Consider the following 57,671-nt stretch of genomic DNA (forward strand, 5'->3'; position numbering starts at 1 on the left):
TGTGGTATGAAAATCAATGAAAAAAAAGATATTGAATGCACTTTCCCCAAAGATTATCAAGATGAAAAAGCCCGTGGAAGAAAAGCATTATTTAATATTCAATTAAAAGATATAAAAGAACGCGAACTACCTAAACTTGATGATGCTTTTGCCAAACAAGCAGGGAATAAAGAAACTATGACTGAGCTTCGGAATGATCTGACTAATAGGTTAAAAGAAGATGCGGAAAAGCGTAATAAAAAAAATCGTCAAGATTCCCTACTAGAAGCTCTAGTTAAAGAATTAGAAGTTGAGTTGCCAAAAACACTCATTGATCAGGAAATCCGCAATTTAATTGAGCAAACTGCAAGAAATTTTGCACAGCAAGGAATGGATGTGAAATCAACTTTCACTCCAGAACTAGTTAATTCCCTTATGGAATCATCTAGGCCTGAAGCAGAAGCAAACCTCAGAAATAACTTTGCTCTAAATGCTCTAGCAAAAGAACTGAAAATAGAAATAGATGAAAAAGTACTGGAAAACAAACTAAAAGAAGTCAGAAAAGAACTTGCTGGAGAGAAAAATATTGATCAGAGTAAATTGAAAGAAGTAGTGAAAGATGATCTTCTTGAAGAAAAACTTTTTGAATGGCTTGAAGAAAACAATACCGTTGTAGAGAAAACCTCAGAAAGCCAATCAAAAGCAAAAAATAAGTTTTCAACTAAGCAAAAAGCGTCCACATCAAAACCTAAGAAAAAAACTAAAGATTGACCAATCAGATAAATTACACTTATAAATTATTAAACGACTGGCTTTCTAATTAAAGGTGATTCACGCCAATTACTTGCATCCAATTAAAAACCAATGGATCAGTGAACTTCCAACTTCTGGTACTGGGATACTGCCAACGGTAGTGGAACAATCTGGACGTGGAGAAAGAGCCTTTGATATCTACTCTCGGCTTCTTAGAGAAAGAATCATTTTTCTTGGAACAGATGTCAATGATGAAGTCGCAGATGCATTAGTTGCACAAATGCTTTTTTTAGAAGCTGAAGATCCTGAAAAAGATATTCAACTGTATATCAATTCTCCAGGAGGATCAGTAACTGCAGGTCTGGCTATCTATGACACTATGCAGCAAGTTGCCCCTGACCTTGTAACTATCTGTTATGGCCTTGCAGCGAGTATGGGATCTTTTTTGCTTACAGCTGGTGCTAAAGGGAAAAGACTAGCCTTACCAAATTCACGAATCATGATCCACCAACCCTTAGGAGGAGCACAAGGTCAAGCGGTTGAAATTGAAATCCAAGCAAAAGAAATTCTTTTTCTAAAAAACACCTTAAATAGCTTGCTTTCAGAACATACAGGTCAATCAGTTGAAAAAATTTCTGAAGATACAGACAGAGACCACTTCCTTTCTCCTCAAGAAGCGGTTGAATACGGCCTGATAGACAAAGTAATGAACAGCATTAACTAAAAGAAATCATTACGGAAAGCTGACTAACCACCTATTCGTGACGATCCTATTAGTAAGAGCTGATCATTATTTTATAGATCATCTTTTCATCCTGGTATCTTCCAAACGCGATGGCAAAATTTGAAGCCCATCTGAAATGCTCATTCTGTGGTAAATCACAAGAGCAAGTTAGAAAATTAATTGCAGGGCCAGGCGTTTATATCTGTGACGAGTGTATAGATTTATGCAACGAAATTTTGGATGAAGAGCTAATAGAAACATCAGAAAAAACAAAGCATGGGAACAATCAAAAAATAGAATCCTCTGTAGTTAATAGCAGTAAACCTGCACCAACCCTAAGCTCCATACCTAAGCCAATAGCAATAAAAGAATTCTTAGATCAGCAAGTAGTAGGTCAAGAAGAAGCGAAAAAAATTCTTTCTGTTGCAGTCTATAACCATTACAAACGCCTTACATGGCAAGGCAATGAGGCTATCCAAGAAAATCTTCAAGAAACGAAACTGCACAAATCTAATATTTTACTTGTAGGTCCTACAGGAAGTGGAAAAACACTTCTTGCTCAAACCCTTGCGGAATTTCTTGATGTTCCATTTGCTGTTGCAGATGCAACTACTCTTACAGAAGCTGGGTATGTAGGAGAAGATGTTGAAAATATCCTCCTCAGACTCCTTCAGAAATCAGATATGGAAGTGGAAGTTGCTCAACGAGGAATTATTTATATTGATGAAATTGATAAGATTGCACGCAAAAGTGAAAACCCCTCTATTACTAGAGATGTTTCGGGAGAAGGAGTTCAGCAAGCTTTATTAAAAATGCTTGAAGGAACAGTAGCTAATGTGCCACCACAAGGAGGTAGGAAACATCCTTATCATGACTGCATACAAATTGATACGAGCCAAATCTTGTTTATCTGTGGGGGTGCATTTGTTGGATTAGAAGATATTGTTCAAAAGAGACTGGGGAAAAATTCCATTGGTTTTATGACTTCAGATGGTCGAAATAAGAATCGTAAAAATAATGAAATACACAAGCTCCAAGTCTTAAATAATTTAGAGCCTGATGATTTAGTGCGTTATGGACTCATACCAGAATTCATTGGTCGAATGCCAGTAACTGCAACCCTTGAGCCTCTCAATGTTGAAGCATTGGAAGCAATACTCCAAGAGCCAAGAGATGCTGTAATCAAGCAATTTATAACATTAATGAGTATGGATAATGTACATCTAACTTTTGAAAATGGCGCTATAAAATCAATCGCTCAAGAAGCATTTAAAAGAAAAACTGGTGCTAGAGCTTTAAGAGGAATCGTAGAAGAATTAATGCTTGATTTAATGTATAAGCTGCCATCACAAGAGGAAATAAAAAACTGTAAAGTTACTAAAGAGATGGTAGAAACAATGACTGGTGGGGAAAAAATTGTGCCATTACCTTCATCTGATAAAAGAGACAAACAAGAATCTGCTTAGATCAACAACACATTAATTCCTGCTTCATAGCAGCATGAGCAATAACTACCTACCGCTGCATCACAAATATCGTCCTAAATGTTTCGATGATTTAGTTGGTCAAGAGTCAATTGTATCTACACTAAAACAAGCGCTTTTAACAAATCGAATAGCTCCTGCATATCTTTTTTGTGGGCCTAGAGGAACTGGGAAAACATCAAGTGCAAGAATTTTGGCACGTTCCTTAAATTGTCTAGAAACAGAGAAACCTACAATTAAGCCATGCGGGGAATGCAATTTATGTCAAGAAATAGGAAAAGGAATAGCTCTTGATGTTATTGAAATCGATGCAGCATCTAATACAGGTGTTGATAATATCCGTGAATTAATAGAAAAAGCTCAATTTGCACCAGTTCAAGCTCGATGGAAAATCTATGTAATAGATGAATGCCATATGCTTTCAACCGCTGCATTCAATGCACTCCTCAAAACACTTGAAGAGCCACCTTCTAAAACAGTTTTTATTTTAGCCACAACTGATCCTCAAAGAGTATTGCAAACAATTCTGAGTAGATGTCAAAGATTTGATTTCAGAAGAATACCAATGCGATCGTTAATAACTCATTTGCAAGGGATTGCATCAAAAGAAAATATTGACATCGACATTGATTCCATAGAGCTAATTGCCCAGAGAGCTGAAGGTGGACTAAGAGATGCAGAAAGCCTCTTGGATCAATTAAGCCTACTAAAACCTCCAGTTAAATTAGAATCAGTATGGCAACTTCTTGGAGAAGTTCCAGAAAAAGAACTTATAAATATGGCTGCAGCAGTATCAAAAAAAGATCCTATAAGCTTATTAAATATTGTTAGGATGTTATTCGATAATGGGAAAGAACCTATCGATATATTGCAAGGATTTACTTCAATACTTAGAGATTTATTAATAATCAAAGCATTAGGTAGTGATTCTAATTTATGTAACATATCAAATAACTCTTATCCAGAATTAGCGGAAATAGGTAAAACATTAGAATTAGAAAATATTTTATATTGGCAAACATATTTAAAAGGTTCAGAATCACAAATTCGTGCAAGTCTTCAACCTAGACTTTGGCTTGAAGTTCTATTACTTGGGATGTTAAATTCAAATGATATAAATAGAGGATATAAAGATCATAAAGTTGAATTCACTAATCAAAAAGATATCACTAATACAGTTACGCCTAATCAAAAAGATATCACTAATACAATTACGTCTAATCAAGTTAAATTAAATGAGGAGGTAAAGATTATCGAAGCTCCTAATAATAGCAAAGATTTACTCTTAGAAACTTGGAAGAGGATACTTTCTCAAGTTGAATTACCATCAACTAGAATGCTCTTATCACAACAAGCCCAATTAACAGATATAACAAAAAATAAAGCTGAGATTTCAATATCAGAAAATTGGATGGGAATGATACAAAGCAGGAAAGGGATTATTGAAAACGCAATTCAAAAATCAATTGGTGGTACCAGAGAATTAATATTTCAAAAGCAAATAAATAGAAAAGCTCAAGAAGATAAAGATTTAGATAGAGATAAGGACTTATTTAAAAATGATCAGGGCAAAGAACAAAAAGGTAATTTTATTCAAGATGGAAAAACAAATGATAAAAAAGATAATTTAATAACAAAAGAAACTGAGAGCTTTGCCAAATTTTTCAATGGAGAGGTTATTGATGAAATAAAAGATAATGAATAAAAACTTATAAAAAATTTAACCTTTGTGAATTGTTTTGACCCAAACTAAATTCTTAGAGAAGACTGACATTTTAATAGTTATAAAGGGTATAACGAAAAACCAATGTGATAAATAAATGATCGAGATGAATAAGTTAAAGATGGTTGGTGAAGGTATGCTAGGTCCACAGAAACTTCTTTGTCTACAACCTCTATAAAATGCAATACCAGAAATACTAAAGGCTATAAAAGTTAATGGCCAATAAGCTGGTGTAGTTTTAGTAAGAATCGCACTAAATATATCGATAAAAGAAATGACCGGCAAAGCATATTGCAAAAGAAAAAAAGATATTAGGTCTAAATACTGGGAACTATTTAAGTTCTTAGATATAAGCAAAGGCCAGTAATCAAAAAATCGTTGAAGACCACCTTCTGCCCAACGTTTTCTTTGTTTAATCAAAGCATTAAGTGATTCAACACCCTCTTCATGAATAGGTGGATCCCACAAAATTCCAATAGATGCTCCTGTAATCAATAAGCGAAAACTTAAATCCAAGTCATCCGTAACTGTTCCCTCATTAAACCCACCACATTCATCTAAGGCACTTCTTCTTAGGAGTGCGCCATTACCTCTTAATTCAACCACTCCTCCTGCTAATTGACGTCCTTCTTGAATAAGAGTATCCATAGCCATTTCCATGGCTTGACAAGAAGTAAGAAGATTTTGATTAGAATTAACAACTGCTTTTCGTAATTGAACTGCAGACCACTTACCATTCTTTGCAAAAGGAATTAATCGCAATAATATATCGTCAGTAAAATCAGCATCAGCATCCAATATAAAAACCCATTCTCCACCAAGATTTTTTAACGCATAATTCAAAGCAGCTGACTTCCCACCACTCGAACTTCTAGATCTACTTATAACTTGCAAGTTATCGATCTCTTTCTTGCATTTATCTAAAATTGTGGGGGTTGAATCTTTACTTCCATCATCAATAATGCATATCTTTAATTTTTCCAGTGGGTATTTCAATGCTGAAAGTCTTTGAACCAATCTTCCAACTACCGCTTCTTCATCTCTAGCTGAAACTAAAACATCTATAAAAGGCAAATTAATATCTTGAATTTGATTATCATGGAAATCCAAAACCTCATATTCAGACTTTGCTCTTCCAAGCAAAACCACCCTCAATCCATAGATACCCAAGAAAACAGTAAGAATACTCGCAGGAAAAAGGTTTTTAGGCGAATCAACCAAATGAGGCAAAAAGCCTGCTAAAACACAGCAAAACAAAAACAAAAATGATTTGCCTCGTCGGTTTTCTGGATTAACGCAAGCTACTTCCATGGAAATAGAGAGGTTCAACGAGAGACTCTAAGGTGTCTTTCCAAAACTATTTAAAAGATTCATATGATGTTCCTGGGTAGTAATACTTGAGAATCTTTCGGGTAGTCCATCCACGCAAGGCCAAATCAATTGCCCCAGCTTGGGATAAACCAGCACCATGTCCAAATCCTCCTCCCGTAAATTCCCAAACTCCATCTTTTACTTCTTCAACAAAAAAAAGCGTACTAGGTAAATTTTTAAATTTCCTACGAATACCATCTAAACGAAGAACAAGCTTAGACTTATTCATCTTTCCAGCAATTTCTAAGGCTAAAACTCTTCCACTAGGACCACGCTCAAGAACACGAACTATTTTGGGATACTCGTTTTCAGAAAGATTCAAAAGTTTTTTCATATTTTTTGCAGTTACAGTTCTCTTCCACCTAAACAAACGATGACCATTGCCAAAAGCTCCATCTCTTTTCGCTAAAAGCCTTTTGATTTGATCATTATCATCCAAAGGAAGATCAAACTGATTTTTCCATCTTATAGGGCCATCTACAAATGTTCGCAAATAAGGGACAGGAGCAATAGACCAGGCCTCATGACCTGCAGCGCTAACACCACCATTGGTAGCATGATAAACCGCATTAATAGGTTTTCCTTCCCAATTCAAAACCTTCCCATTTGTTTGTTTAATCGCGCGAGCGACTGCTTCAGAGGCACGTGAAGGATCTTTGTAAACCTGACATTGAGTATCAGTGCACAAGTGATATCCATCTATTTCAAAACGATGACTATTAGAGATAGCCCATGTTCTCGCTAAAACTGCCTGAGCAGCTAAAGCATTTGGAGGGGATGAGCTACCAATTTCATGAGGTAGAACACCAAGTAAATACTTTTCAATAGAAACCTTTTCAAGAAATGTCCATGTGCCATATGCATCTGGCTTCAAAAAAAATGGCCCTTGATACAACCCATTCTTCCAAAGCAATCCATCGGGAGCTTCAATAAAAATTTTGCCTGACAAAAAATATTCTCCAAAACCTAATTTCAAAACTGGCTTTACTTCATGAAAAACTTTCTCGCGAAAAACCTTTGATTTTAAGGTTTTAGGCAAAGGTATTTGCTTTGCAACCCATATCTCCCAATCCAAAGGGTGAGCAATCACATTAACAATGCCATCTTCCTCTAACAATGAAGAAATTCTCTGAGCAGACTCAAAACTTGGAAATGGTCCAATGACTTGACGCTCAAAGACTTTCGAAGATTTCAATGGAACTTTGCGCCATCCAATAGAAATTTTGGAAGATTTGTGAACTAATCCATTTGCATCTTTTAAAAGCAATGGAGTCCCAGCACTAACCAGTTCTAAATGAGACACTTGGGAAGTATCCATATCCTGTTTGCCAAGATATGCTTGTAAGCTAACAAGAAGTGCATTCGTATCATTAACTGACAATGGCTTAGGAATTTTTGGATGAGTAGGGAAATAAACATCAGAAATCACTTCATCATTTACTAATTCCTCTGCCTTAAAACCATTATCCAAAGTGCTTATCAGCAAAAAGAAACTGGATAAAAGCAATGGTTTAAAAAATAGTTTCTTCATTGGAGAATGAAATACTAAATCAGCAAAAAATAATTAATCAATAAACCAATTTGGCTTATGGGAGTCTTAGGAAGTAGGGTAACGGATTGTATTTGTGTGTTGGCCAAAAATGCCTAAACTCAAAACTCGCAAAGCAGCGGCAAAGCGATTTAAAGCAACAGGCACTGGCAAGTTTATGCGGCGAAGAGCTTTCCGTAATCACTTGCTAGATCATAAGAGCTCTAAGTTAAAGAGGCATCTAGGCACTAAAGCTGTGGTAGATGAACGTGATGCAGAGAACGTTAGCCTAATGCTCCCCTATAGCTAACACGAAACAACTCCAACTCCAACTCCAACTCCAACTAATTCAAACCTTTTACTCATGTCACGCGTAAAAAGAGGAAATGTAGCTAGAAAAAGAAGAAATAAAATACTTCGATTAGCCAAAGGCTTTAGAGGAAGTAACGGTTCTCTTTTCCGAACAGCAAATCAACGTGTCATGAAGGCACTATGCAATGCCTATAGAGATCGAAGACGTCGTAAACGTGACTTTAGAAGGCTATGGATAGCTCGAATTAATGCTGCCGCTCGAATTAATGGTATTAGCTATAGCAAATTAATAGGAGGTTTAAAAAAGGCCGATATTCAAATCAATAGAAAAATGCTTGCTCAGCTTGCGATTTCTGATCCTGGTAACTTTCAAAAGATCGTAACAGGGATTCAAGGCTAAAGTTATTAATTCAAGTTTTTAAAATAAAGATATCTTTATTTTTTACCCTTAGAATAAAATAAATACTTAGTTCTCAGCTTTTAACTGAATCTCTTAGCAACTAGATTAGTTTTTCAATGCCAACATCCTTACCTCAAACTTACCTCATTATATTAAGTAGTTTATTATTCATTCTTGCAATTTTAGTAGGAAGACAGGTTTTCAAAGTAAGAGGTAATGAAATAAAACTTCTTAAATTAGAAAAAAGTGGTGCCATTGATTCAAGCAATTCAGAAAAACTTTATGAACTAGGATCTGCTCAATTAAACAAAAGATTATATCCTCAGGCTTCTCTTACTTTAAAAAAAGCATTAAAGAAAATTAATGATGAGCCAGATGATGCAAGAGCAATTATAGAGAATGCATTAGGGTTTTCATTAGCAGCACAAGATAATTTTACAGAGGCAATTAAACATTACCAGAATGCTATTAATGTTAAAAATGATTATCCAGTAGCAATGAATAATCTAGCTTATGCCAAACAAAAGTTACTTAAAGAAACAGATGCATATGAAATATATCAAAAAGTATTAATGCTAGACCCTAAAAATAAAACAGCCAAAAAGCAAATTGAAAAAATAAACAAAATGCGTAAAAATAATTCTGAAAATATTATTTATAAAAAAGGATTTTAAGTATTAAAAAATCAATCAAATTATTTTTCAATGAATAATAATTCTTCTCTTCTTAATATTGGCAATAAAAGCTTTCAGAGCAGGCTTTTAATTGGCACTGGCAAATATAATAATCTCAAACAAATGAATGAGAGCATTGTCAAATCAGAATGTGAGGTCTTAACAGTAGCTGTAAGAAGAATTAAATCAGATGACTCTAAACATCAAGGCATTATGGGAGCAATTAATTGGAAAAATATTTGGATGTTACCTAATACGGCAGGATGCACTAATGCAGAGGAAGCAATACGAATAGCCAAGCTTGGAAGAGAATTAGCAAAACTTGCTGGGCAAGAAGATAACAATTTTGTAAAGCTAGAAGTTATTCCAGATCAAAAGTATCTCTTACCTGATCCATTAGGCACCTTGAAAGCTGCAGAACAACTTATTAAAGAGAATTTTATTGTTTTACCGTATATTAATGCAGATCCAATTTTAGCAAAAAGGCTGGAAGAACTTGGTTGTGCATCAGTCATGCCTCTAGGATCAGCCATTGGTTCAGCACAAGGCATTCTGAATGAAAGTAATATCAAAATTATTATCGAAAATGCAAAAGTACCAGTAATAGTTGATGCTGGGATAGGTTTGCCAAGCCATGCAGCTAAAGCAATGGAACTAGGAGCAGATGCAGTACTAATAAACAGTGCAATTGCTATGGCCAGAAATTCAAGCACAATGGCTGAAGCTATGCGACAAGCGGTTCAAGCTGGAAGAAAAGCGTTTATTGCTGGGCCTTTACAAGAAAGTTCTGAAGGGAATCCAAGCTCTCCTGCATATGGAATATCTAATTTTTCACAACCTATGGAGAGTAACGGTAAGTAACAGAACCATAAAGAACATACAAGAAATTCATAGCCTCCACCGAGAAGTATTGATGAAATGCCGGTTACCAAAGAGTCTGGAGGAAGATTAAATGCATTTGCAAACGAACCTGAAATTAGCGTCATCAACTCAGAATCGAGTATTTACGGTAAATCTCAGATTTACGCAATTATTGTTGTACTAGGATTAATTAGTATTATCGGTATTTATTTTTTTATCAAGTGAAACCTTATAGTAGTTTTTCTAGTATTGGGTCTTTTGATCTTCACTCCAGGAGTTTTGGGTGAAAGTTTTTGTTCTTGGTGGTGACGGCTTCTGCGGATGGCCTTGTTCTGTAAACTTGGCAGAACATGGCCATGAAGTGTTAATCGTTGACAATCTCAGTCGACGAAAAATCGATATCGATCTTGAAGTCGAATCTCTAACTCCGATTTCTAATATTGGAGATCGATTAAAAGCTTGGGAAGAAATAGGTGGTAACCCTATTCGTTTTTCTCAGCTTGATATTGCAAGCGAATATCAACGATTACTTGATCTCATTATCGAAGAAAGTCCTGATGCAATAGTGCACTTTGCAGAACAACGCGCAGCACCCTACTCAATGAAAAGTAGTGCTACTAAAAGATATACCGTTGATAACAACGTAAATGGTACACATAACCTTTTAGCAGCAATAGTGGAATCTGGTTTGGACATCCATGTAGTCCACTTAGGAACCATGGGTGTTTATGGATATGGATCTCATAGGGGGGCAACTATTCCAGAAGGTTATCTAAAGGTAGAAGTGCCTCAACCAGATGGCAGTCGTTTTGAAGAAGAAATTCTGCATCCAGCCAGTCCTGGCAGTGTTTATCATATGACTAAGACACTAGATCAATTACTTTTTCTTTATTACAACAAAAACGATAAAGTTAAAATTACTGATTTACACCAAGGGATTGTCTGGGGTACTAATACTGATGCAACTTCAAGAGACCCTCGTTTAACTAATCGATTTGACTATGACGGAGACTATGGGACTGTGTTAAATAGATTCCTTATGCAAGCTGCCATAAACTACCCTCTAACTGTCCATGGAACAGGCGGCCAAACAAGAGCATTTATTCATATTCGAGATTCAGTCAAATGTGTACAACTAGCCCTAGAAAATCCTCCTGAACATGGCGAAAGAGTGAAAATATTCAATCAAATGACAGAAAGCCATCAAGTAGGTGAATTAGCTAAAAAGGTTGCAGCCCTTACTGGAGCTAAGGTTAATTATTTACCCAACCCTCGAAACGAAGCTGTAGAAAACGATTTAATTGTTGACAATCGCTGTTTTATTGAACTAGGGCTCAAACCAACAACATTAGATGATGGCCTTCTCACAGAAGTTGTAGAAGTCGCTAAGCGTTGGTCCACTCGTTGTGATAAAAAACGGATACCATGTATATCTGCATGGACATCAACCCAAGCACAAGCAATAAATAAGTCAAAATAAGTCCAGTGAAGATCGCTTTTTTTACCGAAACTTTTCTCCCAAAAGTAGATGGAATAGTTACTCGGCTAACCAAAACCATTGAAAGTCTTACCAAAGCTGGAGATAAGGTTGTTATTTTTTGTCCAGAAGGCTGTCCAACTGAATTTATGGGAGCCAAAGTCATTGGAGTGCCAGCCATGCCTCTACCTCTTTATCCAGAGTTAAAACTCGGCTTGCCAGGAGCAGCAGTATCAGATGCTTTAGAAGATTTCAAACCAGACCTAATTCATGTTGTTAATCCTGCAGTATTGGGTTTGGGAGGGATCTGGCTAGCCAAAACCAATGGAATACCACTAGTAGCTAGCTACCATACGCATCTTCCCAAATATCTGGAACATTATGGAATGGGAATGCTTGAACCATTATTGTGGGAGCTACTCAAAGCAGCACATAATCAAGCATTGCTAAACCTTTGCACTTCCACTGCAATGGTAAAAGAGCTCAGTGAAAAAGGAATACAAAACACTGCGCTATGGCAAAGAGGTGTAGATACAGATACTTTCCGACCTGAACTGCGTAGCACAAAAATGAGACAAAGACTTTTAGGGAAATTCAGTGATGAAGGTGCACTTCTTATATATGTTGGAAGATTGTCCGCCGAAAAGCAGATTGAAAGAATAAAGCCTGTACTTAAAGCCTTGCCTAATGCTCGACTCGCACTAGTAGGTGATGGACCATACAGAAATCAACTTGAAAAAATATTTGAAAACACCCCAACTACTTTTGTTGGTTACCTCTCGGGTGAAGCACTAGCCAGTGCATATGCATCAGGAGATGCGTTCCTTTTCCCATCAAGCACAGAAACTTTAGGATTAGTGCTCCTAGAAGCAATGGCAGCAGGATGTCCTGTCGTAGGAGCAAATAAAGGTGGTATTCCCGATATCATCACAGATGGTACGAATGGATGCCTTTATAACCCTGATGGGGAAAATAATGGGAACGAAAGTCTTATTCTCGCGACAAAGAAACTCTTAGGAAATGCAAATGAACGTCAGGAAATGAGAGATGCGGCTCGTAAGGAAGCTGAACGCTGGGGATGGCCCGGAGCTACAGAGCAATTAAGAAAATTTTATAAACAAATACTTGAGAAACAAGTCAATGAAATGGCTGCCTAAATCAATTTATGCTGCATGAGGTGGAGGAGTAGGAGATCCATCCACTCTTTGCAATGGTAAAACTAACGTTGCCAACCTCTTAGGGCCTTGAGGCCTTTTCCGCCTAGGCTCCCTTACACCGAAAGGAACTCTAACCACATTGGTACCATCAACAGCCAATAATTGACCCTGACCCAAAGTAGATTCTAGAATTCCTGATAAGAATGGCAATTCAATGCCCTTCTTATCTGATGCTTTTTCTAAATGATGAAAAGAGTGTTTGTTATCCAAGTTGCCCCCATGCAACGAGAAAACTGCTAAAAAGCAAAAATGCCTTACTTGATGCAGTATTAAAACCTAATAAATAGGTTTTCGCTCAAACCTTAACTATTAAATTAGAAATACGCTAGTCAAAGTAAGAAATTACTTTTCAGAAAACTCTTCTACAGTGCTGCAGGTACAAACTAAATTCCTATCTCCAAAAGCATTATCTATTCTAGAAACAACTGGCCAGAATTTATTATTAAACTGATCTTTTAATGGAAATGCAGCTTGCTGTCTAGAATAGGATCTATCCCAATCCTCTGAAGTGACAGTTTCCATAGTATGAGGTGCCAATCGCATTGGATTATTATTTCGTTCAGTCCTACCATATTCAACATCTTCTATTTCTGACCTAATAGAAATCATAGCCTGGCAAAAACGATTGATCTCTGAGAAACTTTCACTCTCAGTAGGTTCAATCATCAAAGTACCTGCAACTGGCCAACTAACAGTTGGGGCATGAAAGCCATAATCCATTAATCTCTTAGCAATATCATCAACTTCAATTCCTGCTACTCGCTTAAATTCTCTTAGATCCAAAATACATTCATGAGCCACTTTTCCATTGGGACCTTTAAATAAAATCTTGTAATGAGGAGAAAGTCGGAAAGCAATATAATTTGCAGCAAGGATTGCCAAAGCGCTTGCTTTTCTTAACCCATCTGCTCCCATCATTCGGATATACATCCAACTAACAGGTAAAATACTTGCACTACCAAGAGGGGAAGCAGCAATAGCGCCAACACTCTTACTCGTATCTCCAGAGTTAAATCCTGAAGAAGGTAAAAAAGGAATAAGATGTTTAGATACAGCAATTGGTCCTATTCCTGGCCCTCCTCCACCATGAGGAATACAAAAAGTCTTGTGCAAATTTAAATGACAAACATCTGCACCAAAAAAACCTGGGCGACACAAACCAACTTGTGCATTTAAATTCGCCCCATCTAAATAAACCTGAGCTCCATTTGAATGAATTAACTGGCAAATCTGTTTTATATTTGGTTCAAAGACGCCATGTGTTGATGGATAAGTAATCATCAAGACAGATAACTCTGAAGAATACTTTTCCACCTTGAAAGTTAGGTCTTGAAAGTCAATGTTTCCATACTGATCACAATCAACTGAAATAACTTTAAATCCTGCCATCACAGCACTGGCAGGATTAGTTCCATGTGCACTTTTAGGAATTAAGCAAATATTTCTATGGGATTGGTTGTTGTATTTATGCCAAGCACGAATTACAAGAAGACCAGCAAACTCACCTTGGGAACCTGCATTTGGCTGTAAAGATACTCCATCAAATCCTGTTAAAGCACAAAGCCAATTCTCCAATTGCTTACTTAAATATTCATAGCCTTTTGATTGATCAATAGGAACAAAAGGATGGATTGATGCAAACTCTTTCCAACTAACAGGCAAAAGTTCGCTAGTTGCATTTAACTTCATAGTACAACTTCCTAAAGGAATCATTCCATTAAGTAATGAAAAATCGCGACTAGATAATCTATGGATATAACGGATTAGTTCTGTCTCACTCTTATATATATTAAATACTGGCTGTTGTAGCCACGGTGAGTTTCTTAAAGGAATAGAATTCAATATTTCTTGATAATCCAAATCAAGATCTGTCTGGGGTTCAAATACTAAGTTTTTGACATTTGCAAAAATCTGACATAACTGATGTATTTCATCTTTATTGCTTAGTTCATCAATAGAAACAGCAAATCCTTTGGCATTTAAAATTGAATTTCCAAAAGGAATTATTCTCAAGTTAAAACCTTTTAGGGCTGCTAACCGATGTATCTCAGGAGCCTCTGAACAATAAACCTCAATTGTGTCAAAAGCAGGTGAAGAGTTAACTTCATAACCTAATTCAATTAAATATTTTCCTAACTCTGCTCTTAAAAAGAGAATCCTTTTAGCTAAAGCTTCTAATCCATCAGGTCCATGATAAATAGCATAAAAAGAAGAAATAATTGCCAAAAGAGCCTGTGCCGTACAAATATTACTTGTTGCCTTTTCTCTACGAATATGCTGTTCTCTAGTTTGTAATGCCAATCTCAATGCACGATTTCCTGAGGCATCAATAGATTCCCCAACTAGTCTTCCAGGTATGTGTCTTTTATAAATCTCTTTTGTTGCAAAGAAAGCAGCATGAGGCCCACCAAAACCCATAGGCACGCCAAAACGCTGAGAACTTCCTATTGCAATATCAACTCCTAATTCACCTACAGGAGCAATCAAAACCTGAGCCATCGGGTCTACTGCAACAGTTACTAAAGCATTCGCTTTGTGGGCTTTTTCTATTACAGGAGAAGGGTCCCACAGATTTCCGTTTTTGCCAGGTAATTGGATAAGAAGACCAAAAACATTCTTATCAATATTTACCTTCTTCGGATCAACCAACTCAATCTCCAAACCCAAAGGTTCAGCTCTTGTTTGAAGTACTGCAAAAATTTGTGGAAAAACCTCTTGATCAACGTAAAATTTTTTTGCCGAAGACACTGACCTCACTGCAAAACTAAGGCTCATCGCCTCAGCAGCTGCAGTCGCTTCATCTAATAAAGAAGCATTAGTAATCGGTAAAGCTGTTAATTCACTTATTAAAGTTTGGAAATTAAATAATGCTTCTAATCTGCCCTGCGATATCTCTGCTTGGTAAGGAGTATAGGAGGTATACCAAGCAGGATTCTCAAAAACATGTCGTTGAATCAAAGCAGGAGTAGCGGTTCCGTAATACCCCAAACCGATTAATGATCGTTTGATTAGATTTTTATCAGCAATTAACGCAATTTCTTTTAAAGCTTCTTTTTCAGTAGAAGCTTTGGGAAGTAAGTCACTTGGTGGATCATCATCAAGAATTTCTGAAGGAACTACCGACGCTATAAACTCCTCAAGATCATGGTGTCCAAGCAAATTGAGAATATCTTCTTGATCCCTAGCTGAGAAACCAAGATGACGCTCAACAAATTTTCCAATACAATTGTTCCTCACCATAAAAAGCAGAGTCTTAGTTTTGGAAGCAAATAAAACGATTTAAATGATCGTAGAAAATTTCGCTCTTACATGAAGATAATTTGAATAAAGAGAATTATGTAGAAGCAACCTTTTTTGAATATAAATCTGAAGAAAGCAATTGATCAAGCTGCTTTATATCTGTTGGTCTAACAAGGAGAAGCCAGCCTTCACCATGAGGATCATTTTGCAATGCTTCAGGACTCTCAAGAACTGAGGAATTAATTTCAAGGACTTCCCCACTAATAGGGGCATTCATATCCTCTACAGCCTTTACCGACTCAACTGTTCCAAAACTCGAGCCTTGCTCTAGGGTTGAGCCCTGATCTGGAAGATCAACAAAAACTATGTCACCTAATTGGTCAACTGCAAAAGCACTAATACCAATACGGACTAAATCATTCTCAATATGTGCGTACTCATGGGTATCTGCAAAAAGAAAATCATCGGGAAAATTAAAAATCATGCAATTAAATAAATAGGAAGCTTTAAAACTATTTTTTATTCTTTGATAAATCTACAATCCCTTCATTAACTAATGCAATAACAGCCTGAATAATTGCAATTTTCACATGAGCACGATGCGTTCCTCCTTGCACATAAAGATTGTATGGCGAACGTAATGGTGCATCTGCAGAGAATTCACTTGTACTTCCATCAATAAATGTTCCTCCAGACATGATCAACTCGGATTCATAGCCTGGCATAGAAGATGGTACAGGATTCAAATAAGAGCTAACAGGAGAAGAAAGTTGGAAAGAGCGACAAACTACTTGAAGAGCATTTGCACTTCCTAAAGAAACAGTTTGTATTACATCACTTCTAAATTCACCAGGTAATGGTTTTACATCAAATCCAAGCTCCTTGAAAACACCAGCAATAATTTCTGCCCCAATTAATGATTCTGCAACCATCTGAGGAGCAAGAAATAATCCCTGTAAAATCAGTCTATTTAAATTAAAATTAGTACCTCCATCCATTCCAATACCAGGCGCTGTTAATCGACAACATGACATCTCTACCAAGTCAGATTTTCCTGCTATATAACCGCCGGTAGGAACAATAGTTCCTCCAGGATTTTTAATTAATGATCCTGCAATTAAATCTGCTCCTACCTCATTAGGTTCAATCTCTTCAACAAATTCTCCATAACAATTATCCACAAAACAAACACAGTCAGGCTGCTTACTATGTACAAAATTACAGATATCTTTAATAATTCGAATAGATAAAGAAGGTCTAGAAGAGTAACCACAACTTCTTTGAATAAATACCATTTTTTGAGGTAGTTTTAAGGCATCTTCCAAATATTGAAAATCTATATTTCCATTTTTGATAACCGATATTTGGCTATATGTAACGCCGAAATCGAATAAAGATCCTTTACCTTTCCCTCTCAATCCAATAACTTCCTCAAGAGTGTCATATGGCTTGCCTGTTAGCGATAACAAATGATCCCCTGGCCTCAATACTCCAAATAATGCAGCAGATATTGCATGTGTACCACTAACAAACTGCATACGAACAGCAGATTTTTCTGCACCTAAAACAATTGCAAATACTTTGTCAATTAAGTCTCTCCCAATATCTCCATGAGCATAACCAGTTAGAGAATTAAAGTGATGAGGACCTAAACCTTCAATGGCAAAAGCATTTAAAACCTTTTGAAGTCTAGATGAAACACCATTAGTTCTTTTCTCAATTGTTTCTCTTAAACTTTCTTCTACATTAGAAACAAGCTCAATAACCTTATAACTAATTAAATCATCAGCAAAGAAATTATTACTTTGATTTTTCACAATTAATTCTTTAGGAATTGGTCAGATTCTTGTAGTAATACAAATCTAGATCTCAAACTTTGTAAAAATAAGTCGGCAGTTTGAAAAGTGGACTGGGCAATCTTTTGGTGCGTAGCAAACAAATCCAACAATTCTCCATCTAGTTCTTCAGCGGTATAGTCCTTCAAACCTGCCATTACAGCTGCAAATCTTTTTCTTCTCTCAACTGTTTTTACAGGATATGCAGCCATAACTTCTTCACGACATTGCCTCCATGATCTTCTATTGCAAAAAGAATCTGCCAAGGCCGCGCTTATATTACCTGCCTCTTCTTCTTCAATAAACCAATCAAATAAAGATGGTAAAGGAGCTAATCCTACAAAAATCTCAAACAAATGCCCAGCAGATAACGGGGTCTCATCGTCGCCAAGTAATGGAAGAGCAGACTCCAAGAGAACCTTAAGCAATTCAGGGTTATCATCTTCAAGACGATCTCTTATCACATCAATACCTTGATAAAGAATATGATTGACTTGAGATAAAGCTAGAAAAACCTCAGGACCAGGCGAAGCAAGCTTTCCATTGCGAAGATTAGAAATCTGAGAATTATGGACTCTACCCAAGTCAAGGCAATCAGATAGAGCTGGCAAAACTTTATGAGACCATCCATTACGCTCATGCCAAATATGAATCAAATGGGCCATAGATCTTCGCCCCTTGACTAATCGATCTCGAAAACCTTGGCTCACAACAAAATCATACAAAGGATCAAAGTTGTTCTCTGATACAAATTCATATCACGTACTATAATAAGCTAATGTTAACAAGGTCAATGTGGTGTCAAGGGTGATAGAAGCAACAGCTCCGTTAAGAAGACCAGTATCTGCAGATAAAGCACTTGCTGCTTCACAAAAACTGCAAGTGAAAAATAAAAAGCAATTAAGGTACCCCCAAAAATTCAAACGTCGTTGGGGCACTGTTGGATTCATGGGAGCAATCCATGCATTAACAATATTTGCTCTACTGCCTAAATTCTGGAGCATTCAGAATGTTGCAGTTTTATTAATTCTTTATTGGATGACAGCTTGTCTTGGCGTGACTCTCGGATATCACAGATTACTTTCACATCGAGCATTTAGTGTCCCTCATTGGCTAGAACGTTTCTTTGCAACCTGCGGGGCTTTAAGTTGTCAACATGGTCCTATTGACTGGGTAGGTCTTCATAGGCACCACCATACTTTTTCAGACACAGACGCTGATCACCACAATAGTAAAAAAGGTTTTTGGTGGAGTCATATGGGATGGATGTTTGAACCCATACCAGCATTAGAAACAGTTCCTAATTTCAGTGGAGATCTGATTAAAGATCCTTATTACAGGTTCCTAAACAAAAACTTCTTGTTATTACAAATTCCTTTAGGAGCTTTGCTCTTCTTGATTGGCAGTTCAACTGATGCAGGTGGATGGTCAATGGTTCTTTGGGGAATACCCTTGCGATTAGTTTTGGTTTATCACGTTACATGGCTTGTCAATTCCGCAACTCATTGCTGGGGTACCATCGCATTCGATAGTGGAGATGGATCTAGGAATAATGGTTGGGTTGCAGCTCTTACTTTTGGTGAAGGCTGGCACAATAACCATCATGCATATCCAAATTCAGCTCGACAAGGACTCTTTAAAGGTCAAATAGATTTAACTTGGCAACATATAAGATTTCTTCATGCTTTAGGGCTAGCGAAAAAAATAAGATTACCTATGAAGCCTTAAGATTAAGAATAAGAATTTTCACATGAAGTCAAATTCTTTCATTAGATCCCTTGCATTTCCAACAAGATGGCGAAACGAGTAAAAGTTGTACTTAAAGAAGACGTACTAAGTCTTGGAAAGGACGGCGATGTTGTTGAAGTCACTCCTGGCTATGCTCGTAATTTTCTTCTTTCTCAGGGAAAAGCTTTATCTGTAACCCCTGCTGTTTTAAAACAAGTTGAACATCGTTTAGCCAAAAAAGCTGAACTTGAAGCTGCTCAGAAAAAAGATGCTCTTGATTTTGAAACAGCTCTTAAAACCATTGGAAGATTTAGTATTAAAAAGCAAACAGGAGAAGATGGAGTGCTTTTTGGCACAGTCACTAATGGTGATGTAGCTGAAGCAATCAAGACAGCCACTGAAAAGGAAATAGATCGAAGAAATATTATTGTTCCTGAAATTCATGGAACTGGAAAATATAAAGTACAAATCAAGCTGCATAGTGAAGTAACAGCTGAAATTAATCTTGAAGTAATTGGCAGCTAAAACTTAGTTAAAAAGTGAGCTTTTCAGCCAAGTACTTATTTATCCGATCGCATCAGTCAAATGGTTAATATTCCTTTTCCTAAAAACGAAGAACAAGGCACAAAGAAAGAAATAGCAAATAGACGCTATGAAAACAATCAAGTAAGAGATTTTGAAAATCAACCTGATTTAATTCCTCCTCAAAATCTTGAAGCAGAGGAAGCAGTAATTGGCGGTATTTTGTTAGACCCAGATGCAATTAGTCGAATAGCAGACTTGGTTCAACCTGAGGCTTTTTACTTAAATGCCCACCGTCAAATTTTCCGAACTGCTTTGATGCTCCATAGTCAAGGTAAGCCAACCGATTTAACCTCTATGAGTGCATGGCTAGCAGATACAGGCGAACTAGAAGGAATTGGAGGCAACAATCGACTAGTTGAACTGGTAGAGAAAATCTCTTCTACTGCATCAATTGAGCAAGTTGCAAAATTAATTAGCGACAAGTTTCTACGTCGACAACTAATCCGGTCAGGCAATGAAGTAATCAAGCTTGGGTTTGACCAAAATATGCCAATGGAAGAAGTATTAGATAAAGCCGAGCAAAAAATATTTGCAATTAGTCAGGAGAAACCATCCAAAGGACTGATTCCTACTTCGGAGATTCTCACAAGTACTTTCAATGAAATTGAAAGTCGATCACTTGGAACCTCAGTGGCAGGAATTCCAGTAAATTTCTATGACTTAGATGCAATAACTCAAGGCTTACAAAGAAGTGACTTAATAATTGTTGCTGGTAGACCAGCAATGGGAAAAACATCAATCGTACTAAATCTGGCAAAAAATGTTGCGCAACTCCATGATCTACCTGTGTGTGTATTCAGTTTAGAGATGAGCAAAGAACAACTAACTTATCGACTCCTCTCAATGGAAGTTGGCATTGAAAGCGGACGGCTACGTACAGGGAGATTAAACCAAGATGAGTGGCCTTTACTTGGACAAGGAATTAATACACTTGGTCAACTACCTATTTTTATTGATGACAAACCCAACTTAGGGGTACTTGAAATGCGATCTCTCTGCAGACGACTCATTGCTGAACAACAAGGAAAAGAACTTGGTTTAATTGTAATTGACTACCTTCAACTTATGGAAGGCTCAACACCTGACAATAGAGTTCAAGAGCTCTCAAGAATTACAAGAGGGTTGAAAGCAATGGCTCGTGAACTGAAAGTACCTGTGATAGCACTTTCTCAGTTAAGTAGAGGGGTAGAATCTCGCACTAATAAAAGACCCATGCTTAGCGATTTAAGAGAATCAGGATCAATAGAACAAGATTCAGATCTCGTGTTAATGATCTATAGAGACGAGTATTACAATCCAGAAACTCCCGACAAAGGAATCACAGAGGTGATCGTTACAAAGCATAGAAATGGACCGATAGGAACAGTTAAGTTGCTTTTTGAACCGGAATTCACAAGATTCAGGAACCTTGCAAATTAACACTAACCAAGTAAAAAATCTTTAAATTAGAGCCATCTCCTGTGATATGAATACTCCTTGCGATAACAAAGAAAGTTTTGATGTAATTGTTGTTGGAGGTGGTCATGCAGGCTGTGAAGCTGCACTTGCAACTGCAAAGTTAGGGCTTTCAACGGCTTTATTCACACTAAATATTGATCGGATTGCATGGCAACCATGCAATCCTGCAGTTGGAGGTCCAGCCAAAAGCCAATTGGTTCATGAAATAGATGCACTAGGCGGAGTTATAGGTGCCTTAGCTGATTCAACAGCGATACAAAAAAGAATCTTAAATGCTAGTAGAGGACCAGCAGTTTGGGCGCTGAGAGCACAAACCGATAAACGGAGATATGCACATGAGATGCTTCAAATCCTTCAAAACACTCCAAATTTGACTCTTCGTGAAGCAATGGTAACGGGTCTTGAAGTATCCGAAATTAATGAAAAAAAAGATACAGACGAAGAGTTTGTAGATTCAATTGGCAAGATAGAAGGAATCAAAACGTATTTTGGAAGCATCTATCTCGCTAAAACAGTAATTCTCACAACTGGAACTTTTCTAAGAGGAAAAATCTGGATCGGAAGTCAGTCAATGGATGCTGGGCGTGCAGGAGAGCAACCTGCAACAGGACTAACAGAAGCATTACAAAATCTTGGGTTTGAAACCAATCGACTCAAGACTGGAACCCCTGCAAGAGTAGATCGCAATAGCATTGATTTTAATTCATTAGAAGAACAACCTAGTGATGCAGCTGATAGATTTTTTTCTTTCGATCCTGAGAACTGGAAAAGTAGTGAGCAAATGAGTTGTCACATAACTCGCACAACCCAAACAACACATCAACTAATTAAAGATAATTTGCATTTAACTCCTATCTATGGCGGATTTATCAATAGCAAAGGTCCACGTTACTGTCCTTCGATAGAAGATAAGATTGTTCGTTTTGCCGAAAAAGAGTCACATCAGATTTTCTTAGAGCCAGAAGGTAAAGATACTCCTGAAATGTATATCCAAGGATTTTCAACAGGGTTACCAGAAAATATTCAATTGCAATTACTTAGGACTCTTCCTGGTCTACACAATTGCATAATGCTCCGTCCAGCTTATGCAGTGGAATATGATTACTTACCGGCCACACAGCTTTTACCTTCACTGGAAACAAAGAAAATCAAAGGGCTCTTTTGTGCCGGACAACTTAATGGGACAACAGGCTATGAAGAAGCTGCTGCTCAAGGTCTAGTTGCTGGTATCAATGCATCACAAAGGATTCAAAATAAAGAAGCAATTCATTTTGCACGAGAAGAAAGTTATATCGGCACAATGATTGACGACCTTGTAAAACAAGACCTACGAGAACCTTATAGAGTTCTAACCAGTAGAAGTGAATATCGACTAGTGCTTAGAGGGGATAATGCCGACAGAAGGCTCACGAAACTAGGTCACAAAATAGGGCTGATTGATGAACGTCGTTGGAATATATTTCAAGCAAAGCAAAAAGCCCTAGTTGAAGAGAAAAATCGATTAGAAAAAGAGCGTATTAAAGAAAATAATACGATTTCTTTAAAGCTTGCAAAAGAGAGTGGTGCTGATATCAAAGGTTCAATCACACTAGCGAATCTTTTACGTCGCCCAGGTATTCATATGTCTAATTTAATTCGATATGGATTAGTAAATTCAAATCTTCCACACGACATTTTGGAAGGTGTAGAAATTGACATTAAATACAGTGGTTATCTTGAACGCCAGCACTCTCAAATTGAACAACTCAAAAAACAAAATAATAGGGTCCTTCCTAAAGGCCTAAATTACACAAATATAGGCACACTATCCCAAGAAGCAAGAGAAAAGTTAAATTCCATTCGACCTTCAACATTCGGTGAAGCTGCACAAATACCAGGAGTAAGTAAAGCAGATTTAACCGCTTTGCTTGTATGGGTTAAAATCCAAAATAGTAAAATCAATTCCAAAACAGCAGCACACGAAAGTAATAATAAATCTAATTCAACAATTCCATTTAAGGTGCGGAGGTAATTCTGGAACAAGTACTCTTTGAATCACCTAAGCCAATCTGGGAAGCCGTAACTTCATCAGTACTATCAGGTAAGGTTGCAATCGACTTGCCTGGTGCATGGCAACTGATGTTGCTAGGAGATGGAAGTCCAACAAGACATATTAGTCTCTTAACTGGTCATGAAGTGAAAATAGAGCTAATCACAATGCAACCTAACTCGGTTATCAACAACAGAGCACCTACAGAGATCAATGAACTTCAAGCCCCATTGCTAAGACGGCAAGTTTGGCTTCAATGTAAATCGGAAACTCTCGCATGGGCTGAAAGTTGGTGGAATCAAACAGAAGCTGAGTATCATCTTAAAAACAAAAATGAGCCAATATGGCAAAGTCTCACACAAGGCCGTTCTGAATTATTTCGTGAGGTTGATGGCCTTGCATTAGTCAACGCCAAATGGCTAGAAGATAAATTTGAAAACCAAGGTCCATTTTGGAGCAGACATTATAGATTTTTTCGTAATAAGAAAGAGTTAACTGTAATACGAGAAGTTTTTAATCCTGTACTTGAAAAATGGCTGGGAAACTCTATGCGAAATCAAGTTATTAAATCCCCTTCTCATTAATATCTCCTTCGACTAGACCTAGGTAAAGAACGTTTATTGTCAGTTTTATCATTCTGAGAAATACTTTTAGGTTCTTTAAATCCTGTCCTTTTTGATCGACCGCGTTGCCACCTGTCAACCGTAAAAGCTGAATCATCAGGCCATTCTTCGGTGAGCTCAGGATCCGTAATATGATCGCGAACAGATGCAGGTTCGCCTTGAATCATCTTGGGAACTCGCAAAGAAATTGCTTTTAAAGGTCTTTTTTTCATAGGAATATTGTCAATCATATCAACATCATTAAGCGGCTTTGTAGATTCAGACCATTCTTCCTCCTCAAAAAACCAATCTATCTTCTGACCTACCCAACGACCCATATTATTCAAGGCATAACGATTGTCTTTACTACGTTGACCTGGTCGGTTCCCGGCAACTCCATCAACTAATTGTTTACCCGTTTCCACTAATTGATCCATTCTGCGTTCTATAGCATCTCGAGAACGGGATCGACGCTGATTTGGGTATCGACTGCGATTCATATATTTAAATTTATCGAATTTTCCTTTGAATGAATGAAAAAAAGAAAGCTTTACAAGATTCAATAAGTATGTAATCTCAAAACAATCTGTACTTAGCAGTTTTCTGAAACAGGTTCATAAATTAAAACGCAATTGGAATTCCAACGTCCATCATATAAAGCATCGCAACAATGCTTACATGCCAAACCTCTTACAAGACGTTTATAAGGAGAACGAAGGCCACAGGAAGGACATATTCCCCACCATTTGGGCAACTTTACGGGAACTGGAAATTGATGACGAACACTAATTTGAAATTTATTCTGTGCAGAGTTTATTTCTTTCATTCGTGCATAAAAGTTAGGACCATGTCCCTCGGAAACTTTTAAAACAAGATCAATCCATGCATGAATCATCTCATGACAAAGAGTACTTTCGACTGCACTGCTAGGAAGATTCTCTAAAATTGGGCTTGATAAAACAATTTCACATACCCTATTTCCTCGAGATTTCCTGCCATGACGATAAAAACCGGCAGTATTGCGCAATCTCCCGTCACTCCACCTCACAGAAACAAGTGGTTTCAATCCTTTAACCAGTGATCCGTCAAAATACTCACGATTAAATCTATGAAATATTGGCAACAGAGGGATTAAAGCCATTAATTCATTATTTAGAAGAAATTACGTAACCGAAGTGATCACATTGTGACTAAAAGAGACTTAGTGTGGAATAGTCTTACTCCTTAAAGTTAGTAAAACTAACTTTCTTCATTAATCAAATTTCAACAATGGAAGGGGCTTTAGTTAAAGCAATCGGAATCAAAACACTCCTTTATGGAGGATCTGCTTTGCTTCTATTCTGGACGTTTAACGCCATAAAGCTAGTTATCGGAGCCCGGGGGATAAACCCTCTTGTAAAGCAATTCTTCGATCAAATAGCCTCCGGACGAATAGATGCTGCATATAGACTCACAACAAAAACCTATAAACAACATGTAAATAGACAAGATTTTTTAAAATTCTTAAAAGGACTTGAACTGAATAAATACAAGAATTTGAAATCAGGTCGGCCACGCATAGAAGACAAGAAAATCATCCTTACTTTAAATCTGAGGTCTGAAGATAAAAAAACAGAATTACCATTAGAGTTCACTTTCACAAAAATTGAAAAAGAATGGAGAATCAATCGAATTGGGAAAGCCAACAAATAATAAAATTCCTCATCCAATTCAGTGTTAGAAATTCCTAAGAAATACTCACAGCGAACTGCAGAACTGCGGAGTCTCTTAAACAAAGCTAATCATGCCTATTTCGTACTTGATTCACCTTTCATTGAAGACGCTGTTTATGATCGCCTATATAGAGAACTCATCGAACTAGAAAAACAATACCCTGCTCTTATTACCCATGATAGTCCTTCTCAAAGGTTAGGTGAAAGGGTATCAATAGGCTTTAAAAGCATTAAACACAGAATTCCCTTACAAAGTCTTGAGAATGCTTTCAACTTAGAAGAGCTAAAGAATTGGCATGCAAAGCTTCAAAAATCTTTTGATCAAGAGCTCACAATGGTTTGTGAGCTCAAAATTGATGGTAATGCAATAGCTCTGAGTTATGAAAATGGAGTTCTACAAAATGCAGCGACAAGAGGGGATGGAACAGAAGGAGAGGAAATTACATCTAACGTAAAAACAATCAGATCTATTCCACTAGCTCTTCAACTAGAAAATCCACCAAATTGGGTAGAAGTTCGTGGTGAAGCCTTTATCCCAAATGAGATTTTTGAGGCAATTAATAAAGAGCGAGAAAGCAATGATCAACAAGTTTTTGCAAATCCAAGAAATGCTTGCTCTGGGACTCTGAGACAATTAGATCCCAAAATAGTTGCATCGAGATATTTAGATTTCTTTGCATACACTATTCACCTACCAGAAGAATGGATACCCGGTAAAGATGACCCTAAAAAACCTGAAGGTCAATTTGAAGCATTGGAGTGGCTAAAAATAGCAGGTTTCAAAGTAAATCCAAATGCACAATTAACTCCACAACTAGAACAAGTGAAAGCATTCTGCAACGACTGGGAACAGCGGCGTCACAGTATGCCATATGCCACAGATGGAGTCGTAGTCAAAGTAGAGAATTTTAAGTTGCAGAAATCTATAGGAATAACCCAAAAAGCACCTAAATGGGCAATTGCTTTTAAATATCCAGCAGAAGAAACTCCTACTCAACTTGAACAATTGTCATTCCAAATTGGAAGGACTGGTGCCATCACACCTGTTGCAGAATTCAAGCAAATACATCTTGCCGGTACTCTTGTCAGTCGAGCAACATTGCACAATGCAAAAAGAATGGCTGACCTGGATATTCACTCTGGAGATACAATTATCGTTCGCAAAGCGGGAGAAATCATCCCAGAGGTTGTAAAAGTAATTAAAGAACTAAGGCCACAAAATACAACAAAACTATGCATGCCTCGAAGATGTCCAGAATGCAATTCAGAAGTAGTTAAAGTATCTACTGAGGCAATAACTAAATGTATAAATTCTTGTTGCCCAGCTATCCTTAAAGGGACTTTATGCCATTGGGTCAGCAAAAATGCAATGGATATTGAAGGTTTTGGAGATAAAATTATTCAGCAATTGGTAGAGAAAAAGCTTATTACCTCTATATCAGAGCTATATAAATTAGATAAAGACACAATCGCTAATCTAGATCGAATAGGAGAAAAATTAGCTATAAAACTATTGTTGGCATTGGAAGAATCTAAAAAGCAACCTTGGCATAAACAACTTTATGGCTTGGGGATTTCTCATATAGGAGAAGCTAATGCAAAAGCAATTGCTAAGGTTTTTCCAGATATATTAAAATTGAAAGCTGGAGTTTTGGATACACCTGAATTGATATCTGATATCTATGGAATAGGCAATGAGATATTAGATTCATTATGCCAATGGTTTGAGAATCCAACAAATGAGGAATTAATCAAAGATCTGAAAGTATTAGGAATTTCTTTATCGAATAATGTACTCAACTATTATTCCCAAAATAAAGGTAAAGAACTTATAATCAAAGCAATCAATCAAAAAGTATTCGTGATTACAGGTACTTTCCCAACATTATCTCGTAAAGATATAAAAGAAATGATTGAAAATGCTGGTGGTAAAGTTAATTCAGCCATTAGCTCAAAAACCAATTATCTCATTGCGGGAGAAAAAGCAGGTAGCAAACTAAAAAAAGCCAAAGAACTAGAAATACAAGTTATTAATGAAAAAGATTTCACCAGGCTTTTGAAAGGTTAAAAATATGTCTAATAAAATTATTTTCTCCTTAATCAAAACAAGCTGCGGAAGGGCAAAATATAATGATTTAGCTTCAAAAGAAGGATTTATTGCAAAAGCAAGGCTGGCTTGGTTTATATTAATAGCATCAATCCGAGATTTGAATATAAAGAATAATCAATAAAACTATTTTTTATCTTGTAAAAGTTTACTAGCAGATCTGGCTGTTAAAAAAACTATTAAGAAGGTTGATAACAATCCTATTAAAGTCAGTAAAAAAGAAAATAAATCATTTCTATTGGAAAGTATTTCATTGAATCTTGAAATCTCACTAGCCAATGATCCCAATGAAGAGTATAAGAATGTTCCTGGGAATATAGCTAATAGTCCAATTATAAAATCTCTAAGGCTTACATTGCTTAGAGCATATGCAACATTTAAAAGGCCAAAAGGAAAAAGTGGTGATAAACGAGTCAAAATTATTATTTTCAGACCTTCATTATCAATTATTTTTTCAGCTAATTGAAATTTAGGCAATCTATCTATGTTCTTTATAAGCCAAGTCCTTAAAAACAGTCTGCTTATAACAAATGTGATGATTGCACCTAAAATAGCTCCTACAAATACATATAAGCTACCTAAAAATGAGCCGTATATAAATCCCCCAATCATCGTCATCCATGAGCCTGGTAAAAGAAAAATTACCCAGATTGCATAAAATATAATAAAAGCAATGACTCCTAAAGGTGTACCAAAGAAGTGAAATTGACTTTGAAAAAAGTTTTCTACAAATTGGTAGTTAAAATCTAACAACTTACTCTAAACCTAAAATACGCTGACGAACCAACTGAGCCTGAGATTCTGCATTAGCTAACTTATCTCTACATTCGGTAATAACTGTCTTTGGTGCTTTCTGAAGAAAACTAGAATTACTTAAACGATTTGAGAGGGATGAAATTTCCTTTTCAGCCTTAGTTAAATCTTTCTCTAAACGCATTCGCAAAGCATCTAAATCTACTAAGTTTTCAATCGGTAAAATCACTTCTAACTGACCAGAAACGCCTGCTAAAGATTTGTAATGCAATTTGCTGACAATATCTTTAGGATGGATAACCTCTACTTCGCTCGCTCTTGTAAGTGCTTGAATATCAGGAATAGCTTTTTGTAGTAAATTTAAAAGAGACTGATTGTTCGTCACAAATCGAACAGGAGCCTCTTGCGATGGTTTCAAGCCTGCTTCAGCTCTTAGATTTCTAACCAACCTTATTGAGTCAAATAACTCTGCAAAAGATAACTCTAACTCTTGATCTAATAATTTTTCATCCAGCCTTGGCCAAGATTGCAATGCAAGCAAGTTTGTAACAGGGCACCCTGTCACCGCATGCCAAAGCTGCTCCGTGAGATGTGGCATTAAAGGATGCAGCATTACAAAATACTCTCTCAACACCTTAAACATCACCATTTGCGAGTTTTTACGATCAATCAACTGACCCTCTGTAGGAGAATCTCCTAAAGAAAGTCGACGTTTAGTTAGCTCAACATACCAATCACAAAAATCATTCCAAGCAAATTCATATAAACCCTTAGCAGCATCTCCAAGTAAATAGTTTTTATATCTTTCAGATGTCTCCAAATTAACCTTGGACAGTCTTGATAAAATCCATTTATCTGATGGCTCTAAATTCAAATAATCTATATCACCATATATCTCTTCAAAAGGAATATTTCCGCGATTGATTAAAGCAAACCTAGTTGCATTCCATAGTTTATTGGCAAAATTCCTTGCAGCCTCAACTGTTGGCGAAGTATCGGTAGCACGATCATAATCTAACCGTATATCTTGACCTGCTCCGACAACTTCTTTAACTAAAGCAAATCTAAGTGCATCAGTTCCATATCTATCAATTAGTAGCAGTGGGTCTATTCCATTCCCCGAACTTTTACTCATTTTACGATTGTATTCATCTCTAACCAAGCCATGAATATAAACATCAGAAAAAGGTATTTGGTCGGTAAAAGCAGCTGCCATCATTGTCATTCGCGCTACCCAGAAAAAAATAATATCAAATCCTGTTACTAAAGTATTCGTAGGATACCAACGTGAAAAATCAACATCCTTTTCATTTGGCCAACCTAAAGTCGAAAAAGGCCATAAACCACTAGAGAACCATGTATCTAGAACATCCTCATCTTGTTTAATCACTACATTATCCCCATATTTTTGCTGAGCCTGTATTAATGCATCTACCTCATTACGAGCAACTATATAAGGGGTCTGATCAGTGACCTCATTATTTGTTTCACTCACAACAAACCACGCAGGTATGCGGTGTCCCCACCACAATTGTCGACTAATGCACCAATCACGAATACCAGTCAACCAATCACTGTAAACTTTTGCCCAGCGATATGGGACAAAACGTGGCTGGTCTTTCGTAAGTAACGAACGACAACGATCTGCCATTGGTTCCATACGAACAAACCATTGCGTTGAAAGTAACGGCTCTACCGGTACTTTGCCTCTTTCAGAAAAAGGAACCGTGTGATTATATGGTTCAACCTTAGTCAGCATTCCCTTTTCCTTTAGTGCTGCTATTACTGCTTTTCGAGCTTCAAAACGATCAAGTCCATCAAAAGGACCAGCATTTGCATTCATAGTTCCATCTTTATTCATTACTGTGATCTGTGGTAAATCATGTCTCTGACCAATAGCAAAGTCGTTAGGGTCATGAGCAGGAGTAACTTTTACACAGCCTGTACCAAATGTCTTATCAACATGATCATCTGCTATCACAGGAATTTCACGTCCTACAAATGGCAATAAAAGTTTTTTACCAACAAGCTTTTGATACCTTTTATCCGACGGATTTACGGCAACGGCAACATCCCCTAACATTGTTTCAGGACGAGTAGTAGCAACTTCAAGATACGAAATAGCATCATCAGAAGATACATCTATCAAGGGATAGCGAAAATGCCAAAGATTGCCATCAACTTCTTTCATCTCTACTTCTAAATCACTCACCGCTGAACCTGAGGCTGGGCACCAATTCACAAGATATTCTCCTCGATAAATCAAACCTTGTTGATGTAAACGAACAAAAGCCTCAGAAACCGCCTTACTAAGTCCTTCATCCATCGTAAATCTTTCTCTTTGCCAATCAACTGAAAAACCCAAACGACGTAATTGCTGAACAATCCGACCACCACTTTCCGACTTCCATGCCCATGCTCGCTTTAAAAAAGCATCTCTACCTAATTGATTTCGAGTAATCCCTTCTTCTTTTAATTGCTTTTCCAAAATTGTTTGAACAGCAATAGATGCATGATCAGTTCCAGGCAAACACAGAACATTTTTTCCTTGCAAGCGCTGAAATCTTACAATTGCATCTATCAAAGCAGTATTAAAAGCATGTCCCATATGTAAGCTTCCAGTGACATTGGGAGGAGGAATTACAATCGCAAAAGGTTCGCCTTCATCACTAGCATTGGGATGAAAAGCAGCTAAGTCATCCCATATTGCTTGCCAACGAGACTCTGTGGCTACGGGGTCATATCTGTTAGAAAATACATCCGCTGCATTTCCTAAATCATCTTTAGCTGACTGCTCTTTCACAAAAATAAATTAATTCAAACCATATAAGAAAACCCTAATGAAAATCTGAGTATTTGTAAGAATCATTAGCCACTTTCTGAGGAATTCCATGGAATTGAAATTAATTGATCATGTAATAACCATGTATTGGAATCAGAACTCAGTCTCAAACTCAAGCCAGTTATTTCTAATGCCTCTCTGCATTTTTCATATATCAATGGTTGATCAAGCTCTATAGGCATCACGAATACCTTGGTTTCTGCAGGATCTCCCAAAATATAGAGGCCAAGTTCTTCTAATGTTCTTTCAAAAAAAATCTTTCTCATACGAATAGTTAAAGGTAATCCCAAGGCATCAGCAAAAATCTGAAGGCTTTCTCTCTCCCCTGAAAAGCCACAATTTAAAGACAACCATATCAAGAACTTCGCCCAACTATCCACGGTCCACATCGGCTCAAAACTAGTTCTTTGATTTCGGACCAACTCAGACAAGGCAAAATCAAAGGTTTTCGCTTGAATATCTGCATGAATAGTTTTTTTCATAACAACATTTTCTTTTTCTAATAAAATGAGATTTGATGGCCACCTAAAACATTAATTAAAAATCATGGATTTAAATGACCCAGAACTAGAGTTCTCTGATTTGATTTACGCCTATCAAAGCTGGGTAATGGCTGTAATCAATGATAAGAAACTAACAAATGGAGAAGAGCTTCTTACAGAAGACATAGCAGATGATGCAATTAATGCAATGAGATTCCTATCTGGTGACGTAACTAATGCTATAGAGACAAGTTTAGCAAGAGTGTATGACGTGGATGCAGAGGAATTGGCATCATTACTGTTCCCAGAAGAGTAAAAGATTAAAAGTTTTTAATTAAACTTGGAAGATAAAATATTAAGTTAATAGGAATAGGTTACACGTTATAAATACTTATAAACGTCCTTAAATTCCAGTATTACTTATCAAGATTTAATTTAAAACCTGTGCCACATCCACTTGCCTGTGCTCCTTTTGGAGTGCTAATCAAAAAACCACCCCCAGTTAAATCTCCAAAATAATCAAGTTTTAAACCCTCTAACAAAGACAGTTGATCTGATGGAGCATATAGGGTTATTCCATCAGTTCTAGCAATCGGAACTCCAGATTGATGGCCAGATCTCAATCGAATATATAACCAGCCTTCACCAAAACTATCAGGCAATAAATCAATATGCATTAAACCTGGTGAACCAGCAAAAGTTGACTGTCGAACAAGTTCAGCAGCTGCAGTTGCTGTAATAGTTAAACCAAAAGTCTTGAGCATCTTGCCTTAATTGACCAAATGGGCGATCCAGGGTTCGAACCAGGGACATCCTGCTTGTAAGGCAGGCGCTCTACCGCTGAGCTAATCGCCCGTTATACAATTGTGCCTTAATAAGAATAAACCTAGGTATGACTAAGTGTTGAAAATTAATGGCATAGTAAAAAAATTTGAACAATAAAATTAGTCTAAACGGATGAGATGAAATAAAATTCAGAAGATCCTCACAGGACAAAGCCTCAAAAAATGAAAAAATTCTCTATAAGCATCCGATTACAATAAATGACTAATAAAATTAAAAAAACCCAATCTGATCAAGCCATAAACGAATTATTAGAAATAGTCGCAAAGCTACGGGACCCTAATCATGGTTGTCCGTGGGATATAAAGCAAAACCATAAATCATTAATTCCATATGCAATTGAAGAGGCTCATGAAGTAGCAGATGCCATTAAATATGGAAATAATGAAGATCTTTGCGACGAACTTGGCGATTTATTATTGCAAGTTGTCCTTCATGCACAAATAGCAAAAGAAAGTAACCACTTTTGCTTTGAAGATATCGCAAAATCAGCCACTAAAAAAATGATAAGGAGACATCCACATGTTTTTCAGGAGAATAAAAGAAAAAGTTTAAAAGAAGTTGAGAAAATTTGGGAAGATATCAAAAAAATAGAGCGAGGAGAGGCAACAAAAGACTACACGTTTAGTGAAAGATTATTAAAAAAAATACGATCCAAAGCTGCTCTCAATGGATCGATATACATTTCTAAAAAGAGTATTGACAATGGAATAGAGCTTAATAAGAAAGAAGATTTATGGGAAACACTTGTAAGAGAAATTACCTCCTTAAAAAATGAAATAGAAAAAGAAAATATAAAAGAAGCTAGCAATATCTTAGGCAAGCTACTATTTTCCCTTATTAATTTTGCTATCTCACATAAATTAGATCCAGAAGAATCTCTCAACAAATCAAATAGGTTCTTCTTAAATCGATTCAATCATATAGATTCTAATAAAAATAGAGTGGAGATCCAATCTCTATCAAAAATAGACCGAAAAATTATATGAGAACAAGTAACGGCTTTTATTAAATATCATCTTAACTATCATTATCTATTTTAAATGAATTAACCATGAATTATTTTATGCAATTATCAAACTTATTTAATAAGTGGAAAGATGAATATCAAGAAGACGTAAGATATGGTCTTAAGTCTAAAAAAGTGATCGAAGCGAGAAGCGATTTTCAAAAAATATCTATATTTGAAACTAATCGATACGGTAAAGCATTGCTCTTAGATGATTGCTGGATGACCGCTGAATATCAAGAAAAGCAATATCATGAATGTTTAACACATCCCGCATTAACAAGCGCAAAGGAACTTAATAATGTTTTGATAATTGGAGGTGGAGATGGTGGTTCAGCTAGAGAATGTCTCAAATATACAGAATTAAAACTACTAGATCTTGTTGAAATTGATAGTAAGGTAATTGAATTGAGTAAAGAATACCTTAGTAATATTGGAGGCAATTGTTGGAAAGATAAGCGACTTAATTTACAAATCAAAGATGGAATATCTTGGGTGGAAAATTCTAAGGAAAACTATTACGATGCAATCATTATTGATGGTTCAGACCCTAAAGGCCCAGCAAAAGGTTTATTTAACAAAGAATTTTTCCAAAATTGTCATAGAATTCTTAAACCTGATGGTGTTTTTGCATCGCAAAGTGAGTCTCCAGAAGCTTTTAGAAAAATTCACATTGATACTGTAAAGACAATTCGTGAAATCTTTGAATATGCAGATCCTTTATATGGAAGTGTGCCTATATATCCAAGTGGTTGGTGGAGCTGGACATTTGCCTCCATAAATCACCCAAGATATCTCAAACCTCTTGAATCAAGAGCTAATCAAATACAAGAAACATGTGAGATATGGAGCCCTAGGTGGCAAAAAGGCTCATTTGATGCTATTCCTGCAAATCTTGAAAGAGAGTTTAATCATGAATCCAAAATTTGATACCGAAGGCTCTATTTATATGGGAGCAAAAAGGGATTTAAATAATTACGAAGTTGGAATTTACGGTGTTACATATGACGGGACAACATCTTTCCGGCCAGGCGCTAGGTTTGGGCCTTCTGCGATTAAAAATGTTAGCAATGGAATAGAGACGTTCTGTCCACAGTTAAATATGGATCTTGATGAAATTAATTATGCAGATTTAGGTAATTTAGAAATCTCATTTGGAGCACCAGAGCCTGTAATTCAAAAAGTTTTTGATGCTAATAATTATATTTATTCACTAAAATCAAAACCGCTTGTACTAGGGGGAGAACACTCTATTACCAGTGGTGCTGTTCAAAGCGCTTCCAAACACTACCCAAATGTAATTCTTATACAACTAGATGCACATGCAGATCTTAGAAATGAATGGTTAGGATCAAAATATAACCATGCTTGTGTAATGAGAAGATGCCTTGAAATCCTTCCTAGTAAAACAATCTTGCAAGTTGGAATAAGAAGTGGAACAAAAGAAGAAATATTAGAAATAAAAAATGAAAATAGATTAGTTAAGCATATCTTTGGTGAGCCAGCTAATGAACTTGATCAAGTATTAAAAGAGCATATTGGGAAACCTATTTACTTTAGCCTTGATCTAGATTGGTTTGATCCCAGTATTATGCCAGGAACGGGAACACCAGAACCAGGTGGTTTTCTATGGCAAGATTTTGCTGCAGTGATTGATGTTATCAAGAAACATAATGTTATAGGTGCAGATATTGTTGAATTAGCGCCGCAACTTGATCCTTCAGGTATTAGTAGCATCCTTGCGGCAAAAGCAACAAGATCAATAATTATGTTGCTTAACCAAGCTATATAAAATACTAGTCAATCATCTTTTTCTTTCAAAGTAAAAGATATTTTTATTCATTGCTAAATACAAAAGAAGATTAAAGATTACTTGATAACTAATTCTCTATCAAAATCCAATTGAGTATCAGAATTGATTGTTTTTTCATCAGGGATTGAAAAAGATGATTCTTTATGGTCCCAATGATGACAAATTGCATATGATGCAATTTCCGAATGAACTATTATTTTCCGAAGTAAGCAGATGTTACTTGCAGCTGATTGAGGCTTACTGTTGTATTTACAAGTTTTGCAACATTTTTTGAATGACATAAGGAATGCCTTAAGAATCATAGATTAGTTAAAATTTTCTAATCAGGCCACAAATAAGAAAATATATATTTTGTATAGTTTTTCTAAGTTCTGCTCCTGTATGCCAAATGGCTAAAATTGGCAAAAAACAATAATGACCTTAAAACAAACACCGTTATACACAACTTGTCTAAATGAAGGTGGGCGCATGGTTGAATTCTCAGGATGGAGAATGCCCATTCAATTCTCAGGGCTTATCAACGAACATTATTCGGTAAGAAATCATTCAGGCATGTTCGATATTTCTCATATGGGTGTTTTTTTAATAAAAGGGATAAATCCAAAAGATGCTCTACAAAAACTAGTTCCATCAGATCTTTACCGTATCGGACCAGGAGAAGCATGCTACACACTCTTGCTCAATCAAGCTGGAGGAATTATTGATGATCTCATTGTCTATGACCTAGGAACTGATGAAGATAACAAAGAGCAAATTTTAATAGTGATAAATGCTGCTTGCATAGATGCAGATATCAGTTGGATAAAGAAAAACCTAAATGAAAGCAATGTTGAAATTACAAATGCTAAAAAAAATAGCGTCTTAATTGCTATACAAGGGCCAGAATCGCAAAATCAGCTCAGTAAAGCTTTGGATCAACGAATCTGTAGTATTCCTCGATTTGGTCATAAAGTAATTCAATATAAATTAAATAAAAATGAGCCAGTTGAATCAATTTTCATTGCCCGAACTGGTTATACAGGGGAAGATGGATATGAAATCCTCTTAAAACAAGACCCAGGCATCAAATTATGGTGCAAATTAATTGAAAACGGAGTCATGCCATGTGGATTAGGAGCAAGAGATACATTGAGACTTGAAGCGGCAATGCCTCTTTATGGAAATGATATCAATCAAAATACAACGCCCTTTGAAGCTGGTTTAGGATGGTTGGTGCATCTAGAAACTCCAGGAGACTTTATTGGAAAACAAGCTCTTATGAAACAAAGTCAAGTAGGTATCAAAAAAAAATTGATTGGCTTACAACTAGAAGAGAAAGCAATACCACGAAAAAATTATCCAATAACACATGATGGGCAATTAATAAGTCAAATCACCAGTGGAAGCTGGTCTCCTACATTAAAGAAAGGTATTGCTCTTGCTTATTTACCAATAGAATTAGCAAAATTAGGAACAAAAGTAAACATCAAAATCCGAAATCAAATGCATCTAGCAACTGTTATTAAAAAACCTTTTTATCGCAGAGTTTCCTGACATAAATCAGGTTTTTACAAACTCAAAACATTCATTATGGGAAACTCATTCTGTATACATAAATCCTGACTATGCGCAGCAATTACTGTGGAGAACTGCGCAAAAAGCACATTGGCTCCAATGTCAAACTTTGTGGCTGGGTAGATCGATGTCGAGATCACGGAGGAGTGATTTTTATCGATCTAAGAGACAAAACTGGGACGATCCAAATTACAGTCGATCCTGATCAAGGGTCAGACTTATTTTCCATTGCAGAAAGTCTCAGGAATGAGACTGTTTTACAAATCAATGGAATCATTCAATCTAGGCCTCTCGAATCAATTAATAAAAAACTAAAAACTGGTGAAATAGAAGTATTAACAAAAGATTTAAAAATATTAAATGAAATCCAAAGCAACTTACCTTTCACCGTATCCATACATGATGAAGAAACAGTAAAAGAAGAATTAAGACTTCGATATCGCTATTTAGATCTCAGAAGAGAGCGTATGACGCAAAATCTTCAATTACGTCATAACGTAATAAAAGCAGCAAGAGATTTTTTAGATAAAGAAGGTTTTCTAGATGTTGAAACACCTATTTTAACTCGCTCTACTCCTGAAGGAGCAAGAGATTATCTAGTGCCATCAAGAGTATGTGAAGGAGACTGCTTTGCATTGCCACAATCTCCTCAATTATTCAAACAATTATTAATGGTTGGGGGAATTGAACGCTACTACCAAATAGCAAGATGCTTTCGTGATGAAGATTTGAGGTCAGATAGACAACCTGAATTCACGCAACTTGATTTAGAAATGAGCTTTATGAATCAAGAGCAAATTCTTAATTTAAATGAACAGTTAATCGCGTCAATTTGGAAAGCAGCAAAAGGGATCGATCTTCCTATTCCTTTTCCTCGATTGACATGGAAGGAATCCATGGAACGTTTTGGGACTGATAGGCCTGACATGCGATATGGGATGGAACTGATAAATCTAAATGAAATTCTTAGGAATATAGGATTCAAAGTTTTTTCACAAGCAATTGCTTCTGGAGGTTGTGTAAAATCTATCACTGTCAAAGGAGGTAATAAATCCATTAGCAATGTGAGAATTAAACCAGGTGGTGATATTTTTGGAGAGGCAGAAAAAGCAGGAGCAAAAGGACTTGCCTTTATACGAGTTCGTGAAAATGAAGAAATAGATACAATAGGTGCAATAAAAGATCACTTAAGCATCTCTCAGAAAAAAGAACTTCTAGAAAAAACCAATGCAGAAGAGGGTGATCTAATTCTTTTTGGAGCAGGTGACACAATAACTGTCAATAAAACACTTGATAAAATCAGACAATACCTTGCTAAAGATTTAGATCTAATTTCAGTCGCAAAAGAAGCATGGAACTTCCTTTGGGTAATTGATTTCCCAATGTTTGAATTCAATTCAGATGAAAACCGGCTTGAGGCTCTACACCATCCTTTTTGTGCTCCAAATAATAATGATCTAGGTGAACAAAAATCTTGGGAACAAAATCTGCCAACCGCTCGAGCACAAGCATATGACCTTGTTTTAAATGGTCTCGAATTAGGTGGAGGATCGATACGTATTCACAATTCTGAGCTACAACTATCAGTTTTAAAGACTATAGGTTTGCCATTGAATGAAACGAAAAAACAATTTGGATTTCTCTTAGAAGCTCTTGAAATGGGAGCACCGCCTCATGGAGGACTTGCTTTTGGAATAGATCGGATTGTAATGCTGCTAGCTGGGGAAGAGTCAATTCGCGACACAATCGCTTTTCCTAAAACTCAACAAGCAAAATGCTTAATGACCGAGGCACCTGCTGAAGTATCAGAAAAACAATTAAAAGAACTTCATATAACAAGCACATTAGCCAAGAATAAATAAATTCATTTAATTTTCTTGGTCTTATTCAAGATCGAGTTAACTTAAAGCATACAAAAAAACTTAATGACAAAATTTGTTTTCGTCACTGGGGGAGTTGTATCAAGTATTGGTAAAGGAATTGTTGCTGCCAGTCTTGGACGATTACTCAAATCAAGAGGATATAGCGTATCCATTTTGAAATTAGATCCATACCTAAATGTGGATCCTGGAACAATGAGCCCATTTCAACATGGGGAAGTCTTTGTCACTGAAGACGGTGCGGAAACAGACCTAGACCTAGGGCATTATGAACGTTTTACTGACACAGCAATGACCAGGCTGAATAGCGTAACGACAGGATCAATATATCAATCTGTAATTAACAAGGAAAGACGAGGGGATTACCAAGGTGGAACCGTACAAGTAATTCCTCATATTACAAAAGAAATAAGAGAAAGAATACATCGCGTAGCTGCCAATAGCCATGCAGATATTGTGATTACAGAAATTGGGGGAACTGTAGGGGACATTGAATCACTTCCTTTTCTAGAAGCAATTCGTGAATTTAAAAGTGATGTCGGAAATAATGATCTTGCTTACATTCATGTAACTCTTTTACCTTATATAAATACTTCTGGAGAAATAAAAACTAAACCAACACAACATTCCGTAAAAGAATTACGTTCAATAGGAATTCAACCGGACGTCTTAGTCTGCAGAAGCGACAGAACTATTAATAAAGAGTTAAAAAATAAAATTAGTGGTTTTTGTGGCGTCAATAATGAAGCAGTTATTCCTGCATTAGATGCAGACAGTATTTATTCAGTTCCTCTATCATTAAAAGAAGAGGGGCTTTGCAGAGAAATGCTGAGAGTTCTTGACTTAGCAGATCATGAATGTGATTTAGCCGAGTGGGAAAGACTAATTCATCAACTAAGGAACCCTGGGCCATCAGTAAAAGTAGCTCTTGTAGGAAAGTATATTCAATTAAATGATGCCTATCTCTCAGTAGTCGAAGCTTTAAGACATGCCTGCATAAGCTGTAATGCTTCTCTGAATATTGAATGGGTGTCTGCTGAGAGAATAGAAAAAGAAGGCGCCGAAATTCTCCTCAGGGGTGTAGATGCAATAGTAGTACCTGGTGGTTTTGGAAATAGAGGAGTCAATGGAAAAATTAGTGCAATCAAATGGGCAAGAGAACAAAGAGTTCCATTTCTAGGCTTATGTCTAGGTATGCAATGTGCAGTAATTGAATGGGCACGTAATGTAGCAGGACTAGAAGAAGCCACAAGTTCAGAACTAAAGCAAAACACAAAACATCCCGTGATTCACTTGCTTCCTGAACAACAAGATGTAATGGATCTTGGAGGAACAATGAGACTGGGAGTATACCCATGTCGATTAGTACCTGGCACACTAGGGCAAAAGCTTTATGCAGAAGAAGTCGTATATGAGAGACACAGACATAGATATGAATTTAATAATTCATATCGCAATCTCTTTCTTGAGTCTGGGTACACTATTAGTGGGACCTCACCAGATGGTCGCTTGGTGGAATTAATAGAGTTAAAAACACATCCTTTCTTTACAGCTTGCCAATATCACCCTGAATTCTTATCTAGACCAGGTAAACCTCATCCTCTATTTAAAGGATTAATTGAGGCTGCACAACTACGATTACCAACGACACCACAAGAAGCATTAAATCAAACAAGGAATACTTTCCAAAAGGTAAAAGGGGAAACTTGACGAGTCACTTACCCATAGTTGAGACATTTCACTCTCTTCAAGGAGAGGGTACTCATTTTGGCAAAAGTGCTTTTTTTATTAGAATTGCAGGATGTGAGGTAGGCTGCCTATGGTGTGACACCAAGGAATCATGGTCGACAGAAACACATAAAACAGCAACAATCTCAGAACTTTGCAAACAAACTGTACAAGCACAGTCCCAAGGTGCAGCTATTCTTGTGATTACCGGAGGGGAGCCATTACATCACAATCTCACTCCACTATGTGAAGCAATCATGCATTCAACTATTGCAGAAAATAAAAAGAGAATACCTATACATCTTGAGACAAGTGGTGTCTATCAATTGAGTGGGGTAATGAATTGGATTACACTATCCCCAAAACGTCATTTACATCCTCAAGAATCTGTTTTAAGAGCTTGTGACGAATTAAAGATAGTCATTCATCAAGAAGAAGACTTGATTTTTGCTGAGGAAATGGCTCAACAATCACTCATTGCAAAAAAAAGCAAGTCTAAAGATTCCAAAGATTCACTTATACCTCATCTATTTCTCCAACCTGGATGGAACAGCGAAAAAGGAAAACAGTTAACAATTCAATATATAAAAAGTCATCCTAAATGGAGATTAAGTGTTCAAGCCCATAAATGGTTAGGGGTACTTTGAAAACTAAAAAGTTTTAACTATAGTTATCTGTTAATAAAAAAAAGAATGTCTTGCACAAAATCTTCTAAAACTATTGCATTACTGTCAGGCGGTCTAGATTCTGCAACAGCAACTGCTCTTGCAATAGAGAAAGGGCAAACAGTTATTGGCTTATCATTTAACTATGGACAAAGACATAAGCGAGAAATTAATGCCGCTAAAAAACTGGCAAATTACTTTAACCTAATAGAGCATCATATTATTGATATCAATTTATCTACCTGGGGGGGATCTTCTCTCACTGACCCTAAAAAATCAATTCCTAGTAATGGTGTTTTAGAAGGGGTCATTCCTAACACTTATGTTCCTGGAAGAAATACGGTATTTATTTCTATTGGTCTTAGTCTTGCTGAAGCTAAAAAAGCAAATCAAATAGTACTAGGGATAAACGCTATGGATTACTCAGGGTATCCTGATTGTAGGCCAGATTATTTAGAGGAATTTCAGAAACTTGCAAATCTTGCAAATAAAGCTGGCAGAGAAGGAAATGGAATTAATTTATGGGCACCATTAATTCATTGGAATAAAGTAGAAATAATTCAAGAAGCTATAAGATTAAATGTTCCAATAAATCTCACATGGAGCTGTTATAACGGCGGGGAAAAACCATGCGGAGTATGTGATAGCTGTCGAATTCGCAATGAAGCCCTCAATAAAATAGGTTACTTCAAATCTTTTAGCAATAATTAGGATGAGTAACAACCTATATAGAGAGCTTCATGACTGGGTTGACCCACTTCTGGTTGCAAAAAGATTAATAGAAATTTATGGGGAGCCAGGACTCATTTGGTTAGATAGTGATAACAGCAAAAATGGAAGATGGATAATCTTAGCGGTAGATCCAATTGAATATCTTAGTAGTCGAGGCTTGCCACAAAATCCGTTATCGTCTAACCCTTTTGAGTTATTAAGAAGTATAGACACCGGACATTGGTGTGGATGGCTTAGCTATGAAGCAGGTGCCTGGATTGAACCCACTAATCCTTGGAAAACGGATTCGATGGCTACTTTGTGGATGGCCAGACATGACCCAGTTTTAAAATTCGATTTATATAAAAAAGAACTATGGCTAGAAGGTTCGTCAAAAAAACGATTCTCAGACTTAAGCAAAGTCCTAAAAGATTTATATCTAAATCATAAACTTACTGAAAAGACTCAAAATCTTTCTAAGAAATCATTTCAAATATCTAAAGGTGAATGGGAGTGGTTAACTAATCAAAAAGAATTTATCAAAGCAGTTGAAATATTAAAAAAATATATTGAAAAAGGGGATATTTTTCAAGCTAATTTATCAGCTTGTTGTAAGGCAAAAAAAATTAAAAATGTTTTAGCTATTGAAATTTTTCAAATACTTAGAAAGTCATGCCCCGCACCTTTCTCTGGAGTAGTTGTAGCCACAGGCGACTCTCTAGGAGAAGCCATTATTTCTACTTCGCCTGAACGGTTTTTAAAAGTATTACCTAACAACGAAATAGAAACACGGCCAATTAAAGGTACAAGACCTCGACATAAAAATCCGCAAAAAGACTCCGCTCTAGCAGCTGACCTAATCACAAATGAAAAAGACCGAGCAGAAAATATTATGATCGTCGATTTACTCAGAAATGATATTGGAAAAGTTTGTCAACCGGGAACAATCGAAGTTACAAAACTGGTTGATTTAGAAAGCTACACTCAAGTCCATCATTTGACATCTGTAATTAAAGGTACTCTCAATGACGACAAAACATGGGTAGATCTTTTACAGGCCTGTTGGCCAGGTGGTTCTATCACTGGTGCTCCAAAGATAAGAGCATGCCAACGTCTCTACGAACTCGAGCCAATTGCTAGAGGTCCCTACTGTGGATCATTATTGCATTTGGATTGGGATGGTCAGTTTGATAGCAATATCCTCATTAGGTCTCTAATGATAGATAAAGAAAGCCTTCGTTTAAATGCAGGTTGTGGTATTGTTGCTGACTCGAATCCATACACAGAAACAGAGGAGTTAAAATGGAAGATTATGCCTCTAATTGAAGCATTAGAATGAAAGAAAATATTGCTATAAAAACTTGTTGGATTAATGGTCACTGGATTTATAATGATGATGTGAAACTACCAATGAATGATCGTGGAATAACTCTTGGCGATGGACTTTTCGAAACAATTCTAATCCTGCAAAGTACTCCTCAATTACTCGATGATCATATAGAGCGGTGGAAACAAAGCGCAATATTACTTGGAATGATTGAACCCCCAGATAAAGAATTTTTGTTACCACTCATTAAAGAAGCAATCAATCGTACATCATTAATTAAAGGCAATGGTGTGCTACGTCTGAATTGGAGTCGAGGTACAAATAATAATAGAGGCATTCAGTTCCCAACAAGAGTGAAAAAATCATCTCATAAGTTTTGGTTAGAGCTAAATAGATATAGTCCGTGCTTTAAGCCAGTATCAACAATAATTAGTCGCCATGAACAACGTAATGCTAAGAGTAGGTTAAGTCAATGTAAAACATTCAATTATTGTCAATCTATCCAAGCTCGTAATGAATCAAATCTTGCAGGCTACGATGATGCTTTATTGCTAAGTACAAGTGGTGAAATTGCTTGTGGAACAACAGCCAATCTTCTTATTAAAAGAAACGGTTCATGGTTAACTCCACGCAAAGAGAGTGGTTGTCTTCCTGGTATCATGAGACAGCAAGGTTTAAATTCTGGATTGTTTCAAGAAGCAAAAATTTCACCTAAACCAGAACCAAATGATATATGGCTATTAATTAATAGTCTTAGCTGTCATCCACTTACTAAATTAAATGACAATAATCTAAAAAAGTATGATGGAGCTGAGCTACTTTGGCAATCACTAATAACAAATAAGAACTAAAACTCCTTTGGCATAGAAGCATTCGAAGGTGGTAAAACACATTCTTTAATTTGGAACTTTATGATTTCGCCAACAATCACTATTGAAGGTGTGCTGAATTCATTACGCTCAGCTTCCTCAACTAGTCTATCTAATGAAGTTGTTAAGGAACGTTGTCCAATCACAGTGGCATATTGAATAACCGCTGATGGAGTCTGGGGTGGGAGACCAGAATCAAGTAGTTCCTGAACAATATATCTCAAATTATGCACTCCCATATAAATCACCAAAGTTGGACTGGCTTGAGCAAGACGCTTCCAATTCACAAAAGGTCGTTGCTTATCAATACCCTCATGACCAGTGACAAAAGTAACCGAACTACCTGCAAGGCGATGAGTCAATGGAATTCCAAGGTAAGCCGCAGCAGCAACGCCAGATGTAATTCCTGGAACAACTTGCACAGAAATTCCATGTTGCTGTAAATAAGCCGCTTCCTCTCCACCTCGTCCAAACACAAAAGGATCGCCTCCCTTTAAACGAACAACTGATTTATATTTGCCTGCTAACTCTAAAAGAAGCGCATTAGTTTTTGTTTGAGGAGTCGAATGATGACCTCTTTTTTTTCCAACAAAAAATAATTTACATTGATCTTTAACCAACTCTAAGATTTCTTTAGGTACTAACGCGTCATAAACAAGCGTATCGCATTGACTAAGGAGCCTATATGCCTTCAAAGTTAATAAATCAGGGTCGCCTGGCCCAGCACCTACCAAGTAAACACTTCCTTTCTGTTTATGCTTCATGAACAAAACATCTGCTAATCGAGAACGTTTTAAAAACTACTTAAGAAAAATAGGTAGTGGTGAAAAGACAAGTCGAGGCATGACAAGAGAAGAAGCAGCGGATGCATTAGAACTAATTCTGCTTAATGAACCCAGTCCTGCTCAAATTGGAGCATTTCTAATAGCACATCGCATTCGCAGACCAGAGCCTCAAGAACTTGCTGGAATGGTAGATACATACATCAAGTTAGGTCCAAATATAGTTTCAAGCAATGACAAACATCCTCCAATTTCATTTGGCATACCATTTGATGGCAGAACAAAAACATCACCTATTTATCCATTAACAACCCTATTGCTTCTTGATTCTTTACAACCAGTCATTCTTCAGGGATCAGGACGAATGCCACCAAAATATGGAGTCACAACAAATGAGTTATTTCAAGTTCTTGGACTATCTCTGCAAAACCTAAGCATAGAGGAAGTACAAAGAGGGTTTGATGAACATGGACTAGCAATGATTTTCCAACAAGATCATTTCCCATTAGCAGAGTCTCTTATTAGTTATCGAGAAGATCTGGGGAAACGACCACCAATTGCAAGCATGGAATTAATATGGTCAGCTCATCAAGGAAAACATTTATTAATCTCAGGATATGTTCATCCACCAACAGAAAATAGACATATTAAAACATTTAAAATATTAGGCGAAGATAATATTTTAATGATCCAAGGACTTGAAGGTGGAATAGATTTACCAATTGGCAAGATATCTAAAGCAACACATTATAAAGGTAATAAAGCTTTTCAAGTAAAACTGAATCCTAAAGATTATTCATTCGACTGTAAGGATTTAAAGTATAGTAATATAAATCAGTGGAGGATAGAAAGTTTAGAAGCATTAGATGGTAAAGGCCCTTTATATGAATCTGTTATATGGAATACTGGGGTTTATTTATGGTTTACAGGAAAATCAAAAAATATTCTATCAGGGGTTAATCAAGCAAAACAATCCATTAAATCTGGATCAGCAAAGAAAATTCTTGAAAAATTAATTAAGTGGAGAAAGAAATATAATTAACTTTAAGCATTTAGCTGATGAAAAATTTACTTATCAGAAAATAATCAATACTGTAATTAAACAAAGTCTGTAAAATAATTGAAAGTTCTCCGTCGTTTCACATTGCAAAGGCCCAAAGTCCCAACACTATTAAGTGCTTTCATTACTTTGTTGAATGACCGACTAGGTGAAACGATTGTTTTCCCTTTATTACCATTCCTTTTAGAACGCTTCACCAATAGCGGAAGTACTATTGGGCTCCTTGCAGGAACTTATGCAATTTCACAATTTACAGTAGCTCCTTTAATTGGAGCTTTAAGTGATCGTTTTGGTAGAAAGCCAGTAATAATATTATGTGTATTTGGTTCAGTAATTGGGCTTAGCCTCTTTGCAATAACAGTTAGCTTAGATTGGGAGAACCTCATTCCACAATCTACATTAGGCCTTCCATTATTACTTTTATTTCTAGCGAGAATTATAGATGGTATAAGTGGTGGTACAGCTACTACTGCAACAGCAATACTTGCTGATATATCTACCCCTGAAAACCGTGCTAAAACATTTGGACTAATTGGAGTAGCGTTCGGTCTCGGATTCTTACTCGGTCCCGGCTTAGGAACATCTCTAGCAAAAATAAGCGTCACCTTACCAGTGTGGGCAGCAACAGCCTTTGCAATTCTCAATCTGGCTCTAGTTACTTGGATTTTACCCGAAACACACCCTATCTCTTCTCGTAATAAATTACCAAAAAAAAGAGAGCTAAATCCCATTACACAATTAAGACAGGTATTTATTAATCCTTCACTGCAAAAGCTATGTATAGGATTTTTCCTATTTTTTATGGCATTTAATGGCTTTACAGCAATTCTCGTACTTTATCTAAAACAAGCTTTTAATTGGAGTCCGGAGCTGGCAAGTCTCACTTTCGTGGTTGTAGGATTGGTTGCTATGGTTGTACAAGGTGGTTTAATTGGACCTCTGGTAAATAGATTTGGTGAATCGAAATTAACTTTGATAGGAATAGGTTTTGTAATTCTTGGTTGTTTACTTTTACCAAGTGCTACTCCAGATAATGCAATTAAAACAGTCTTTACTGCCGTTGCACTCTTAGCCGTTGGCACTGGATTAGTTACACCTTGTTTAAGAGCACTAATTTCCAAAAGGCTAACTGCTAATAACCAAGGAGCAATTCTAGGAAGCCTTCAAGGCTTACAAAGCCTCGGTACTTTTATAGGTGCTGCAGCTGCAGGAATTTCATATGATTTATTCGGTCAAAAGAGTCCTTTTTGGGGAACGACAGGGTTACTCATTCTTGTTATAATATTAATTTCAAATAATAAAATAGGAATAGGTAATGCGAGAAGCCAAAAGTAAAAGGAGAAAAGCCCTATGTAAAATACAAATTCAATTAACAATATTTACTGAGAAATTCAATTAAAAATAACTTTCAAATGACTACACATGCCACAGTAGAAAACAATTATATCAATAGAGAATTAAGCTGGATTGATTTTAATGGTCGAGTACTTGAAAAAGCTACAGACAAAGAGATACCACTTCTAGAGCAAGCAAAGTTTAGCGCTATTTACAGTAATAACTTAGATGAATTTTTTATGGTTAGAGTTGCTTCGTTGAAATCTCAAATTGAAGCAGGGATAACTAAAAAAAGTGTAGATCAAAAAACACCCAAAGAACAGTTAATAGAAATTAGGAATCAATTATTACCCTATCTAGAAAAACAGCAAGAACACTATATATCAAAACTAAAGCCTAGTCTAAAAGAAAAGAAAGTCTTTTTATTAGATTATTCAGAGTTAAATGCACATGAAAAAGCTTGGTTAGAGAATTATTTCACGACTGCAATTTTTCCTATTCTTACACCATTAGCGGTTGACCCTGCACACCCATTTCCATTTGTAAGCAACCTTAGTCTTAATATTGCAGCAATAATTAAAGATCCCAAATCAGGCGAACATCAATTCTCACGCGTAAAAGTTCCACAAAAAACATTAGATAGATTCATCACTATTCCTAATGAAATAAGTCTTAGAGACCCTGAACTTGTATATAGCGCCGTTCCTATTGAACAAGTTGTGGCCAACAATTTAAATATGTTGTTCCCTGGAATGGAAATTAAAGAATATTCATTTTTTCGAGTGACGCGAGATGCAGACTTAGAACTTCGAGATCTTGAAGCTGATGATCTCATGATCGCACTTGAACAAGGTCTTAGAAAACGTCGTATGGGAGGAGAAATAGTTCGACTAGAAGTTGCCATTGATATGCCAATAAGGATTTTAGACTTACTAATCGAAGGTATGGCAGTCAAAACAAATGATCTTTATAAAGTTAAAGGGCTTTTAGGACTTGATGAATTGTCTAAATTAATAAATATCGAAAGGCCAGAATTATATGATCTTCAAGAATGTGGTCAAACTCATAAATCTCTTAAAAAGAGCCAAAGTAGTCTGCTGGAAGATCGATCAATAAAGAAAGAAGAGTTTAAAAGTATTTTCTCGATCATAAGAAAAAACGATATTCTTCTCCATCACCCATATGACTTATTTAAAAGCTCCGTAGAAGAATTTATTAATCAATCTGCAGATGATCCATTGGTCATGGGAATCAAAATGACTCTATATAGAGTCTCAAAAAACTCACCAATTATTGAAGCTTTAATCCGAGCTGCTGAAAATGGAAAACAAGTAATGGCTCTTGTTGAACTGAAAGCTCGTTTTGATGAAGACAATAATATTCAATGGGCTAAACAGCTAGAACAATCAGGGGTGCATGTCGTCTATGGCGTCATTGGGCTTAAAACTCATACCAAAATTGCATTGGTAATACGTAAAGAAAAAGAACGGTTACGAAGTTATTTTCATATTGGAACAGGTAACTACAACTCAAAAACATCAAAGCAATATACAGACCTAGGGCTACTGTCTATCCAACCGGAGATAGGACAGGATTTAATAGAACTCTTTAATTATTTAACTGGTTTTTCAAAACAACAGAGCTTTAGAAAACTATTAGTAGCACCCGTTTCACTAAGAAAAGGGATAGAAAAGCTAATAGAGAAGGAAATTGAAAATGCAAAAAATGGAAGAAAAGCAAAGATACAAGCCAAAATGAATTCCCTAGTAGATCCAACTATTATTAAATTGCTTTATAAAGCCTCTCAATCAGGAGTTAAGATAGAACTAATAGTGCGCGGAATGTGCTGTTTATTACCTAAAAAAGAAGGCCTAAGTGAGAATATTACTGTAACTAGTATTATTGGTAGATATCTTGAACATTCAAGAATTTTTTGGTTTTACAATGATAATGAACCCAAAGTATTTATTGGAAGTGCAGATTGGATGAGAAGAAACTTAGATCGACGAGTTGAGGCAGTAACTCCAATTGAAGAACCAAGTTTAAAGAAAAAAGTTGAACACATATTAAGAGTCTATTTAAATGACAATGTAGATGCTTGGGAAATGCAAGGTGATGGGAAGTTTATTCGTAAAGCTTGTGAAAAAGAAAAGCAATCTGCGCAAACAACATTGATGAATTTTTCTGATTAACAAAAAGTATTCAAGCAGATATTAACTAGATATTTAAGAGTAAATACTAAGTCTTAATACCTAATAAAGTGTCTTTTGCAACAACGTTAGGCTATCTAAATAAAAACATTTTATTTAATTCACTGTTATTTTCCATAACAGTGCTAAGTTCATTCTAAATATAAATATAGGAGGCCAGGGTGATGGGGATCCCTCTGGAATCTGTTAAAGGTGATTCTGCATCATCTTCAGAAAAACTAGTTCTGCCTAAAACTTCAAAAGGGTCTAGGCACAAAAATCCTAACAATGGTTCTGTTGGAAGAGGAAGGCCTCCTGGTCGTGTAGGAACTGATTCTATAGGTTTTTATCTGAGCAGTATTGGGAGAGTACCTCTACTTACTCCTGCAGAGGAGATTGAGCTTGCTCACCATGTCCAAAAAATGAAAGAATTACTGGATGTTCCGAAGGAAGATATCAACCCTCGTCAACGCCATCAAATTCGAATGGGTAAACGAGCAAGAGATCGCATGATGGCTGCAAATCTTCGCTTAGTAGTTAGTGTCGCGAAAAAATACCAAAACCAAGGTCTGGAGCTTCTTGATCTAGTACAAGAGGGGGCTATTGGTTTAGAACGAGCTGTTGACAAGTTTGACCCAGCAATGGGTTACAAATTTTCAACCTATGCATACTGGTGGATACGTCAAGGAATGACTAGAGCAATTGACAATAGTGCGCGTACAATTCGTCTTCCAATTCATATCAGCGAAAAACTCTCGAAAATGCGTCGCATAACAAGAGAATTATCTCATAGATTAGGGCGCCAACCTAATAGAGTTGAACTGGCTAGTGAGTTAGGCATGGAAACAAAAGATTTAGAAGAATTAATCTCACAAAGTGCTCCTTGTGCATCATTAGATTCCCATGCTCGAGGCGAAGAAGACAGGAGCACATTAGGCGAGTTGATACCAGATCCAAACTACAATGAGCCAATGGAAGGAATGGATAGAAATATGCAAAAAGAACATTTAAGTGGATGGCTTTCTCAACTTAATGAAAGAGAGCAAAAGATTATGCGCTTAAGATTTGGTCTCGATGGAGAAGAGCCTCTAACCCTCGCTGAAATAGGAAGGCAAATCAATGTATCTAGAGAACGTGTAAGACAATTAGAGTCAAAAGCGATTCTCAAATTAAGAGGAATGACTAACCATCAACAAGCTGCATAAACCATAATGTGAGAAACTTCTATTCTCTAATTATCATTGGAGGCTGGTTATTTATAGTTTTATCTTGTAGTTTTCTATCTAGTAAACTATTTCCAAAGCAAGAAGAGTTGAGTCGTAAAATTGTACATATAGGAAGTGGTCCAATAATTCCTTTAGCTTGGTGGTTAGATGTATCTAGTAATATCGCCATTGTAGTTGCTAGTATTATTACTATTTGTCTAGCAGTCAATTATCAGTTAAGATTATTCACATCAATTGAAAATATAGGAAGGCGAAGTTTTGGAACTATTTTATATGGGCTAAGCATAAGTTCGTTGCTAATTTTATTCTGGGAAAACTGTCCTTCTGCAGTCACTGCAGGTGTTCTTGTTATGGCATTCGGTGATGGATTAGCAGGTCTAATAGGTCCTAAAATAAAATCCCCTCATTGGTTTATTATGGGACAAAAAAAATCTGTAATAGGTACGCTAACTATTGGATCTATAAGTGCATTAATATTAGTAATTATTAATTACGCAACTGGATCTCATTTAGATTTGAACAATATTTGTCTAATTACATCGTTGGCAATCGCCCTTGAACAAATTAGTCCCCTAGGAATTGATAATCTTACAGTCCCATTAGTAGTTGCGATTAGCTGGCAATGGATGTTCTAAATAAAGTCAAAGAATGACTGCTGCTAATTCTTCAAGAAGCATCTCCGTAGTGTTTATATCAATACATGCATCTGTAATACTTTGACCATAAGTAAGTTTCGAGAGGTCTGTAGATAAGCTTTGATTTCCTTCTACCAAATGACTCTCTAACATTACTCCCATAATATTAGAAGAGCCTTTTTGAATTTGAAGGGCAACATCCCTTAAAACATCAACTTGGCGGCGATAATCTTTCTTAGAATTACCATGACTACAATCAATCATAACTCTATCTATTGAACCAGAGTCAGAAAGTTCCTTTGAAACCTTCCCAACTGAATCAACATCATAATTAGTACCACTACTTCCTCCTCTCAAGACAAGATGGCCATCTGGATTTCCTGTAGTACTAATAATAGAAGCAGAGCCCTGATGATTAATACCCAAAAAATGATGAGGCTTAGAGGCTGCTTTCATAGCATTAATAGCAATTGCAATAGTGCCATCTGTACCATTTTTATATCCTATTGGCATTGATAACCCTGAAGCCATTTCTCTATGAGTCTGACTTTCTGTAGTGCGCGCACCAATTGCAGTCCAACTAATTAAATCAGCAATATATTGAGGCACAACTGGATCTAATAATTCTGTTGCTGAAGGAATTTCTAAATGAGCAAGGTCTAACAAGAGAGATCTGGCTCGCCTTAAACCAGAATTAATATCATAAGAACCATCCAGATGAGGATCATTTATTAAACCCTTCCAACCTGTAGTTGTCCTAGGTTTTTCAAAATAAACCCTCATAACTATCTCAAGTTTGTCTTCAAAACGTTCTCTTAATGACTTGAGCCTAATGGCATAATCTTTAGCAGCAGCAATATCATGCACTGAACAAGGGCCTACAATCACTAATAATCGTGAGTCAATACCAGAAAGAATCTCTTGAATTCTTGTACGTGTTTTCGAAACAATTGCGGCTGACTGAAGATCTAAGGGCAAGTCACTATGAAGTGAGGCAGGAGGAAGTAATGGCCTAGTCTCAACAACATGAAGATCTGAAGTTTGATCACTTACGTCAAAATCTGTTGAAAAACTCATCAATCCTTCCTAAATCCTAAAGATGACCAGAAAACAATCGAAAAATAGACTAAGTATTTACATTTCTGCATCTATCTTCACTCAAAATTAGTTTAATGAAACCAGAATAAGTTAAATCTAGTCTATGAAAGATACAGCAGTCGAAAAAATGCTAAAAAATTATCATGAGCATGCTGCAGCAAGAGAAAGAAAAGGAATTCCTCCCTTGCCTTTAAATGAGCAACAAACTCATGAACTCACCCTATTACTAGAAAGCTATCAGGAAGAAAGCAACAAAGGCTTCTTATTAGATTTACTAAAAAATCGAATTCCTCCAGGAGTGGACAAGGCATCTTATGTAAAAGCAACTTGGCTGAACTCTGTTGCACAAAACAAAATCCATAGCGCTTTGGTTAATCCATTAGAAGCCACAAGACTGCTAGGAACAATGATGGGTGGCTACAATGTTGCAGCACTAATTGAATTACTCAGCAATAAAAACCAAGAAGTCGCTAGTGTTGCAGCGAAAAGTCTTAGTAATACACTTTTAGTTTATGATGCATTAAATGATATTATAGACCTGGCAGAGAGCAATGTTTTTGCTAAACAAATTGTTGAAAGTTGGGCAATGGGTGAATGGTTTACAAATAAACCAAAATTACCAAATGCAATAACTGTAACTGTTTTCAAAGTTGCTGGAGAAACCAATACAGATGATCTTTCGCCTGCTACTCATGCAACTACCAGACCTGATATCCCTCTTCATGCACTTGCAATGCTTGAAACAAAAGATCCTGATGGGATAGAGACTCTTAAGAGCCTAAAAGAAAAAAAATACCCTATTGCATATGTAGGAGATGTTGTTGGAACAGGCAGTTCTAGAAAATCTGCTATTAATTCTGTTCTTTGGCATATTGGTGAAGATATTCCTTATGTTCCCAATAAACGATCTGGTGGTGTAATTATTGGAGGCAAAATTGCACCTATATTTTTTAATACAGCAGAAGATTCTGGTGCATTACCTATTGAGTGTGATGTAAGCCAACTTAAAACGGGAGATATCATTACAATTCACCCATATCAAGGAAAAATTACAAGCCAAGGAACGAAAAATGACGACGAAAAAATTTTATCTACCTTTGAATTAAAACCATCAACCATTTTAGATGAAGTGCAAGCAGGCGGACGCATTCCTTTAATGATAGGAAGAGCCTTGACTGACAAAGTTAGAGAAAGACTGAATTTAAAACCTTCAACAATATTCATTCGCCCAGGAGAACCTCAAGCTTCATCATATGGATTTACACAAGCACAAAAAATTGTTGGAAAAGCTTGTGGTTTGCCTGGTATTCAACCAGGAACAAGTTGTGAACCGGTCATGACAACTGTGGGAAGCCAAGATACAACAGGCCCCATGACTAGAGACGAAATGAAAGAACTTGCATGTCTAGGATTCTCAGCAGACTTAGTGATGCAAAGCTTTTGTCATACAGCTGCTTATCCAAAACCAGTAGATATTGAAACTCAAGAAGAATTACCTGATTTCTTTGCCGAGCGAGGAGGGGTGGCCTTAAGACCTGGCGATGGAATAATTCATAGCTGGCTCAACAGAATGCTACTTCCGGACACAGTCGGTACAGGAGGAGATAGTCATACAAGATTCCCTCTCGGCATATCGTTCCCTGGTGGATCAGGCGTAGTTGCATTTGCTGCTGCTATTGGTGCAATGCCACTAGATATGCCTGAATCCGTATTGGTTCGCTTTAAAGGGTCTCTTCAACCAGGTATTACCTTAAGAGATGTTGTAAATGCAATTCCTCTCATAGCTATTGAGAAAAAATTATTAACTATATCAAAAGAAAATAAAATCAATATTTTTAATGGAAAAATCATGGAAATCGAAGGCTTGCCTGATCTCAAGCTTGAGCAAGCATTTGAATTAACTGATGCCAGTGCAGAACGATCATGCGCTGGTTGCTCAATTCAACTCTCAGAAAAAACAATCTCTGAATATCTTCAAAGTAATATTGCTCTTTTAACCAATATGATTGCTCGCGGATATAAAGATCCACGAACGTTAGGTAGACGTATTCAGAAAATGAAAAAGTGGTTACAGAAACCAGCTATTTTAAAAGCAGATTCTGATGCCAATTACTCATCAATAATTGAAATTAATCTAGATGAATTACAGGAACCTATCATTGCTTGTCCTAATGATCCTGATAACGTAAAACGTCTAAGTATAGAAGCTGATACTCCAATTGATGAAGTATTTATAGGCTCATGTATGACAAATATTGGACATTATCGAGCCGCAGCAAAGATCCTAGAAAACTCAGGGAAAACAAAAGCAAAATTATGGATATGTCCTCCAACTCGCATGGACGAAGAAATCCTAAAAAAGGAAGGTTATTACAAAATTTTTGAAGATGCAGGTTCTAGGTTGGAAATGCCTGGTTGTTCTCTATGTATGGGGAATCAAGCTCGAGTAGAAGAAAATGCAACAGTGTTCTCTACAAGTACAAGAAATTTTAATAATCGCTTAGGTAAAGGGGCCCAAGTATATTTAGGTAGCGCAGAATTAGCAGCTGTTTGTGCTTTGCTTGGTCGAATTCCAACCGTAGAAGAATATAAAAAGATAGCGGCGGAGAAAATTCATCCTTTATCAGATTCACTCTATAAATACTTAAATTTTAATGAAATAGATGGCTTTGAAAAAGATGGCCAAATCATTAGTAATGAAGCACAAAAAGAATTCCTGACTATTTCTTAATGAGAAACTTAAATGACTTAAGCCTAACAAGGCAACAAATAACCTCGGGATATAGTATTCGTCAGCTACTACGTCAACGATGGTTTGTTGTTGTTCTAGCTTTAATATTGACAGGCCTTGGTGCTGCCTTAACAGGAGTTCTCTTTAAAACAGGAATTCATGCACTAGATAATTGGAGATTAGACTTACTAAAAGTTCTTCCTCCATGGTTTATTTTACCGCTATTAGGTGGCGTAGGAGGGCTAATATCAGGAACAATAATTGCAAAATTTGCACCAGCTGCAGGAGGGTCGGGTGTAACCCAAATCATCAACTATCTACGCCATAAGGAAGTTCCAATGGGACTAAAAGTTGGAATAGGTAAATTAGTTGCAGGGATAATAGCTATAGGGAGTGGTTTCCCATTAGGTCCCGAAGGGCCAGCAGTACAAATGGGAGGATCAGTAGCATGGAAAATGGCACAATGGTTAAAAGCTCCGGTAGCCTTTAGAAGGGTAATTGTTGCTGCCGGTAGTGGTGCTGGTATCGCAGCAGTATTTAGTGCACCTATTGGAGGCTTTATCTATGCCATTGAAGAATTACTAAATTCCTCAAGACCTGTCATTCTCTTACTAGTAATAGTGACAACCTTTTGGGCAGACACCTGGGCCAATATATTGCAAGGTCAAGGTTTTAAGCTTGATGTTGATTTTCCACTGGAAATAAATCTACTTCCAATTGATTTCGCATATTTAATATTGTTAGGGATAGTAGTCGGTCTTTTAGCACAACTTTATTCTCACTATGTTTTATATATGCAACGTCTAGGCAATAACTGGTTTAAAAAAAAATTGATTTTACGTATGACTATTAGTGGCGCAATACTAGGAAGCATTTTTTCATTCTTACCAAATGAATTTCACCATGTAGGTGAACTAAAAAAATTAATTGTCTTAGGAGATGGGAATATTAGCTTAGCCATTGGAACATTCATTGTTCTGTTTTTTACAACAGGGCTAGCTGCAGCATCAGGTGCTCCTGGAGGATTATTTTTCCCTATGCTCACTCTTGGAGGTTGCATCGGTTCAGCTTGTGGAACTTGGGTGGAAATCTTAACAGGACATTTCCCCACAACTTATACTCTTGCGGGAATGGGTGCATTCGTTGCTGCATGTACACGAACACCCATTTCAGCAATGTTTCTCGCCTTTGCCCCAACTAAAAATTTATTAATACTCAAACCTATTTTATTAGCTTGTCTTACAAGTTTCTTAATTGCACGCTTTTTTAATGATAAATCTATCTATGAAAGACAAATTGAACTTGAAAATAATGAAAACCCTAAGGGGCAACTTTCACAATCCTTAACTACTACTCCCTAGAAAACTGAACAACGAAACTCTTCTATTTAAACCTAATCTTCCTAAGCCAAATGCACTTAGGACAATATTAGCTTTTCCTAATACCTATTCAGTAGGGATAACAAGTCTAGGCTTTCAAATTATTTGGGCAACCCTTGCACAAAGAAAAGATGTAGATGTTAGAAGATTATTTACGGATCAACAAGATAAACTACACCGCACAATTGATCTATTTGGAATTTCTCTAAGTTGGGAATTAGATGGACCTGTTTTACTAGATCTGTTAGAAAGAAACAAAATCCCCATTTGGAGCCGTGAACGGTCTGAACAAGACCCCATTGTCTTTGGTGGTGGACAAGTACTTACAGCCAACCCAGAACCATTCGCGCCATTTTTAGATGTCATCTTATTAGGTGATGGGGAAAACTTATTACCAAAATTCATAGAAAAACTAGATGAGCTTCAAGGAAGTTCAAGGAATACAAAATTAAAAATACTTTCCCAAACTCCAGGAATTTATGTGCCTATTCTGTATGAACCTAAGTATAACTCCAATAAAGAGTTAATAGAAATAGAAGCTATTTCCTCAGATATTCCAAAAGAAATTACTAAACAAACATGGAAACAAAATACACTAAGTCACTCAACTGTAATTACTCCAGAATCAGCTTGGCCTGGAATACATATGGTAGAGGTAGTTCGCAGCTGCCCTGAACTATGTCGATTCTGCCTAGCAAGTTATTTAAATCTACCATTTCGTAATTCCTCTCTTGATGCTGGGCTAATTCCAGCTATAGAAAAAGGATTCGCAATTACAAAAAGGATTGGTCTGTTAGGAGCATCAATAACTCAACATCCAGAATTTGAAGACTTATTGGATTGGTTAAATAAAGATTATTTTGATGGTATGAGACTCAGTTTAAGTTCTGTTAGAGCATCAACAGTTAATAAAAAAATGACTGAACTTTTAGCTCGCCGTAATGCTAAATCAATAACAATA

At 36.5% G+C, this 57,671-nt stretch carries 53 protein-coding genes and 1 tRNA gene (2 of these 54 cut by a window edge); 37 read left to right on the plus strand and 17 right to left on the minus strand.

What is annotated here, in order from left to right:
- The 4 genes from tig to EV07_RS08785 all read left to right on the plus strand — a co-directional run.
- On the plus strand, positions 1 to 750 hold the 3' portion of the coding sequence (gene tig, locus EV07_RS08770) for a trigger factor (protein WP_036919559.1). 651 nt of this gene lie to the left of the window's left edge; only the last 750 of its 1,401 coding nucleotides appear in the window; the start codon falls outside the window, past its left edge; its stop codon occupies positions 748 to 750.
- 55 nt (positions 751 to 805) lie between these two features.
- Positions 806 to 1,456 carry an ATP-dependent Clp endopeptidase proteolytic subunit ClpP gene (gene clpP / locus EV07_RS08775; RefSeq protein WP_036919562.1) on the plus strand — a complete coding sequence of 217 codons (651 nt, stop codon included), beginning with the start codon at positions 806 to 808 and terminating at the stop codon, positions 1,454 to 1,456.
- Positions 1,457 to 1,566: 110 nt separating this feature from the next.
- Positions 1,567 to 2,922 (plus strand): ATP-dependent protease ATP-binding subunit ClpX, encoded by a 1,356-nt coding sequence (clpX, locus tag EV07_RS08780; protein WP_036919564.1) that lies wholly within the window; start codon positions 1,567 to 1,569, stop codon positions 2,920 to 2,922.
- 34 nt (positions 2,923 to 2,956) lie between these two features.
- Positions 2,957 to 4,645, plus strand: coding sequence for a DNA polymerase III subunit gamma/tau (locus EV07_RS08785; protein ID WP_036919566.1), 1,689 nt, complete (start codon positions 2,957 to 2,959; stop codon positions 4,643 to 4,645).
- A gap of 15 nt (positions 4,646 to 4,660) precedes the next feature.
- Here EV07_RS08785 and EV07_RS08790 read toward each other — a convergent pair whose 3' ends face one another.
- Together EV07_RS08790 and EV07_RS08795 are read right to left on the minus strand one after the other, a co-directional pair.
- A complete protein-coding gene (locus tag EV07_RS08790) occupies positions 4,661 to 5,974 on the minus strand; it encodes a glycosyltransferase (RefSeq protein ID WP_036919568.1) in 1,314 nt (437 codons plus the stop codon).
- Positions 5,975 to 6,020: 46 nt separating this feature from the next.
- The gene (locus EV07_RS08795; RefSeq protein ID WP_036919569.1) at positions 6,021 to 7,565 is read right to left on the minus strand and encodes a SpoIID/LytB domain-containing protein; all 1,545 of its coding nucleotides are present in this window, start codon (positions 7,563 to 7,565) and stop codon (positions 6,021 to 6,023) included.
- 109 nt (positions 7,566 to 7,674) lie between these two features.
- Between EV07_RS08795 and rpmI the strand changes: the two genes are divergently transcribed.
- The 6 genes from rpmI (at position 7,675) to EV07_RS08825 (ending at position 12,443) form a co-directional block, all read left to right on the plus strand.
- Entirely contained in the window at positions 7,675 to 7,872 is a 198-nt protein-coding gene (gene rpmI, locus EV07_RS08800) for a 50S ribosomal protein L35 (protein ID WP_036919825.1), read from the plus strand.
- A 54-nt stretch (positions 7,873 to 7,926) separates the two neighbouring features.
- Positions 7,927 to 8,274 carry a 50S ribosomal protein L20 gene (rplT, locus tag EV07_RS08805; protein ID WP_036919572.1) on the plus strand — a complete coding sequence of 116 codons (348 nt, stop codon included), beginning with the start codon at positions 7,927 to 7,929 and terminating at the stop codon, positions 8,272 to 8,274.
- A 116-nt stretch (positions 8,275 to 8,390) separates the two neighbouring features.
- Complete coding sequence (locus EV07_RS08810) at positions 8,391 to 8,948, plus strand: tetratricopeptide repeat protein (RefSeq protein WP_036919575.1); 558 nt, start codon at positions 8,391 to 8,393, stop codon at positions 8,946 to 8,948.
- Between the two features lie 30 nt (positions 8,949 to 8,978).
- Positions 8,979 to 9,809 carry a thiazole synthase gene (locus EV07_RS08815; RefSeq protein ID WP_036919578.1) on the plus strand — a complete coding sequence of 277 codons (831 nt, stop codon included), beginning with the start codon at positions 8,979 to 8,981 and terminating at the stop codon, positions 9,807 to 9,809.
- A 283-nt stretch (positions 9,810 to 10,092) separates the two neighbouring features.
- Positions 10,093 to 11,289, plus strand: a complete 1,197-nt coding sequence (locus tag EV07_RS08820; RefSeq protein ID WP_036919581.1) for an NAD-dependent epimerase/dehydratase family protein — start codon at positions 10,093 to 10,095, stop codon at positions 11,287 to 11,289.
- A 5-nt stretch (positions 11,290 to 11,294) separates the two neighbouring features.
- Positions 11,295 to 12,443, plus strand: a complete 1,149-nt coding sequence (locus EV07_RS08825; RefSeq protein WP_036919584.1) for a glycosyltransferase family 4 protein — start codon at positions 11,295 to 11,297, stop codon at positions 12,441 to 12,443.
- A gap of 6 nt (positions 12,444 to 12,449) precedes the next feature.
- Here EV07_RS08825 and EV07_RS08830 read toward each other — a convergent pair whose 3' ends face one another.
- The 5 genes from EV07_RS08830 to EV07_RS08850 form a co-directional block, all read right to left on the minus strand.
- Positions 12,450 to 12,713 (minus strand): hypothetical protein, encoded by a 264-nt coding sequence (locus tag EV07_RS08830; protein ID WP_036919827.1) that lies wholly within the window; start codon positions 12,711 to 12,713, stop codon positions 12,450 to 12,452.
- Positions 12,714 to 12,845: 132 nt separating this feature from the next.
- Positions 12,846 to 15,743 carry an aminomethyl-transferring glycine dehydrogenase gene (gene gcvP, locus EV07_RS08835; RefSeq protein WP_052043933.1) on the minus strand — a complete coding sequence of 966 codons (2,898 nt, stop codon included), beginning with the start codon at positions 15,741 to 15,743 and terminating at the stop codon, positions 12,846 to 12,848.
- A gap of 94 nt (positions 15,744 to 15,837) precedes the next feature.
- The gene (gcvH, locus tag EV07_RS08840; protein WP_036919586.1) at positions 15,838 to 16,227 is read right to left on the minus strand and encodes a glycine cleavage system protein GcvH; all 390 of its coding nucleotides are present in this window, start codon (positions 16,225 to 16,227) and stop codon (positions 15,838 to 15,840) included.
- Positions 16,228 to 16,255: 28 nt separating this feature from the next.
- A complete protein-coding gene (locus tag EV07_RS08845) occupies positions 16,256 to 17,521 on the minus strand; it encodes a methionine gamma-lyase family protein (RefSeq protein ID WP_036919830.1) in 1,266 nt (421 codons plus the stop codon).
- A 41-nt stretch (positions 17,522 to 17,562) separates the two neighbouring features.
- Positions 17,563 to 18,288: a hypothetical protein gene (locus EV07_RS08850; protein ID WP_036919587.1), complete on the minus strand. Its 726-nt coding sequence runs from the start codon at positions 18,286 to 18,288 to the stop codon at positions 17,563 to 17,565.
- A gap of 85 nt (positions 18,289 to 18,373) precedes the next feature.
- Here EV07_RS08850 and EV07_RS08855 point away from each other — a divergent pair, with 85 nt between their 5' ends.
- From EV07_RS08855 to EV07_RS08875, 5 genes are all read left to right on the plus strand, one after another.
- The gene (locus EV07_RS08855) at positions 18,374 to 19,306 is read left to right on the plus strand and encodes an acyl-CoA desaturase (protein ID WP_036919589.1); all 933 of its coding nucleotides are present in this window, start codon (positions 18,374 to 18,376) and stop codon (positions 19,304 to 19,306) included.
- 66 nt (positions 19,307 to 19,372) lie between these two features.
- Entirely contained in the window at positions 19,373 to 19,831 is a 459-nt protein-coding gene (rplI, locus tag EV07_RS08860; protein WP_036919591.1) for a 50S ribosomal protein L9, read from the plus strand.
- Positions 19,832 to 19,891: 60 nt separating this feature from the next.
- Positions 19,892 to 21,310 (plus strand): replicative DNA helicase, encoded by a 1,419-nt coding sequence (dnaB, locus tag EV07_RS08865; protein WP_036919593.1) that lies wholly within the window; start codon positions 19,892 to 19,894, stop codon positions 21,308 to 21,310.
- 46 nt (positions 21,311 to 21,356) lie between these two features.
- Positions 21,357 to 23,360, plus strand: a complete 2,004-nt coding sequence (gene mnmG / locus EV07_RS08870) for a tRNA uridine-5-carboxymethylaminomethyl(34) synthesis enzyme MnmG (protein ID WP_036919596.1) — start codon at positions 21,357 to 21,359, stop codon at positions 23,358 to 23,360.
- Between the two features lie 35 nt (positions 23,361 to 23,395).
- Entirely contained in the window at positions 23,396 to 23,962 is a 567-nt protein-coding gene (locus EV07_RS08875) for a chorismate lyase (protein WP_036919598.1), read from the plus strand.
- On the opposite strand, the gene EV07_RS08880 is transcribed toward EV07_RS08875, so the two are convergent.
- Both EV07_RS08880 and EV07_RS08885 read right to left on the minus strand, forming a co-directional pair.
- A complete protein-coding gene (locus tag EV07_RS08880; protein WP_036919832.1) occupies positions 23,959 to 24,480 on the minus strand; it encodes a hypothetical protein in 522 nt (173 codons plus the stop codon). The genes EV07_RS08875 and EV07_RS08880 overlap by 4 nt on opposite strands.
- A gap of 92 nt (positions 24,481 to 24,572) precedes the next feature.
- Entirely contained in the window at positions 24,573 to 25,121 is a 549-nt protein-coding gene (locus EV07_RS08885) for a SprT family zinc-dependent metalloprotease (RefSeq protein ID WP_036919601.1), read from the minus strand.
- A gap of 128 nt (positions 25,122 to 25,249) precedes the next feature.
- On the opposite strand from EV07_RS08885, the gene EV07_RS08890 reads away from it, so the two are divergent.
- From EV07_RS08890 to EV07_RS10010, 3 genes are read left to right on the plus strand one after another with little or no spacing between them, the layout of a single operon-like run.
- A complete protein-coding gene (locus tag EV07_RS08890; protein WP_036919602.1) occupies positions 25,250 to 25,672 on the plus strand; it encodes a hypothetical protein in 423 nt (140 codons plus the stop codon).
- Between the two features lie 21 nt (positions 25,673 to 25,693).
- Positions 25,694 to 27,760 carry an NAD-dependent DNA ligase LigA gene (gene ligA / locus EV07_RS08895; protein WP_052043931.1) on the plus strand — a complete coding sequence of 689 codons (2,067 nt, stop codon included), beginning with the start codon at positions 25,694 to 25,696 and terminating at the stop codon, positions 27,758 to 27,760.
- A gap of 4 nt (positions 27,761 to 27,764) precedes the next feature.
- On the plus strand, positions 27,765 to 27,923 hold the full coding sequence (locus EV07_RS10010) for a hypothetical protein (protein WP_193742732.1): 159 nt from the start codon (positions 27,765 to 27,767) through the stop codon (positions 27,921 to 27,923).
- Between the two features lie 2 nt (positions 27,924 to 27,925).
- Here the strand turns inward: EV07_RS10010 and EV07_RS08900 are convergent, their stop codons facing one another.
- From EV07_RS08900 to EV07_RS08910, 3 genes are all read right to left on the minus strand, one after another.
- On the minus strand, positions 27,926 to 28,552 hold the full coding sequence (locus EV07_RS08900) for a TVP38/TMEM64 family protein (protein WP_036919605.1): 627 nt from the start codon (positions 28,550 to 28,552) through the stop codon (positions 27,926 to 27,928).
- A 1-nt stretch (position 28,553) separates the two neighbouring features.
- Positions 28,554 to 31,355, minus strand: coding sequence for a valine--tRNA ligase (locus EV07_RS08905; protein ID WP_036919608.1), 2,802 nt, complete (start codon positions 31,353 to 31,355; stop codon positions 28,554 to 28,556).
- Positions 31,356 to 31,420: 65 nt separating this feature from the next.
- Positions 31,421 to 31,876: a hypothetical protein gene (locus EV07_RS08910; RefSeq protein WP_036919609.1), complete on the minus strand. Its 456-nt coding sequence runs from the start codon at positions 31,874 to 31,876 to the stop codon at positions 31,421 to 31,423.
- Positions 31,877 to 31,940: 64 nt separating this feature from the next.
- Between EV07_RS08910 and EV07_RS08915 the strand changes: the two genes are divergently transcribed.
- Positions 31,941 to 32,192 carry a hypothetical protein gene (locus tag EV07_RS08915; RefSeq protein WP_036919611.1) on the plus strand — a complete coding sequence of 84 codons (252 nt, stop codon included), beginning with the start codon at positions 31,941 to 31,943 and terminating at the stop codon, positions 32,190 to 32,192.
- A gap of 100 nt (positions 32,193 to 32,292) precedes the next feature.
- Here the strand turns inward: EV07_RS08915 and EV07_RS08920 are convergent, their stop codons facing one another.
- On the minus strand, positions 32,293 to 32,640 hold the full coding sequence (locus tag EV07_RS08920; protein WP_036919613.1) for an AIR synthase: 348 nt from the start codon (positions 32,638 to 32,640) through the stop codon (positions 32,293 to 32,295).
- A 19-nt stretch (positions 32,641 to 32,659) separates the two neighbouring features.
- Positions 32,660 to 32,731, minus strand: a tRNA-Val gene (locus EV07_RS08925).
- Positions 32,732 to 32,919: 188 nt separating this feature from the next.
- On the opposite strand from EV07_RS08925, the gene mazG reads away from it, so the two are divergent.
- The 3 genes from mazG to speB all read left to right on the plus strand — a co-directional run bounded on the left by mazG (position 32,920) and on the right by speB (position 35,520).
- A complete protein-coding gene (mazG, locus tag EV07_RS08930; protein WP_036919836.1) occupies positions 32,920 to 33,708 on the plus strand; it encodes a nucleoside triphosphate pyrophosphohydrolase in 789 nt (262 codons plus the stop codon).
- 77 nt (positions 33,709 to 33,785) lie between these two features.
- Positions 33,786 to 34,658 carry a polyamine aminopropyltransferase gene (gene speE / locus EV07_RS08935; RefSeq protein WP_036919615.1) on the plus strand — a complete coding sequence of 291 codons (873 nt, stop codon included), beginning with the start codon at positions 33,786 to 33,788 and terminating at the stop codon, positions 34,656 to 34,658.
- Positions 34,642 to 35,520, plus strand: a complete 879-nt coding sequence (gene speB / locus EV07_RS08940) for an agmatinase (RefSeq protein ID WP_036919618.1) — start codon at positions 34,642 to 34,644, stop codon at positions 35,518 to 35,520. Before speE ends, speB begins: the two co-directional genes overlap by 17 nt.
- Positions 35,521 to 35,597: 77 nt before the next feature.
- Here speB and EV07_RS08945 read toward each other — a convergent pair whose 3' ends face one another.
- Positions 35,598 to 35,822, minus strand: coding sequence for a hypothetical protein (locus EV07_RS08945; RefSeq protein ID WP_036919621.1), 225 nt, complete (start codon positions 35,820 to 35,822; stop codon positions 35,598 to 35,600).
- Between the two features lie 133 nt (positions 35,823 to 35,955).
- On the opposite strand from EV07_RS08945, the gene gcvT reads away from it, so the two are divergent.
- From gcvT to EV07_RS08980, 7 genes are all read left to right on the plus strand, one after another.
- Positions 35,956 to 37,074 carry a glycine cleavage system aminomethyltransferase GcvT gene (gene gcvT / locus EV07_RS08950; protein ID WP_036919623.1) on the plus strand — a complete coding sequence of 373 codons (1,119 nt, stop codon included), beginning with the start codon at positions 35,956 to 35,958 and terminating at the stop codon, positions 37,072 to 37,074.
- Positions 37,075 to 37,145: 71 nt separating this feature from the next.
- Complete coding sequence (aspS, locus tag EV07_RS08955; protein ID WP_036919626.1) at positions 37,146 to 38,957, plus strand: aspartate--tRNA ligase; 1,812 nt, start codon at positions 37,146 to 37,148, stop codon at positions 38,955 to 38,957.
- A gap of 63 nt (positions 38,958 to 39,020) precedes the next feature.
- Positions 39,021 to 40,685, plus strand: coding sequence for a CTP synthase (locus tag EV07_RS08960; protein ID WP_036919629.1), 1,665 nt, complete (start codon positions 39,021 to 39,023; stop codon positions 40,683 to 40,685).
- A complete protein-coding gene (locus EV07_RS08965; RefSeq protein ID WP_036919632.1) occupies positions 40,682 to 41,350 on the plus strand; it encodes a 7-carboxy-7-deazaguanine synthase QueE in 669 nt (222 codons plus the stop codon). The genes EV07_RS08960 and EV07_RS08965 overlap by 4 nt, the downstream gene beginning before the upstream one ends.
- A gap of 33 nt (positions 41,351 to 41,383) precedes the next feature.
- The gene (gene queC / locus EV07_RS08970) at positions 41,384 to 42,079 is read left to right on the plus strand and encodes a 7-cyano-7-deazaguanine synthase QueC (RefSeq protein ID WP_275040938.1); all 696 of its coding nucleotides are present in this window, start codon (positions 41,384 to 41,386) and stop codon (positions 42,077 to 42,079) included.
- A gap of 1 nt (position 42,080) precedes the next feature.
- Positions 42,081 to 43,418 carry an anthranilate synthase component I family protein gene (locus EV07_RS08975; RefSeq protein ID WP_036919637.1) on the plus strand — a complete coding sequence of 446 codons (1,338 nt, stop codon included), beginning with the start codon at positions 42,081 to 42,083 and terminating at the stop codon, positions 43,416 to 43,418.
- A complete protein-coding gene (locus tag EV07_RS08980; RefSeq protein WP_036919639.1) occupies positions 43,415 to 44,257 on the plus strand; it encodes an aminotransferase class IV in 843 nt (280 codons plus the stop codon). The genes EV07_RS08975 and EV07_RS08980 overlap by 4 nt, the downstream gene beginning before the upstream one ends.
- On the opposite strand, the gene cobA is transcribed toward EV07_RS08980, so the two are convergent.
- Positions 44,254 to 45,039, minus strand: coding sequence for a uroporphyrinogen-III C-methyltransferase (gene cobA / locus EV07_RS08985; RefSeq protein ID WP_036919640.1), 786 nt, complete (start codon positions 45,037 to 45,039; stop codon positions 44,254 to 44,256). The two genes, EV07_RS08980 and cobA, sit on opposite strands and share 4 nt — an antisense overlap.
- Here cobA and EV07_RS08990 point away from each other — a divergent pair.
- From EV07_RS08990 to EV07_RS09010, 5 genes are all read left to right on the plus strand, one after another.
- A complete protein-coding gene (locus tag EV07_RS08990; RefSeq protein ID WP_036919642.1) occupies positions 45,038 to 46,099 on the plus strand; it encodes an anthranilate phosphoribosyltransferase family protein in 1,062 nt (353 codons plus the stop codon). The two genes, cobA and EV07_RS08990, sit on opposite strands and share 2 nt — an antisense overlap.
- 102 nt (positions 46,100 to 46,201) lie before the next feature.
- Positions 46,202 to 47,452, plus strand: a complete 1,251-nt coding sequence (locus tag EV07_RS08995; protein ID WP_036919838.1) for an MFS transporter — start codon at positions 46,202 to 46,204, stop codon at positions 47,450 to 47,452.
- A 59-nt stretch (positions 47,453 to 47,511) separates the two neighbouring features.
- Positions 47,512 to 49,644, plus strand: coding sequence for a polyphosphate kinase 1 (gene ppk1, locus EV07_RS09000; protein ID WP_275040937.1), 2,133 nt, complete (start codon positions 47,512 to 47,514; stop codon positions 49,642 to 49,644).
- A gap of 182 nt (positions 49,645 to 49,826) precedes the next feature.
- Positions 49,827 to 50,846, plus strand: a complete 1,020-nt coding sequence (locus EV07_RS09005) for an RpoD/SigA family RNA polymerase sigma factor (protein WP_036919646.1) — start codon at positions 49,827 to 49,829, stop codon at positions 50,844 to 50,846.
- A gap of 107 nt (positions 50,847 to 50,953) precedes the next feature.
- The gene (locus EV07_RS09010) at positions 50,954 to 51,502 is read left to right on the plus strand and encodes a diacylglycerol/polyprenol kinase family protein (protein ID WP_241434040.1); all 549 of its coding nucleotides are present in this window, start codon (positions 50,954 to 50,956) and stop codon (positions 51,500 to 51,502) included.
- Positions 51,503 to 51,508: 6 nt separating this feature from the next.
- On the opposite strand, the gene EV07_RS09015 is transcribed toward EV07_RS09010, so the two are convergent.
- The gene (locus EV07_RS09015; RefSeq protein WP_036919650.1) at positions 51,509 to 52,579 is read right to left on the minus strand and encodes a 3-deoxy-7-phosphoheptulonate synthase; all 1,071 of its coding nucleotides are present in this window, start codon (positions 52,577 to 52,579) and stop codon (positions 51,509 to 51,511) included.
- A gap of 148 nt (positions 52,580 to 52,727) precedes the next feature.
- Between EV07_RS09015 and acnB the strand changes: the two genes are divergently transcribed.
- The 3 genes from acnB to EV07_RS09030 form a co-directional block, all read left to right on the plus strand.
- On the plus strand, positions 52,728 to 55,331 hold the full coding sequence (gene acnB / locus EV07_RS09020) for a bifunctional aconitate hydratase 2/2-methylisocitrate dehydratase (RefSeq protein WP_036919840.1): 2,604 nt from the start codon (positions 52,728 to 52,730) through the stop codon (positions 55,329 to 55,331).
- Positions 55,331 to 56,692, plus strand: a complete 1,362-nt coding sequence (locus EV07_RS09025; RefSeq protein WP_036919652.1) for a ClC family H(+)/Cl(-) exchange transporter — start codon at positions 55,331 to 55,333, stop codon at positions 56,690 to 56,692. Before acnB ends, EV07_RS09025 begins: the two co-directional genes overlap by 1 nt.
- A 64-nt stretch (positions 56,693 to 56,756) precedes the next feature.
- Positions 56,757 to 57,671 carry the 5' portion of a B12-binding domain-containing radical SAM protein gene (locus EV07_RS09030; RefSeq protein ID WP_036919654.1) on the plus strand. Its footprint extends 633 nt past the window's final position, so only the first 915 of its 1,548 coding nucleotides appear in the window; its start codon is at positions 56,757 to 56,759; its stop codon lies off the right edge, out of view.

This window comes from Prochlorococcus sp. MIT 0603 (assembly GCF_000760215.1).
Lineage (GTDB): Bacteria > Cyanobacteriota > Cyanobacteriia > PCC-6307 > Cyanobiaceae > Prochlorococcus_E.

Coding starts and splice junctions, on each gene's coding strand:
- EV07_RS08885 (WP_036919601.1), bottom strand. CDS start 25,121: ATGGCTTTAATCCCTCTGTTGCCAATATTTCATAGATTTAATCGTGAG.
- EV07_RS08990 (WP_036919642.1), top strand. CDS start 45,038: ATGAACAAAACATCTGCTAATCGAGAACGTTTTAAAAACTACTTAAGA.
- EV07_RS08785 (WP_036919566.1), top strand. CDS start 2,957: ATGAGCAATAACTACCTACCGCTGCATCACAAATATCGTCCTAAATGT.
- EV07_RS08890 (WP_036919602.1), top strand. CDS start 25,250: ATGGAAGGGGCTTTAGTTAAAGCAATCGGAATCAAAACACTCCTTTAT.
- aspS (WP_036919626.1), top strand. CDS start 37,146: ATGCGCAGCAATTACTGTGGAGAACTGCGCAAAAAGCACATTGGCTCC.
- rplI (WP_036919591.1), top strand. CDS start 19,373: ATGGCGAAACGAGTAAAAGTTGTACTTAAAGAAGACGTACTAAGTCTT.
- clpX (WP_036919564.1), top strand. CDS start 1,567: ATGGCAAAATTTGAAGCCCATCTGAAATGCTCATTCTGTGGTAAATCA.
- EV07_RS08815 (WP_036919578.1), top strand. CDS start 8,979: ATGAATAATAATTCTTCTCTTCTTAATATTGGCAATAAAAGCTTTCAG.
- EV07_RS08975 (WP_036919637.1), top strand. CDS start 42,081: ATGAGTAACAACCTATATAGAGAGCTTCATGACTGGGTTGACCCACTT.
- EV07_RS08915 (WP_036919611.1), top strand. CDS start 31,941: ATGGATTTAAATGACCCAGAACTAGAGTTCTCTGATTTGATTTACGCC.
- EV07_RS09005 (WP_036919646.1), top strand. CDS start 49,827: ATGGGGATCCCTCTGGAATCTGTTAAAGGTGATTCTGCATCATCTTCA.
- rpmI (WP_036919825.1), top strand. CDS start 7,675: ATGCCTAAACTCAAAACTCGCAAAGCAGCGGCAAAGCGATTTAAAGCA.
- EV07_RS08790 (WP_036919568.1), bottom strand. CDS start 5,974: ATGGAAGTAGCTTGCGTTAATCCAGAAAACCGACGAGGCAAATCATTT.
- EV07_RS08920 (WP_036919613.1), bottom strand. CDS start 32,640: ATGCTCAAGACTTTTGGTTTAACTATTACAGCAACTGCAGCTGCTGAA.
- mnmG (WP_036919596.1), top strand. CDS start 21,357: ATGAATACTCCTTGCGATAACAAAGAAAGTTTTGATGTAATTGTTGTT.
- gcvH (WP_036919586.1), bottom strand. CDS start 16,227: ATGATTTTTAATTTTCCCGATGATTTTCTTTTTGCAGATACCCATGAG.
- EV07_RS09025 (WP_036919652.1), top strand. CDS start 55,331: ATGAGAAACTTAAATGACTTAAGCCTAACAAGGCAACAAATAACCTCG.
- cobA (WP_036919640.1), bottom strand. CDS start 45,039: ATGAAGCATAAACAGAAAGGAAGTGTTTACTTGGTAGGTGCTGGGCCA.
- speE (WP_036919615.1), top strand. CDS start 33,786: ATGCAATTATCAAACTTATTTAATAAGTGGAAAGATGAATATCAAGAA.
- acnB (WP_036919840.1), top strand. CDS start 52,728: ATGCTAAAAAATTATCATGAGCATGCTGCAGCAAGAGAAAGAAAAGGA.
- EV07_RS08810 (WP_036919575.1), top strand. CDS start 8,391: ATGCCAACATCCTTACCTCAAACTTACCTCATTATATTAAGTAGTTTA.
- EV07_RS10010 (WP_193742732.1), top strand. CDS start 27,765: ATGTCTAATAAAATTATTTTCTCCTTAATCAAAACAAGCTGCGGAAGG.
- EV07_RS08960 (WP_036919629.1), top strand. CDS start 39,021: ATGACAAAATTTGTTTTCGTCACTGGGGGAGTTGTATCAAGTATTGGT.
- speB (WP_036919618.1), top strand. CDS start 34,642: ATGAATCCAAAATTTGATACCGAAGGCTCTATTTATATGGGAGCAAAA.
- EV07_RS08980 (WP_036919639.1), top strand. CDS start 43,415: ATGAAAGAAAATATTGCTATAAAAACTTGTTGGATTAATGGTCACTGG.
- gcvP (WP_052043933.1), bottom strand. CDS start 15,743: ATGGTGAGGAACAATTGTATTGGAAAATTTGTTGAGCGTCATCTTGGT.
- rplT (WP_036919572.1), top strand. CDS start 7,927: ATGTCACGCGTAAAAAGAGGAAATGTAGCTAGAAAAAGAAGAAATAAA.
- mazG (WP_036919836.1), top strand. CDS start 32,920: ATGACTAATAAAATTAAAAAAACCCAATCTGATCAAGCCATAAACGAA.
- EV07_RS09015 (WP_036919650.1), bottom strand. CDS start 52,579: ATGAGTTTTTCAACAGATTTTGACGTAAGTGATCAAACTTCAGATCTT.
- EV07_RS08880 (WP_036919832.1), bottom strand. CDS start 24,480: ATGAATCGCAGTCGATACCCAAATCAGCGTCGATCCCGTTCTCGAGAT.
- dnaB (WP_036919593.1), top strand. CDS start 19,892: ATGGTTAATATTCCTTTTCCTAAAAACGAAGAACAAGGCACAAAGAAA.
- gcvT (WP_036919623.1), top strand. CDS start 35,956: ATGACCTTAAAACAAACACCGTTATACACAACTTGTCTAAATGAAGGT.
- EV07_RS08945 (WP_036919621.1), bottom strand. CDS start 35,822: ATGTCATTCAAAAAATGTTGCAAAACTTGTAAATACAACAGTAAGCCT.
- EV07_RS08795 (WP_036919569.1), bottom strand. CDS start 7,565: ATGAAGAAACTATTTTTTAAACCATTGCTTTTATCCAGTTTCTTTTTG.
- EV07_RS08910 (WP_036919609.1), bottom strand. CDS start 31,876: ATGAAAAAAACTATTCATGCAGATATTCAAGCGAAAACCTTTGATTTT.